General features: G+C 42.4%; 67 protein-coding genes and 1 riboswitch (2 of these 68 running past the window's edge). Of the genes, 16 read left to right on the top strand and 51 right to left on the bottom strand.

Annotation, left to right across the window (positions count from 1 at the left end):
• From rapA to mpl, 6 genes are all read right to left on the bottom strand, one after another.
• Window positions 1-2,650, bottom strand: partial view of an RNA polymerase-associated protein RapA gene (rapA, locus tag IUZ65_RS01685; protein WP_195706563.1) — the 5' portion only. It extends 254 nt beyond the left edge of the window; 2,650 of the gene's 2,904 nt are visible here — the first part of the coding sequence; it begins with the start codon at window positions 2,648-2,650; its stop codon lies beyond the left edge, outside the window.
• Between the two features lie 244 nt (window positions 2,651-2,894).
• Window positions 2,895-3,602, bottom strand: coding sequence for a thiamine ABC transporter ATP-binding protein (gene thiQ / locus IUZ65_RS01680; RefSeq protein WP_195706562.1), 708 nt, complete (start codon window positions 3,600-3,602; stop codon window positions 2,895-2,897).
• A complete protein-coding gene (thiP, locus tag IUZ65_RS01675; protein WP_195706613.1) occupies window positions 3,586-5,181 on the bottom strand; it encodes a thiamine/thiamine pyrophosphate ABC transporter permease ThiP in 1,596 nt (531 codons plus the stop codon). Before thiP ends, thiQ begins: the two co-directional genes overlap by 17 nt.
• 85 nt (window positions 5,182-5,266) lie before the next feature.
• Entirely contained in the window at window positions 5,267-6,262 is a 996-nt protein-coding gene (gene thiB, locus IUZ65_RS01670) for a thiamine ABC transporter substrate binding subunit (protein WP_195706561.1), read from the bottom strand.
• A gap of 47 nt (window positions 6,263-6,309) precedes the next feature.
• Window positions 6,310-6,437, bottom strand: a riboswitch (TPP riboswitch).
• 75 nt (window positions 6,438-6,512) lie between these two features.
• Window positions 6,513-7,130 (bottom strand): flavin prenyltransferase UbiX, encoded by a 618-nt coding sequence (locus tag IUZ65_RS01665; protein WP_195706560.1) that lies wholly within the window; start codon window positions 7,128-7,130, stop codon window positions 6,513-6,515.
• 49 nt (window positions 7,131-7,179) lie between these two features.
• Window positions 7,180-8,547, bottom strand: a complete 1,368-nt coding sequence (gene mpl, locus IUZ65_RS01660; RefSeq protein WP_195706559.1) for a UDP-N-acetylmuramate:L-alanyl-gamma-D-glutamyl-meso-diaminopimelate ligase — start codon at window positions 8,545-8,547, stop codon at window positions 7,180-7,182.
• Between the two features lie 261 nt (window positions 8,548-8,808).
• On the opposite strand from mpl, the gene fbp reads away from it, so the two are divergent.
• Window positions 8,809-9,822 carry a class 1 fructose-bisphosphatase gene (gene fbp, locus IUZ65_RS01655; protein WP_195706558.1) on the top strand — a complete coding sequence of 338 codons (1,014 nt, stop codon included), beginning with the start codon at window positions 8,809-8,811 and terminating at the stop codon, window positions 9,820-9,822.
• 112 nt (window positions 9,823-9,934) lie between these two features.
• Here the strand turns inward: fbp and IUZ65_RS01650 are convergent, their stop codons facing one another.
• From IUZ65_RS01650 to tamA, 4 genes are all read right to left on the bottom strand, one after another.
• Window positions 9,935-10,186, bottom strand: coding sequence for a GlsB/YeaQ/YmgE family stress response membrane protein (locus IUZ65_RS01650; protein WP_195706557.1), 252 nt, complete (start codon window positions 10,184-10,186; stop codon window positions 9,935-9,937).
• A 131-nt stretch (window positions 10,187-10,317) separates the two neighbouring features.
• Window positions 10,318-10,668: a gamma-glutamylcyclotransferase family protein gene (locus IUZ65_RS01645; protein WP_195706556.1), complete on the bottom strand. Its 351-nt coding sequence runs from the start codon at window positions 10,666-10,668 to the stop codon at window positions 10,318-10,320.
• A gap of 10 nt (window positions 10,669-10,678) precedes the next feature.
• The gene (gene tamB / locus IUZ65_RS01640) at window positions 10,679-14,443 is read right to left on the bottom strand and encodes an autotransporter assembly complex protein TamB (protein ID WP_195706555.1); all 3,765 of its coding nucleotides are present in this window, start codon (window positions 14,441-14,443) and stop codon (window positions 10,679-10,681) included.
• On the bottom strand, window positions 14,440-16,152 hold the full coding sequence (gene tamA, locus IUZ65_RS01635) for an autotransporter assembly complex protein TamA (RefSeq protein WP_195706612.1): 1,713 nt from the start codon (window positions 16,150-16,152) through the stop codon (window positions 14,440-14,442). The genes tamB and tamA overlap by 4 nt, the downstream gene beginning before the upstream one ends.
• 253 nt (window positions 16,153-16,405) lie before the next feature.
• Here tamA and msrA point away from each other — a divergent pair, with 253 nt between their 5' ends.
• Window positions 16,406-17,038: a peptide-methionine (S)-S-oxide reductase MsrA gene (gene msrA, locus IUZ65_RS01630; RefSeq protein ID WP_195706554.1), complete on the top strand. Its 633-nt coding sequence runs from the start codon at window positions 16,406-16,408 to the stop codon at window positions 17,036-17,038.
• Window positions 17,039-17,081: 43 nt separating this feature from the next.
• Here msrA and IUZ65_RS01625 read toward each other — a convergent pair whose 3' ends face one another.
• A complete protein-coding gene (locus tag IUZ65_RS01625; protein ID WP_195706553.1) occupies window positions 17,082-17,291 on the bottom strand; it encodes a DUF1107 family protein in 210 nt (69 codons plus the stop codon).
• Between the two features lie 263 nt (window positions 17,292-17,554).
• Between IUZ65_RS01625 and IUZ65_RS01620 the strand changes: the two genes are divergently transcribed.
• The 7 genes from IUZ65_RS01620 (at window position 17,555) to IUZ65_RS01590 (ending at window position 23,229) form a co-directional block, all read left to right on the top strand.
• Window positions 17,555-18,106, top strand: coding sequence for a YtfJ family protein (locus tag IUZ65_RS01620; protein WP_195706552.1), 552 nt, complete (start codon window positions 17,555-17,557; stop codon window positions 18,104-18,106).
• A 156-nt stretch (window positions 18,107-18,262) separates the two neighbouring features.
• Window positions 18,263-18,574, top strand: coding sequence for a DUF2607 family protein (locus IUZ65_RS01615; protein ID WP_195706551.1), 312 nt, complete (start codon window positions 18,263-18,265; stop codon window positions 18,572-18,574).
• Between the two features lie 61 nt (window positions 18,575-18,635).
• A complete protein-coding gene (zrgA, locus tag IUZ65_RS01610; RefSeq protein WP_195706550.1) occupies window positions 18,636-19,274 on the top strand; it encodes a zinc uptake protein ZrgA in 639 nt (212 codons plus the stop codon).
• Window positions 19,275-19,337: 63 nt separating this feature from the next.
• On the top strand, window positions 19,338-20,054 hold the full coding sequence (locus IUZ65_RS01605) for an ABC transporter ATP-binding protein (protein ID WP_195706549.1): 717 nt from the start codon (window positions 19,338-19,340) through the stop codon (window positions 20,052-20,054).
• Complete coding sequence (locus tag IUZ65_RS01600) at window positions 20,051-21,310, top strand: ABC transporter permease (protein WP_195706548.1); 1,260 nt, start codon at window positions 20,051-20,053, stop codon at window positions 21,308-21,310. Before IUZ65_RS01605 ends, IUZ65_RS01600 begins: the two co-directional genes overlap by 4 nt.
• Before the next feature lie 16 nt (window positions 21,311-21,326).
• The gene (locus IUZ65_RS01595) at window positions 21,327-21,851 is read left to right on the top strand and encodes a DUF3299 domain-containing protein (protein WP_195706547.1); all 525 of its coding nucleotides are present in this window, start codon (window positions 21,327-21,329) and stop codon (window positions 21,849-21,851) included.
• A gap of 475 nt (window positions 21,852-22,326) precedes the next feature.
• Complete coding sequence (locus tag IUZ65_RS01590; RefSeq protein WP_195706546.1) at window positions 22,327-23,229, top strand: TIGR03899 family protein; 903 nt, start codon at window positions 22,327-22,329, stop codon at window positions 23,227-23,229.
• A 16-nt stretch (window positions 23,230-23,245) separates the two neighbouring features.
• Here the strand turns inward: IUZ65_RS01590 and cysC are convergent, their stop codons facing one another.
• The 5 genes from cysC to cobA form a co-directional block, all read right to left on the bottom strand.
• Window positions 23,246-23,869, bottom strand: a complete 624-nt coding sequence (gene cysC / locus IUZ65_RS01585; RefSeq protein ID WP_195706545.1) for an adenylyl-sulfate kinase — start codon at window positions 23,867-23,869, stop codon at window positions 23,246-23,248.
• A gap of 19 nt (window positions 23,870-23,888) precedes the next feature.
• Window positions 23,889-25,613, bottom strand: a complete 1,725-nt coding sequence (locus IUZ65_RS01580; protein WP_195706544.1) for an SLC13 family permease — start codon at window positions 25,611-25,613, stop codon at window positions 23,889-23,891.
• Between the two features lie 313 nt (window positions 25,614-25,926).
• The gene (gene cysN, locus IUZ65_RS01575) at window positions 25,927-27,342 is read right to left on the bottom strand and encodes a sulfate adenylyltransferase subunit CysN (protein WP_195706543.1); all 1,416 of its coding nucleotides are present in this window, start codon (window positions 27,340-27,342) and stop codon (window positions 25,927-25,929) included.
• Window positions 27,343-27,352: 10 nt separating this feature from the next.
• Window positions 27,353-28,261, bottom strand: coding sequence for a sulfate adenylyltransferase subunit CysD (gene cysD, locus IUZ65_RS01570; RefSeq protein ID WP_195706542.1), 909 nt, complete (start codon window positions 28,259-28,261; stop codon window positions 27,353-27,355).
• Window positions 28,262-28,348: 87 nt separating this feature from the next.
• Window positions 28,349-29,212 carry a uroporphyrinogen-III C-methyltransferase gene (gene cobA / locus IUZ65_RS01565; RefSeq protein ID WP_195706541.1) on the bottom strand — a complete coding sequence of 288 codons (864 nt, stop codon included), beginning with the start codon at window positions 29,210-29,212 and terminating at the stop codon, window positions 28,349-28,351.
• 314 nt (window positions 29,213-29,526) lie between these two features.
• Between cobA and IUZ65_RS01560 the strand changes: the two genes are divergently transcribed.
• From IUZ65_RS01560 to IUZ65_RS01545, 4 genes are all read left to right on the top strand, one after another.
• A complete protein-coding gene (locus IUZ65_RS01560) occupies window positions 29,527-31,488 on the top strand; it encodes a bifunctional 2',3'-cyclic-nucleotide 2'-phosphodiesterase/3'-nucleotidase (protein WP_195706540.1) in 1,962 nt (653 codons plus the stop codon).
• A 70-nt stretch (window positions 31,489-31,558) separates the two neighbouring features.
• The gene (locus IUZ65_RS01555) at window positions 31,559-32,128 is read left to right on the top strand and encodes a Crp/Fnr family transcriptional regulator (RefSeq protein ID WP_195706611.1); all 570 of its coding nucleotides are present in this window, start codon (window positions 31,559-31,561) and stop codon (window positions 32,126-32,128) included.
• 70 nt (window positions 32,129-32,198) lie between these two features.
• On the top strand, window positions 32,199-32,651 hold the full coding sequence (locus IUZ65_RS01550) for a GNAT family N-acetyltransferase (protein ID WP_195706539.1): 453 nt from the start codon (window positions 32,199-32,201) through the stop codon (window positions 32,649-32,651).
• 11 nt (window positions 32,652-32,662) lie between these two features.
• Window positions 32,663-33,523, top strand: coding sequence for a DMT family transporter (locus IUZ65_RS01545; protein WP_195706610.1), 861 nt, complete (start codon window positions 32,663-32,665; stop codon window positions 33,521-33,523).
• A gap of 31 nt (window positions 33,524-33,554) precedes the next feature.
• Here IUZ65_RS01545 and IUZ65_RS01540 read toward each other — a convergent pair whose 3' ends face one another.
• Complete coding sequence (locus tag IUZ65_RS01540) at window positions 33,555-34,124, bottom strand: LysM-like peptidoglycan-binding domain-containing protein (protein ID WP_195706538.1); 570 nt, start codon at window positions 34,122-34,124, stop codon at window positions 33,555-33,557.
• Window positions 34,125-34,318: 194 nt separating this feature from the next.
• Between IUZ65_RS01540 and IUZ65_RS01535 the strand changes: the two genes are divergently transcribed.
• The 3 genes from IUZ65_RS01535 to IUZ65_RS01525 all read left to right on the top strand — a co-directional run bounded on the left by IUZ65_RS01535 (window position 34,319) and on the right by IUZ65_RS01525 (window position 37,087).
• Complete coding sequence (locus IUZ65_RS01535; protein ID WP_195706537.1) at window positions 34,319-34,939, top strand: FKBP-type peptidyl-prolyl cis-trans isomerase; 621 nt, start codon at window positions 34,319-34,321, stop codon at window positions 34,937-34,939.
• 200 nt (window positions 34,940-35,139) lie between these two features.
• Window positions 35,140-35,637, top strand: coding sequence for a DUF2780 domain-containing protein (locus IUZ65_RS01530; RefSeq protein ID WP_231363598.1), 498 nt, complete (start codon window positions 35,140-35,142; stop codon window positions 35,635-35,637).
• A 181-nt stretch (window positions 35,638-35,818) separates the two neighbouring features.
• The gene (locus tag IUZ65_RS01525; RefSeq protein WP_195706536.1) at window positions 35,819-37,087 is read left to right on the top strand and encodes an O-acetylhomoserine aminocarboxypropyltransferase/cysteine synthase family protein; all 1,269 of its coding nucleotides are present in this window, start codon (window positions 35,819-35,821) and stop codon (window positions 37,085-37,087) included.
• 156 nt (window positions 37,088-37,243) lie between these two features.
• Here IUZ65_RS01525 and rplQ read toward each other — a convergent pair whose 3' ends face one another.
• The 34 genes from rplQ to miaA form a co-directional block, all read right to left on the bottom strand.
• Window positions 37,244-37,630, bottom strand: coding sequence for a 50S ribosomal protein L17 (rplQ, locus tag IUZ65_RS01520; RefSeq protein ID WP_195706535.1), 387 nt, complete (start codon window positions 37,628-37,630; stop codon window positions 37,244-37,246).
• A 26-nt stretch (window positions 37,631-37,656) separates the two neighbouring features.
• On the bottom strand, window positions 37,657-38,649 hold the full coding sequence (locus IUZ65_RS01515) for a DNA-directed RNA polymerase subunit alpha (RefSeq protein ID WP_195706534.1): 993 nt from the start codon (window positions 38,647-38,649) through the stop codon (window positions 37,657-37,659).
• A 23-nt stretch (window positions 38,650-38,672) separates the two neighbouring features.
• A complete protein-coding gene (rpsD, locus tag IUZ65_RS01510; protein WP_195706533.1) occupies window positions 38,673-39,293 on the bottom strand; it encodes a 30S ribosomal protein S4 in 621 nt (206 codons plus the stop codon).
• A 33-nt stretch (window positions 39,294-39,326) separates the two neighbouring features.
• Entirely contained in the window at window positions 39,327-39,716 is a 390-nt protein-coding gene (gene rpsK / locus IUZ65_RS01505) for a 30S ribosomal protein S11 (protein ID WP_171754181.1), read from the bottom strand.
• 21 nt (window positions 39,717-39,737) lie between these two features.
• A complete protein-coding gene (gene rpsM / locus IUZ65_RS01500; protein ID WP_195706532.1) occupies window positions 39,738-40,094 on the bottom strand; it encodes a 30S ribosomal protein S13 in 357 nt (118 codons plus the stop codon).
• A gap of 148 nt (window positions 40,095-40,242) precedes the next feature.
• Window positions 40,243-40,356 carry a 50S ribosomal protein L36 gene (gene rpmJ, locus IUZ65_RS01495; RefSeq protein ID WP_000868186.1) on the bottom strand — a complete coding sequence of 38 codons (114 nt, stop codon included), beginning with the start codon at window positions 40,354-40,356 and terminating at the stop codon, window positions 40,243-40,245.
• 41 nt (window positions 40,357-40,397) lie between these two features.
• Window positions 40,398-41,732, bottom strand: coding sequence for a preprotein translocase subunit SecY (secY, locus tag IUZ65_RS01490; protein WP_195706531.1), 1,335 nt, complete (start codon window positions 41,730-41,732; stop codon window positions 40,398-40,400).
• A gap of 20 nt (window positions 41,733-41,752) precedes the next feature.
• Window positions 41,753-42,187, bottom strand: coding sequence for a 50S ribosomal protein L15 (rplO, locus tag IUZ65_RS01485; RefSeq protein ID WP_195706530.1), 435 nt, complete (start codon window positions 42,185-42,187; stop codon window positions 41,753-41,755).
• A 5-nt stretch (window positions 42,188-42,192) separates the two neighbouring features.
• Window positions 42,193-42,369, bottom strand: a complete 177-nt coding sequence (gene rpmD / locus IUZ65_RS01480; protein WP_195706529.1) for a 50S ribosomal protein L30 — start codon at window positions 42,367-42,369, stop codon at window positions 42,193-42,195.
• Window positions 42,370-42,376: 7 nt separating this feature from the next.
• A complete protein-coding gene (gene rpsE, locus IUZ65_RS01475) occupies window positions 42,377-42,883 on the bottom strand; it encodes a 30S ribosomal protein S5 (RefSeq protein WP_195706528.1) in 507 nt (168 codons plus the stop codon).
• A 15-nt stretch (window positions 42,884-42,898) separates the two neighbouring features.
• Complete coding sequence (gene rplR / locus IUZ65_RS01470) at window positions 42,899-43,252, bottom strand: 50S ribosomal protein L18 (protein ID WP_195706527.1); 354 nt, start codon at window positions 43,250-43,252, stop codon at window positions 42,899-42,901.
• Between the two features lie 9 nt (window positions 43,253-43,261).
• A complete protein-coding gene (gene rplF / locus IUZ65_RS01465; RefSeq protein WP_195706526.1) occupies window positions 43,262-43,795 on the bottom strand; it encodes a 50S ribosomal protein L6 in 534 nt (177 codons plus the stop codon).
• Between the two features lie 12 nt (window positions 43,796-43,807).
• Complete coding sequence (gene rpsH, locus IUZ65_RS01460) at window positions 43,808-44,200, bottom strand: 30S ribosomal protein S8 (protein WP_195706525.1); 393 nt, start codon at window positions 44,198-44,200, stop codon at window positions 43,808-43,810.
• 29 nt (window positions 44,201-44,229) lie between these two features.
• Complete coding sequence (rpsN, locus tag IUZ65_RS01455) at window positions 44,230-44,535, bottom strand: 30S ribosomal protein S14 (protein WP_195706524.1); 306 nt, start codon at window positions 44,533-44,535, stop codon at window positions 44,230-44,232.
• Between the two features lie 17 nt (window positions 44,536-44,552).
• On the bottom strand, window positions 44,553-45,092 hold the full coding sequence (gene rplE / locus IUZ65_RS01450) for a 50S ribosomal protein L5 (RefSeq protein ID WP_195706523.1): 540 nt from the start codon (window positions 45,090-45,092) through the stop codon (window positions 44,553-44,555).
• A gap of 23 nt (window positions 45,093-45,115) precedes the next feature.
• Entirely contained in the window at window positions 45,116-45,433 is a 318-nt protein-coding gene (gene rplX / locus IUZ65_RS01445) for a 50S ribosomal protein L24 (RefSeq protein ID WP_195706522.1), read from the bottom strand.
• Window positions 45,434-45,447: 14 nt separating this feature from the next.
• Window positions 45,448-45,819 (bottom strand): 50S ribosomal protein L14, encoded by a 372-nt coding sequence (gene rplN / locus IUZ65_RS01440; protein ID WP_017036074.1) that lies wholly within the window; start codon window positions 45,817-45,819, stop codon window positions 45,448-45,450.
• 163 nt (window positions 45,820-45,982) lie between these two features.
• Window positions 45,983-46,240: a 30S ribosomal protein S17 gene (gene rpsQ, locus IUZ65_RS01435; protein ID WP_195706521.1), complete on the bottom strand. Its 258-nt coding sequence runs from the start codon at window positions 46,238-46,240 to the stop codon at window positions 45,983-45,985.
• Window positions 46,240-46,431 carry a 50S ribosomal protein L29 gene (gene rpmC, locus IUZ65_RS01430; RefSeq protein WP_195706520.1) on the bottom strand — a complete coding sequence of 64 codons (192 nt, stop codon included), beginning with the start codon at window positions 46,429-46,431 and terminating at the stop codon, window positions 46,240-46,242. The genes rpsQ and rpmC overlap by 1 nt, the downstream gene beginning before the upstream one ends.
• Window positions 46,431-46,841, bottom strand: coding sequence for a 50S ribosomal protein L16 (rplP, locus tag IUZ65_RS01425; RefSeq protein ID WP_195706519.1), 411 nt, complete (start codon window positions 46,839-46,841; stop codon window positions 46,431-46,433). Before rplP ends, rpmC begins: the two co-directional genes overlap by 1 nt.
• Before the next feature lie 11 nt (window positions 46,842-46,852).
• A complete protein-coding gene (gene rpsC / locus IUZ65_RS01420) occupies window positions 46,853-47,551 on the bottom strand; it encodes a 30S ribosomal protein S3 (protein WP_195706518.1) in 699 nt (232 codons plus the stop codon).
• A gap of 18 nt (window positions 47,552-47,569) precedes the next feature.
• Window positions 47,570-47,902 (bottom strand): 50S ribosomal protein L22, encoded by a 333-nt coding sequence (gene rplV / locus IUZ65_RS01415; RefSeq protein WP_195706517.1) that lies wholly within the window; start codon window positions 47,900-47,902, stop codon window positions 47,570-47,572.
• Between the two features lie 10 nt (window positions 47,903-47,912).
• A complete protein-coding gene (gene rpsS, locus IUZ65_RS01410) occupies window positions 47,913-48,191 on the bottom strand; it encodes a 30S ribosomal protein S19 (protein WP_001138114.1) in 279 nt (92 codons plus the stop codon).
• Window positions 48,192-48,210: 19 nt separating this feature from the next.
• A complete protein-coding gene (gene rplB / locus IUZ65_RS01405; RefSeq protein ID WP_195706516.1) occupies window positions 48,211-49,035 on the bottom strand; it encodes a 50S ribosomal protein L2 in 825 nt (274 codons plus the stop codon).
• 15 nt (window positions 49,036-49,050) lie between these two features.
• Window positions 49,051-49,353 (bottom strand): 50S ribosomal protein L23, encoded by a 303-nt coding sequence (rplW, locus tag IUZ65_RS01400; protein WP_195706515.1) that lies wholly within the window; start codon window positions 49,351-49,353, stop codon window positions 49,051-49,053.
• On the bottom strand, window positions 49,350-49,952 hold the full coding sequence (rplD, locus tag IUZ65_RS01395) for a 50S ribosomal protein L4 (RefSeq protein WP_195706514.1): 603 nt from the start codon (window positions 49,950-49,952) through the stop codon (window positions 49,350-49,352). Before rplD ends, rplW begins: the two co-directional genes overlap by 4 nt.
• A gap of 16 nt (window positions 49,953-49,968) precedes the next feature.
• Window positions 49,969-50,598: a 50S ribosomal protein L3 gene (gene rplC, locus IUZ65_RS01390; RefSeq protein ID WP_195706513.1), complete on the bottom strand. Its 630-nt coding sequence runs from the start codon at window positions 50,596-50,598 to the stop codon at window positions 49,969-49,971.
• Between the two features lie 14 nt (window positions 50,599-50,612).
• The gene (rpsJ, locus tag IUZ65_RS01385) at window positions 50,613-50,924 is read right to left on the bottom strand and encodes a 30S ribosomal protein S10 (protein WP_017053625.1); all 312 of its coding nucleotides are present in this window, start codon (window positions 50,922-50,924) and stop codon (window positions 50,613-50,615) included.
• Between the two features lie 436 nt (window positions 50,925-51,360).
• A complete protein-coding gene (locus IUZ65_RS01380; protein ID WP_195706512.1) occupies window positions 51,361-51,546 on the bottom strand; it encodes a DUF2065 domain-containing protein in 186 nt (61 codons plus the stop codon).
• Window positions 51,547-51,716: 170 nt separating this feature from the next.
• The gene (gene hflC / locus IUZ65_RS01375; protein ID WP_195706511.1) at window positions 51,717-52,697 is read right to left on the bottom strand and encodes a protease modulator HflC; all 981 of its coding nucleotides are present in this window, start codon (window positions 52,695-52,697) and stop codon (window positions 51,717-51,719) included.
• A 2-nt stretch (window positions 52,698-52,699) separates the two neighbouring features.
• Window positions 52,700-53,902 carry an FtsH protease activity modulator HflK gene (hflK, locus tag IUZ65_RS01370; RefSeq protein ID WP_195706510.1) on the bottom strand — a complete coding sequence of 401 codons (1,203 nt, stop codon included), beginning with the start codon at window positions 53,900-53,902 and terminating at the stop codon, window positions 52,700-52,702.
• A 25-nt stretch (window positions 53,903-53,927) separates the two neighbouring features.
• Entirely contained in the window at window positions 53,928-55,235 is a 1,308-nt protein-coding gene (gene hflX / locus IUZ65_RS01365) for a ribosome rescue GTPase HflX (RefSeq protein WP_195706509.1), read from the bottom strand.
• Window positions 55,236-55,270: 35 nt separating this feature from the next.
• Window positions 55,271-55,537, bottom strand: coding sequence for an RNA chaperone Hfq (hfq, locus tag IUZ65_RS01360; RefSeq protein ID WP_195706508.1), 267 nt, complete (start codon window positions 55,535-55,537; stop codon window positions 55,271-55,273).
• 168 nt (window positions 55,538-55,705) lie between these two features.
• A protein-coding gene (miaA, locus tag IUZ65_RS01355; RefSeq protein ID WP_195706608.1) for a tRNA (adenosine(37)-N6)-dimethylallyltransferase MiaA crosses the window boundary here: on the bottom strand, window positions 55,706-56,100 show its 3' portion. 538 nt of this gene lie beyond the right edge of the window; 395 of the gene's 933 nt are visible here — the last part of the coding sequence; the start codon falls outside the window, past its right edge — the gene reads right to left on this strand; it ends in the stop codon at window positions 55,706-55,708.

Genomic DNA, 56,100 nt, shown 5'->3' with positions numbered 1-56,100 from the left:
GAATATCGCTCTGCACACTCGATACAAGCTTACTCGCTAAGTGGCGATTGACCGGACTCAATTGGCGGTTAAAGCTTTCAAACTCTACTTGCTCTGAAAGGTCATTCCCTTTGCCATCCATCATCAAACGAATAGGTGTCTGTGGTAAATATCCACTGATCCCGCTTCGTTTTGGCGCTTGAGCATCAACCAAATAGACAAGTTCTAATAGCATAGTGCCAACGGGTAAGGCTTTGTTTTTAAGCAGAGAAACCGCCGTAGTTCCAACTCCTTCACTCAATAAAAGGTCTATACCACCTTGAATCATCGGATGTTCCCAACTAATGAAGTTCATATCCTCACGAGATAGTGCCGTCTCACGATCAAAGGTGATGGTTGCACCTTCATATGGAAGACCGGGATAACTTGGTACCATCATATGTTCAGAAGGAGTAACAACGAGTGCTTTCTCGCCTTTATCATCTTGATTCAGACCAATGGTATCGAACAGGCTAAGCGCAAATGTGATCAGGTTTGTATCGCCATCGGTACTGGCAATCTTTTCTACTATTTTCAGAGCTTGTTCGCCACCATTAGAGTGCATCTCTAACAATCTATCTCGGCCATTTTCTAGTTGAGCTTTGAGCTCTTGATTGAGTTTATTGGATGCACTTATCAACTGCTCAAGGTCGCTACCTTTACCACCCGCAAGAAGATCCACCAGCTCGTCGGAATATTTGTCATAAACCGCGCGCCCTGTAGGACAAGTTTCGGAAAAAGCTTGTAGCCCTTCCTCAAACCAACGAGCGAGAATACCCTGAGAAGAACCATCAAGATAAGGCACAAAAATATCGATATCTCGTTGCTGACCTATACGGTCTAAGCGACCGATACGCTGCTCCAATAAATCAGGATTAAATGGCAGGTCGAACATGACTAGTTGATTAGCAAACTGAAAGTTTCGCCCCTCAGATCCAATTTCAGAGCAAATAAGAACTTGAGCGCCACCTTCTTCTTGTGCGAAATAAGCAGCCGCTTTGTCTCGCTCTATAATTGACATGCCTTCGTGGAAAACGGTGGCACGGATACCTTCTCGTTCTCTCAATGCTTGTTCTAATTGAAGTGCAGTAGTCGACCTAGAAGCAATCACTAAAACTTTCTCTGAGCGCTTCTCTTTTACCTTCTCAATCAACCAATCAACTCGGGAATCGAACTGCCACCACGAACCACCCTCTAGCTCTTGAAAGATCTCTTCTGGATAGAGCTTTCGTATTGCCTTTGCTTCTGAAGGTAGATCTTTATCGAGCATGTTCGACACTCGCATTGCTCGTGCATACTGTTCAGGCATGACCATTGGCAACAAATGAACCTTACGCTTTGGGAAACCCTTAATTGCCGATCGTGTATTTCTAAACAACACACGTCCAGTACCATGGCGGTCCATAAGATTATCGATCAACTCATGGCGGGCTTTATCTTTCTCTTCATCAGGAAGTTCTGCTTCAATAATTCGAAATAGTGGCTCAACATCTTGTTCAGAAAGCAGTTCCGTTATCTGATTTTTGACTTTATTTTCAAGCCTATTTCCAGAAAACAGGTTACTTACCGCGTCAGCAACCGGTTCATATTGCTTTTCTTCTTCAACAAAAGCTTGATAATCATAGAAACGGTCGGGATCAAGAAGACGCAAACGGGCAAAATGACTCTCATGACCCAACTGCTCTGGCGTTGCCGTTAATAGCAAAACAGAAGCCGTATTATTCGCTAACCCTTCTACAACTTGATACTGACGGCTAGGTGCATCCACGCTCCACTCTAAGTGATGTGCTTCATCGACAACCAGCAAGTCCCAATTACCATCCACAATTTGTTCAAAGCGCTTTTGATTCTTGGTCAGAAAATCCAAAGAACAGAGCACATACTGCGCAGTATCAAATGGATTTTCCGCATCAACATCAACTTCGACACAGCGTTCTTCATCAAAAATAGAGAAATGCAGATTAAAACGACGCATCATTTCAACGAGCCATTGATGCTGTAGTGTTTCCGGCACAACAATAAGAACACGTTCTGCACTACCTGATAACACTTGTTGATGGATAATCATTCCGGCTTCAATGGTTTTACCTAACCCCACTTCATCAGCAAGCAGAACTCGAGGTGCGTGTCTGCGCCCTACTTCATGAGCGATAAATAATTGATGGGGGATAAGGCCTGCACGCATTCCGCATAAACCACGCATAGGGCTCTTATGCTGTTGGTATTGATTCTTCAACGCGCTATAACGCAATACAAAGTTGTCCATTCGATCTATCTGACCTGCAAACAGTTTGTCTTGCGGTTTATTAAATCGAATTTGATTACTAAGGAATATCTCTCTTAGCATAATGCCACTTTCTTGCGTATCTTCTCTTGTACCTACATAGGTTAGAAGACCATTATCTACTAAAACTTCTTCTACCTTTAGAGACCAACCTTCTTGGCTCTCTGTTGAATCTCCAACATGGAATATAACGCGGGTAATTGGGGCTTCTTTTTGGGCATAAACTCTATTTTCTTCAGACGCAGCGAACATTAACGTCACGGTTCTTGCGTCCAACTCTACGATAGTACCTAAACCCAAATCGCTTTCTGTATCACTTATCCAGCGCTGACCCAAAGCAAATGCCATATGATTGATTACCTCTATGTTGGAGTAGACTCGCGTCTATTATTCTATTCTGTGATGCCTATTGATACACATATTATAGGCAGATAAGAGCGACTATTCTCCTATTTATAGAGAAAGAAAAGCCGAGCTTTTTAAGGTCGCCAATATTACTTCAAGCCGCTATATAGATCACGACTAAAAGAGAATAAAGTGATAATTGTCGAAACGGAGTTTATCTAGAACCAGAAACTTTCAACCGATTAGGTCAACTTGTGCCCGCTTTCACAAACGCACGTAATTTTTCGTTGCTGTGTTGAGCACTTAATTGAATGATGGGCTCATGGATGAGCGCTTTATACTCATCGACAAAGATGAAATCCGTCGCTATCGCTTTTGCATCACTAATATGATGCGTCACCATCACTACGGTAATCTGTCTATCGTCCGCAAGGCGTTTAACGAGCATCAACATTTCATCTCTTAAAATAGGGTCAAGAGCCGAAAAAGGTTCATCTAACAACCAAATACGATGTGGTTGAACAAAACAACGTGCTAATGCAACACGCTGCTTCTGACCACCGGAGAGCTTCTCTGGTGTTCGATCTAATAGCTCATCAATGCCGACCTGTTTAGCCGCATCAATTACCTGACCTTTTTGTGTCACCGTTAGCTTTAAACCGGGATGTAACCCTAAACCTATATTTTCTCTAACCGTTAGATGGCTGAACAAATTATGTTCTTGGAATAGCATGGCGAAAGGCCTTAAATGAGGCTCTTGGTTTAGCAAAGAGACGTCATTAACCGCTATGTTCCCACTTTCTGGATGGATAAACCCTGCAATAAGGGCCAGTAAAGTTGATTTCCCAGAGCCACTAGGCCCCATGAGCGCGACAATGCGGCCATCTTCAAGCATAAAATCAAATTTAAACACTTCTTTATGATAGCGATATTGAACATTAGCGACGTGGAGCATACGTTTTCCCAAATACCTTTTCGACTAAAGTGAAACTGCCTACGCTTAATAGCAATAACGTTAAGGATACCACCGCTGCTGCTTCCATTTGATAACTACCTAATAGTTGAAAAAGATACAAAGGCAAGGTTCTAAAATCTTGGCTGCCAAACAGAGCTATTGCGCTAAGATCGCCCATAGAGAGCATAAAACTTATCGCAAATGCTTGCGCTATCGGTTTTTGTAATCCTCTCCATTCTATCAATAAAAATCGACGCCAGCCTTTCATCCCCAAACTCATGGTGAGAAATTGATACTGTTGCAATATCTGAAAGAATGGTTGAGACAATGTCTTAATTACATATGGCAACGCCATCAAACTATTAACAGCAACCACAATAATAAACGCGAGGCTATACACATCGGTTATTTTTCTAAGCAATAAAAACAGCCCTGTACTAATCACCAAGCCGGGCGTAACGAGGATAATAGTGCCAATAAGTTCGATACCATTTGCATAGTTAGAACGGCCCTTACTTCTCCATATTCGACTTGTTTGAAGTATAGCGACACCAATAAACAGAGCGATGACACTCGCCGAACAAGCAATACTTAATGATGCCTTAACCGCTTGCCAAAACCGGTCATCTTGAAGCACTTGCCACAGCTTTGAATTCAATCCACTCAGTACCACCATCATCAGTGGTGGTAAGACGATAAATGACGCAAAGGCTATCCAACTGCAGTCCCATAATTTTGCGCGGTTATTGTCTTTGGTAAAAAAGATCGGGTGGCGATTGGATTGCATAGCTAAATTATTTGGCTTACTTATTTTTTGTATTGATAGCGATAACAGACCGCACAATAACATCTGCCATATTGCTAATAACGCACCAGCCTGCAAGTCAAAATCAAATTTGATGGCTTGGTATATCGCTAACTCTATTGTCGTTGATTTTGGCCCACCACCCAACGCCATAACGGTAGCAAAACTCGTAAAACAGAGCATGAACACTAAACCACAAACATGAGGTAACTGCTGTCGCAACCTTGGCCATTCTACCCACTTAAATTTGTACCAATGACTCATACCGAGGTAAGAACAGAGTTTATGTTGTTCTGGAGGAATACCTTCTAAAGAAAGAAGTAACAAACGGCTAGCATAAGGTAAATTAAAGAATACATGCGCGAGCAATATGCCATTCAGGCCATATATTGAGAAGGGCAATTCAACATTCCATTTATTGAGCCACGTCGCCAATAAACCGCTATTTCCATAAATGGCTAACAGACCGAAAACACCCACAAGAACAGGCAAAACAAGTGTGCTTGAAAATAACTTTAATAGAAACGATTTACCCATGAAGTCCCGTCTTGATAACGAGTGCGCTACGGGTATAGCTAAGCCAACACTGAGCAGCGTTGATAAGAAAGCTTGATAAAAACTAAATTTAGTGACATGTAGATAGTAAGGATCAGACACTATCTGAGTGAGGTCAAGATTGGGCGCGTATGAAATAAGCGCCCCAAACGCCGAGGTGACAAAAACCACGATAAACACTGCAATAACAATGCCTAACTTCGGCGTTTTATTCATAATTTAGGACACTCGACACTTCAACCTCTATTGAAAACTCAGCTTCTACCAATCGGGGAAATTAATTACAAACATGTCTGATTGAGTATTATTGGACTAAAGCTGATTGCCATTCTCTTATCCAGTTTTTGCGCATTTTCGACACTTCATCAGAAGAAAATGAAAGTGCTTTTTCCGGAATCGTCAGCGTCTCAAAACCTTCAGGCAGTGGAACATTCGTCACTGGGTACATCCAGTTACCTGTTGGCATTGCTGATTGGAACTCATTACTTAGAATAAAGCTCATAAACTCGTCAGCGAGCTTAGGATTTTTGGAACCTTTCACTTTTGCAGCTACTTCAGTTTGCATATAATGCCCCTCATTAAAAATAGCCGCGGCATATTTTGCATCATTTTCAGCAATCAAATGATAAGCAGGAGAAGTGGTGTAAGAAAGAACAAGGTCCGCTTCTCCCTTTAAAAACATCGAATACGATTCAGACCAGCCTTTGGTCACGGTCACGGTTTTTTTAGACAGCATTTCCCACGCTTTACTAACGTCGTCGCCATACACAGACTTCATCCAAAGTAATAGACCTTGTCCGGGTGTAGAAGTACGTGGGTCTTGGTATATCACTTTTAAATCATCACGCTCTTCAACAAGTTCTTTTAAGCTCTTAGGTGGGGTTTGTAGCTTATCTTTGTTATATACAAAAGCAAAATAGCCGTAATCAAAAGGAACAAATGTACTGTCTGACCAACCCTTAGGCAGTGTTGTAGTAGAGGTGTCTACGCTATGTTCTGTTAACAACCCTGTCTTTTTTGCTTCCGTCATTAAATTCGTATCTAACCCTAAAATGATGTCCGCTTTACTGTTGCTATCTTCTAGACGCAATCGATTGAGAATAGACACCCCATCATCTAATGCGACAAACTCTAAGTCACAACCGCATTGAGCTTCAAAGGCTTTTTCAATTTTTGGGCCTGGGCCCCAATCGGCGGCAAAAGAATCATAGGTATATACCGTCAGTTTATCGGCGGCAAAAGTAGAAAATGAAAGGGTTACAGCTAAGGTTGAAGCTAAAATTGAAATAGTGTATTTCACTGGACGCTCTCCATGTTTTGAGCGGCACAGGCTTGAGGGAGGATTTTTGATTTATCCCGCTCAATTCCTACGCCAGTATTATCTGGTTCAGGTGTACGGGTTCTAAGGAAAACTTAATCTCAGCCCAATAGTTGATTATTTAAAAAATAACTATTGAGCACCCCGATGAGTCGACAGTGATTGTATACGTAATGTTATGAAGATACTAGCCGCGAGAATAGATGCTTATCCGCTACGCTAACAAGCCAGTTTATCGGTTGTCATATCCCCAACGCGCAACGAGTTTTTGTTCTATATCGAGATGATCTAATATTCTTGCCACCATAAAATCGACCAAGTCATCGATAGTTTTAGGTTGATGATAAAACCCTGGAGCCGCGGGCATAATAGTCACACCCATCTGAGAAAGCTTATGCATATTCTCTAAATGCAATGTAGAAAAAGGGGTTTCTCTCACGACCAATAATAACTGACCGCGTTCTTTCATAACCACATCTGCCGCTCGTTCTATAAGGTTGTCCGACATGCCATGGGCAATGGCCGCCACACTACCTGCAGAACAGGGACAAACCACCATTTTTTTAGGTGCCGCACTGCCTGAGGCAACGGGAGAAAACCAATCTTCTTTACCACACACTTCTAGTCGTTCAGGTTTGCAGTTCAGTTGTTTAATCAGCACCGCTTTGGCCGCATCGGGACCACTAGGTAACTTTAAATTGTGTTCGGTTGCCATCACAACACGAGCCGCTGAAGAAATTAGCAGGTAAACTTTATAATCTGCCGCTAGCAGGCATTCTAGCAACCGTAAACCATAAGGTGCACCAGAGGCGCCAGTAAATGCCAAGGTAATTGTTTTGTCTTTAATCATCTACATTCTCTGCATTGTTAAAATATCTACTATTTCGGTTGGATAACATCTATTTACTCTTAGCCAATGCCAATCCACCTAACAACTTATCGTGGATATCGTCAAAGCCACCATTACTCATCACGAGTATTTGATCACCCTCCGCTGCTTCTTGCAATATTTCAGCAACAAACACATCTATATTATCACTCACAAAAGTAGGTTGATCACAGTGTTTGGCAATGTCTTCTACTGACCATTTTAAATTATTTGGCTGATACAGGTATATAGAGTCAGCTTTAGACAACGACGTCGCGAGCGTTTCTTTATGAATACCCATCTTCATCGTTGCTGAGCGAGGTTCCAATACCGCGATTATCTTTTGCTTCCCCACCTTATTACGTAACCCATCTAGTGTAAGTTCTATCGCGGTAGGGTGGTGAGCAAAATCGTCATAAACCGTGATACCTGCGACCTCACCTTTTAGTTCAAGGCGTCTTTTGGTATTGATGAACGACGCTAAGGATTCACAAGCCAGATCAGCAGTAACGCCGACATGTCTTGCTGCTGCCACCGCCATCAATGCATTGCTAACATTATGATCACCCACCAAATTCCACCTGACCGTACCAACTAATTCGCTACGAAAAAAAACATCAAATTTGCTGCCGTCTTTTTCGATTTTTTCTGTTTTCCAGTCACAAGATTCATCTCCGATCAGCTCTTGTTCACTCCAGCAACCCCTTTCCAATACATCTTGAAGCGCCAATTCGGATTTAGGGGAGAATATTCGACCATTGCTCGGGATTGTTCGTACTAAGTGATGAAATTGTTTCTTAATTGCCTCTAGATCATCAAAAATATCAGCATGATCGAACTCGAGATTATTCATTACTAAGGTGCGAGGGTGATAGTGAATGAACTTTGACCGTTTATCGAAAAATGCACTGTCATATTCATCAGCCTCAACCACAAAGAACATGCTACTTCCTAGACGCGCAGATACCCCAAAATTCCCTAAAACGCCACCCACAAGAAAACCAGGCTCGTAACCACAATCTTCAAGTATCCATGACAACATGCTTGCTGTTGTTGTTTTTCCGTGGGTGCCAGCGACGGCTAATACCCATCTATCATGGAGGAGGAACTCTTTTAACCACTGTGGACCAGACGTATATTTTAGATTGTGATCAAGGACATACTCTACACACGGGTTACCTCGACTCATGGCGTTACCAATAACCACAAGATCAGGATTGGATTTTAGTTGTGTGGGGTCAAAACCCTCAATAATTTCTATACCTTGAGATTCCAGTAACGTACTCATGGGAGGATACACATTTGCGTCGCTCCCTGTTACTTTATGCCCCAATTGACGAGCTAACACCGCTGCGCCCCCCATAAAGGTTCCACAAATCCCCAAAATATGAATGTGCATTTTATTTTTCCTAAGCTTGCCTGTTTGACTGCACTAATGTGATCGATCTATCAGAGAAAAGCAATCATTCGACTCAGTTGCAGATAATATGTGATACGTAGTTGAAACAATTTGTATATCAAGTAGTTACTTCATTACCAATAAAAAGTTTAATGCCATACAATTGAGCTTGTTGCAACGAACATATAATAATGAATTAGCGCTATAAGTCATTGTAACTAAAAAGCCCTCTAAATCATCAGAAAACGTTAAGGATATAACATGTCTGAATTTCGCACACTTGGCGAATTTATAGTAGAGAAACAAAGTGACTTCCCCCACGCTAGTGGAGAACTATCTTCATTATTGGCCTCAATTAGACTTGCAGCAAAAATCGTAAACCGTGAAATCAATAAAGCAGGACTTGTTGATATAACTGGCTCGGTTGGTGCTGAGAATATACAGGGTGAAGAACAACAAAAGCTGGATTTATACGCAAATGACAAATTCAAAGCTGCACTAGAAGCTCGTGATCAAGTGTGCGGAGTGGCAAGCGAAGAAGAAGATGAAACCGTTGCATTTAATAAAGAGCTAAATAAAAACGCAAAATATGTGCTCTTAATGGACCCGTTAGATGGATCATCTAATATCGATGTCAATGTTTCCGTCGGTACGATTTTCTCAATTTACCGCCGCGTTTCACCCGTTGGCACGCCACCAACTCAAGAGGACTTTTTACAACCGGGTGACAAACAAGTTGCCGCGGGTTATGTCATATATGGTTCATCTACCATGTTGGTGTACACAACGGGTAATGGTGTGCATGGTTTTACCTATGACCCTTCCATCGGTTCTTTCTGCTTATCTCACGAAAGTTTAATCACCCCTGAAACTGGCTCTATTTATTCAATCAACGAAGGCAACTATATTCGTTTCCCGCAAGGGGTTAAAAAGTATATAAAATATTGTCAAGAGAGTGTGCCTGAAGAGAATCGACCTTATACTTCGCGCTATATTGGCTCGTTGGTTGCTGATTTCCATAGAAACTTACTAAAAGGTGGAATCTACTTATATCCGAGCACAGAAAGTCATCCTAATGGTAAGCTTCGCCTTCTTTATGAATGTAATCCTATGGCATTCATCATTGAACAAGCCGGTGGCATAGCGTCTGACGGTAAAAATCGCATCATGGAGCTGAAACCAACCGAGTTACACCAGCGTGTGCCTTTCTTTGTTGGGTCTAAAGCGATGGTCAATAAAGTGGAACAGTTTATTGCAGAAAATCCAAACGAATAACAATTACAAATCTGCGAATTAAATCTACGTAAATTAAAACCGCCTATTTTCAAGAATAGGCGGTTTTAATTTATTTGTTATCCGTTTTTAAATATTGAGAGGTGACCGAATACTAAGCTCTAATAAGTCGAAGCAGAGAAATGAGTATCACAGCACCTAATGTAGCAACGACTATGGTTCCAATAAATCCACCAATGAGAGAAATACCCAAGGCAGACAAGAGGAATTTACCCAAAACAGCACCTAATACTCCAACGATGACATTTATAAGCACACCACGACCTGACCCCTTCATAATAATGCTCGCTAACCATCCTGCAATACCACCAATGACTAATGTCATAAGTAAACCCTGAACGTCCATATTATCTCCCACTTAATTGTCATTTAGAAAATGAGAGGAATATAGCTAGATATATCGGCTTAGGTAATATCATTGCGCTTTTAGAAGCTGATTAAGATGCTATTTTTTATCACTAACAAGGAAACTGACAATCATTTATTCCGATATAACCAATTACCCGATGTGATGGCTTCGTCAAGTTTACTTCCTCCTTGATAAAGGTATATCCATGCAATTCCATAAGGTGTCTCTATTGGATCACGCACGTAATCAATGGGAACATTCTCTAAAATATCCAAGCGTTGTAGAACATCATCATCAACACTATACACTTCACCTAACACCTTGCAATTGCCCTGCGTAACGCCTGGATAGGAGCCATAATTGAACAATTGATAGTTCGGTTCGGTTTCAAAAAAACCAAGGTACTCACTCTCACTGAGTACGTGATGATTAGATTCACCTTTACGCAACGTTCCGTAAACAAAAACCAGATGTCGCATGTATTACTCCCTAATCAAATTCAAATTGATATAACAGATCAACTGCACTATCCATTCCTGACACCGCTTCTAAATATAAATCGGTGACTAATTTATACCTAACCGTGAATTCTCCAAATGAATCAAATATACCAACCCCATATTTCACTTGTAATTCTGGAGTCAGATAACCACTGACCGTTACCTGAGATTCTTCTCCAGATCCAGCGGTGTCCAACTGCAGATCAGACACACCAAAGGTTTCACCGATTTGTCCTACTAGCTGCCCACTCTTAGCCAAGCTTAAGCCAATTAAGGCTGTTGTCATGCTACTTCCACCAGCAGCGCCATCAAGATCTTGTCCTCTCAATAGGTAGGACAAAGCATTCTGTTGCGGCATAGATGGTTTAGAGTAGACCTCGATTGCTGGTTCGTTTGCCGGGCCCGTTACTCGAATACCTGCTACAACATCATCTTGCGTGTTGTCTGGGTTTCGTACCGCATCAATAGCAAGATAAGGTTGATCTGGCGGGCCATTCATCAACACTTTCCCTTCAACAATGATTAAGTCTTGTCCAAAAGATCGATAAGCGCCATTCACCACCTCAACCTCTCCAACAATAAATGGCCCTTTGTCTTTTTGGGTGACATTCAGTTTGCCGACGAGTTCGCCCTTTAAACCAAAAGCCGCCAGTTTAAAGTCGTCACCAATATGGATATTTACGTTTGTTTCCACTTCGATAGGAAGTGCTGTACTTCCTTCTTCAGGCTGAAGGTCTTTATTCAAAATCACTTCATCGGAAGAGACGCCTATAGCACTAGGCGGCAGTTCTTCAACCGTAATATTTCCCCAGGGTAGATAGATATCGCCTTCAATAATCGCTCGTTTAGGGGTAATAGCGATCTGCATATCTGGCTTTATTTTTACTTGAACGATCGGAGGAAGAGTGACATTCAGTTCTTCGGCAAACACTTTCACATTGGTTGACCAAGCGGATAAATCTTCCCAATTTGCGTCTCCATCAAGTTGTAACACACCGTCAGGTGTTTCGATATCCGCATTTAGTCGCGCATCATAACCAGAGAAATCGATGGCAATGGTTCCATTATTAACTTCAACAGGCGCAATATCACCCTGTGCAATAATGTCACCGATGATAAATTTACCATTAACTTTTGGATGCTTAACTGGGCCTGAAATTCTTATATCAGAATTTATATCCGCATTAACCTTACTGTACTCTCCCACTAAAGGCTGAATCATGTCTAAATTGATGTTATCTAAAATTATCTGAGCATCCAGCCCTTGATGTGTGGCTTGAACATCTGGTACTTTCAGGTTTCCTTTGATATCCCCATTATCTGCAAGATCAAAAAGCCAATCGACCGCAAGACTATCTTTATGTAACTGAGCACTAAGTACAATAGATTCCCAAGCTAAGACTATGGGTTGTTCTATCTGTTGTGTTAGCTTTCCTTTAGGTAATGAGATCTTAAATTCAGCATCTGGCTTTTTATTTGGCCCCCAACTTGCCAATGCTTCAGCATTGAATTCTCCCTCGATATTGGTCCCTTTAGGGATAAACATATCAAGCTGACTAAACCCAAAATTTTGAACGTCGAGATGCACTTCACCAGATTGCCCTGCAACGAGATCTTTGCTTAAACAAACCTCCGAGTTAGCTTGTGTCCAGCAATGGGCTTGGACATTCGCAACTTGACTATCGACAAGAAAACTAACCGCAACAGGGTGGTCTAAACCCCACGGACCTTGTACCGTAGATAGTTCCGCTTTATCTAGTGTCCCCTTCCAAACTAATTCAGGCTTTTCATGCAAACCACCAGCAATATGCAAATTCGCTTTTAGTAAATCAGACAGCACATCAAGGCTAAGTTGGTGTTTTTTTTGCGAACCAGAAAACGAAAGATCAATCGAATCTATGATTTTATTTTCATATACAACATTACTTACCTTAAGGTCAAGTTCACCAGCAGGTGCTGGTAATGGCGCTAAATCACTGGACAGAGTAATATTAGAAATAGTCGCAATATCTAGATACGCGATTTTTTCTGCCGAAAGGTCGGTGCGAATTTCAGGTGTCTTAAGCTCACCACGTAATGCAATTTGACCATTAACACTGCCCTTAAAATCAGGAAGGGATTTTTCAATATCAGGAAAATTAATACTTGTATCCATCGCCCACTTTTTATCTAATTGTCCTGAAATATTTAGTCCATTAGGTCCATGCTTGACAACAAGTCCACTTGTCATCACTTTTAGATCACCGGTTCCCTTTTTATCGCTCGCGAGTAATTCACCTTCAATATTAAGAGGGTACTCTCTAATTACCCCTTCGATATCCAAAAGAGGTAATTCAACCTGCCACCCCCCTGAATCAAATAACTCGCCAGTGGTCGTTAACGATCCGTTAACGACACCTTCTGCTTGTTCCCACTCCAATCCAGGTTGAATATTTGACAGGCCCAATTTGGCTTGCCAATTAACCGGGGATTGCCAATTTGCCATTACTTGACCAGAAACCTCCCCGCCGAGTGTTTTAAGTAGAATAGATTCTAGTTCCACGTGTTCTAAATCGCCTTCGCCTTTTACTGTAAGGTCGAGAGGTGGGATACCTTTTCCGTCGGCAATGGTCGCGATATCTAGTTGATAGCCCTTTAATGAACCGTTGGATTTTATATGGTCTACATCCACGGTGTAATCAGCAACCCCAGTCAATGGCCATTGCGCGTGACCGGCAGTCAATTCGATATCAAACGGTAATTCAGGGTCAAGCGGTTCAATTCGCCCATTTAAGCGCGCTTCAATTACGCCCGTAAGCTGCGCATCTAACTGTAGATCTGCTACGCTCCCTTCTGCTCTTATTACGAGATTTTGCCCTTTTAGCTCCGTCTGCTTGACCAATGCCGACACGTCTAAAACCAACGGATAGCCGTCTCTCAGTTCAATTTCTGACTTCAATTCGATATCAGCTTGTGGCGTATCTAACGTCAGCTGTTTTACATTAACCGCGTAGCCTTGTACGTGCGTGGATAAGCCAAGATGATTTACTATAACGGGCGTTTCACCTTTTACGTTAAAACGATATAAGTCAAACTTCTCCAGATCAACCTCTAAAGGAATCAACACATCGGGTAATGTAATTGACGGCTTGGTTTGATCAGTGTTGGCAACGCCTTTTGATTCAGACGCTTTATCAGCAACCTCTGCCAATTCAACGTTAACGTCCTCAAAAATGGTGGGATGGATGGTTAATTTGCTACCACTCATCTCTATTTGACTGGTAAAGGTCTGCCAGCCAATTTTATTTCCCAAAATATCTAGGTCAATATCAGACAGCGATAGGCTGCGAACATAAATGGGGACTGGTAGTCGGATTTCAGTTAAAGGCTCTGATGATTCAGAAGAGCGTTCTTCACTCACGGGTGGCAATCCAGTTAAAGCAAAGTCTAGACCATCAATTTTCAGCTGTTCAACGCAAACCGACGGGATAAGAAAACAACTAGGCGTGATAGCTAAAGTAATCTCTTTACTTTTTGCTTCAATATTAAGTTCTTCCGACTTATAGGAGATATCAAACAGAGAGAACTCTGGTAACAGCGCCCCTTCACTCTCCTTAATCTCCAATTGAGGCAAGGCTTTCTGAACCCCCCAAATAACAGCATTAAGACCACTATTGGTAAACAGAAGTCCCAATAAGAGCAACAAGATAAGTAAAATCAGCCCTATAACACCAAATAAAGATCTCTTTATCCATTTAACCGCTACCTTCGTCATAACTCTGGTCCCAACGCAAAATGAACGCGGAACTGATCACCACTCTCCTCAGCCAATCCCCAGGCTAAATCAAGTCGAATCGGCCCGACAGGAGATGCCCATCGAACACCAAAACCAGTTCCAATTTTGGCTTCTGGTGTCGCAGACCAAGCATCACCAGCATCGACGAACGCCGCTAACCACCAATCTCCTTTAATTCGATATTGATATTCCAGTGAACTCGTCGCCATGTATTTAGCCCCAATAAGCGCGCCAGTATCATCTGTAGGAGAAATAGATTCATAATCGTAACCACGCAGATTATTATCGCCACCAGCAAAAAAACGAATTGAAGGAGGAAGATCAAGAATATTATCGACAAAGTTTGCCGCTAAATCGACACGAGCGATGCCCCGATGATTGCTTCCCAAGCTATTAATCCAAGTTGAACGGGTCTGAATGCGCAGCATTCGTGCTCTTGATATCACGCTGTCATCAGACAATTCAAAACTCACCGAATACTTATTACCAAACTTAGGCATTGAGCCACCAGAGCTTTTCGTCTTAGAAAAGGAAACGCCTGGAATCGCCATTTTTATATCATCATTTTGAGAGCCTTGAGTAAAGTCCTCATGTAGATACCTTAAAAAGAGGTTTCTATGCCAACCATTGTCCAACTGCCAATGCCGTTCAACAACCGTGTTCACTTCTAAGCTATCTGTATCAAGTTTATCTTCATACTTCATACCGTATTGAACTCGATAGTATTCGTTAAGCACGTCTTCTAAAGGGATCTTATAACCTAATACAATGGTTTGCTCTGGAGAAGAGAGCGATAAGCTTGAATCAAAACTGTGTCCGTACGTATTAACCCATGGTTTGTTCCACTTTAATGTCCCTCTAACGCCAACATCCGTAGAATAACCTATACCCGTTTCTATCTTATTCTTCGATTGCGGAGCAAGAGATACCTCCATTGGTAGCAATTGATTCTTTTCCACATTTTTCAAATCTGGTTTGACAAAAACGGAAGAGAACCACTCTGTATTTGATAGACGTTGATTAAGCAAACCAACGTCGGAAGCTAAGTATGGTTTGCCCTCTTCATAAGGTATCAGAGAGCGCACTTTATCTTCTTCGATTTGGCTACCCACAATAATGGTTTTTCCAAAGTTATACCGAACGCCACTATCATAATGTAATCGTATAAAGGCTTGATTAAGCTCAGGTGCAACCTCTAGTGCCGTCTTTGTGAAATCTCCATCAAAATACCCTTTCGACAAGGCCAAATTTCGAATACTCTTTTTTAGTGCGTCATATTTACTATGATCTAATATCGATTGTTCTACCAAGCCAGACTTCGCAATCAATGATAGAAAATCTGGATCTTGTTTCGCTCCACCTTCTAATTCAATGTCGACAACTTCAATCAATACAGGCTCACCTTTTTCAACTTTAGCCGTCAAGGTCTCCTCGTTTTCAGAGATAATAAAGGCAATTTCAGGTTGATAATAACCAAGTGCTTTAAGTGCGGTGATAATAGTATCTCGAAGACGAGACTGAAAGCGAAGCGATGTAGAGTAATCCTCTTCGGAAATTGCAGCGACATATACATTCGTATTCTCTTCAAGATCCCCTTCTAACCCTTCAATATTTAAAGCAATACTTGCCCATGCCCCCTTGCTTAATAGCAACAACATAAACAAAACAGCGGTCAATTTTTTTATTATTTTAATATATTGAAACACAGACTGAGACGAACCTTATCGCGACGACATATCCTTATGAACAAAGCTTAACTCATAATGAATCAACCTTATACACATGTGTTATCAAGATGTCATATTATGTGTATTATTAGCGAAATATCACATAAGCCTTTTGTTATATAAGCATTTGTTTCTGATTAGTTGATATCGATATAAGCAGAAGAAGACAATCCCTTATACTCAATCCATGAAGACAGGAAAAGGAGCAAGTATCATGTTCAACAAACAGAGCGTAGTGACAAGTGAAACTGCAATAAAAGGTCGTTCGACACCGATATCCGTCACCGAAAAACACGTTGTAAACGATACCGACATTACCGCTCCAGTGCCTAAATGTCATGAAGAAATAGTGCTAGGACTTGGATGTTTTTGGGGAGCAGAACGTTTATTCTGGCCACTTGAAGGGGTTCACTCGACTTCTGTAGGATACAGTGGCGGCCACACTGAGAACCCAACCTATGAAGAAGTATGCACTGGCAAAACAGGTCATACTGAGGCCGTACGAATCATATTCAATCCTAGCATCATCAAACTATCACAACTTCTCAATTATTTTTGGGAGAAACACGACCCGACTCAAGGCATGCGTCAAGGGAATGATCTCGGCAGCCAGTACCGTTCTGCCATTTACACGTTTAGTGACGAGCAATTTAAGATAGCCAAAGAGAGCGAAGCACAATATCAATCCGCATTAGATGAACAACGAAAAGGGCAGATCACAACGGAAATAACAGCGGCCAACCTATACTATTTTGCAGAAACCTATCATCAACAGTATTTAGCAAGAAATCCAAACGGGTATTGTGGATTAGGTGGAACGGGTGTCTGTTTTCCACCAAGCGTGTAGCTTATTTTTTTATACGTTGAACTGATGCTCAAGAAACCAACGTTTAGACCATAGCAATAGTTAGGATATCGATAGTAAAGTTCACCTCTTTCATTATCGATAGTTTTTTCTTATCCGTTAAATCAGGAAGCAAAACTCTTCCGCTATCGAAATAAAATACACCAACACCTTCAATTGAAAACTCCCCCTTAAAAAGGTTTTTTACAAAACGGGCCACTTGAAGTGGGCGATAGGTGGAAAAAACTCGAGTCATAATAAGTAACATTCCCTTCATCAATACCAAACCCGTCGCGGCAAATCTTTACAACTTACTCTGACAGCTAAACACAATGAATAATTTACTCAGAATAAATGCAACTTTAGAGCCAAGTTCAAAAAAATCGTCACCTTTTTTTACTTTTTCAACTACGCTATGTATACCTAGTTAAACGCCATCCTTAAGAAGGCTCAGTTTATTTCTAGGAAGATAAACCCCATACTTAATAAGGGGTTAAGATAAAATAAAAGGAATATAAAATGAAAGTAAAGTCTCTCACTGCATTGATACTGTGCGCCTCACCAATATTGGGCTTCACGCACACTATTACCTTAGAGCAAACCGTACCTAATGTTGCCATTGCGAAACACGGCGAACTTTTTGTTGAAAATAAAGGTATCGCTTATAAAGAGTGGAACAGCTCACATCTCCCCAACAAAGTTAGAGTTATTCAAGCTATAGCGGGAAGAAAAAGCGCAAAAAAAATGAACGCTGATTTGATGGCGGCAATAACCGCATCAAAATTTCCAGCAGATCGCTATCAAACAACCACCATTATCAACCAAGATGATGCGATGTGGGGTACCGGTTCATTTGTAAAATCATCCGCTGAAGACAGTAAGATTGAGTTCCCATGGTCTTCTATTATTCTGGACAAAAATGGGACGGTCGCAAAATCTTGGCAACTACAAGAAGAGAGTTCAGCCATTATTGTGCTAGATAAAGAAGGCAAAGTTCTCTTTGTAAAGGAAGGTACATTGGTAAAAGACGAGATAACTCAAGTGCTTAATTTTATTTCTTCTAACTTGTAATCTTTTGTTCATCTTTTTCTGAAAAAATGACGCTATTGCGTCATTTTTATCATGACCGATAAATTTCAATCATTGATGACAATTATTCACATTTGTCTTGCAGTGTAATTGTTATATTATTACATTTAGAGTCTTAGCACCCATTTTGCATCAATTATGAACGCACAGTTTGTTGGTTATACTCGCCTTACCGTAAAAAGGTTAACCTCATTTGTCTTAGTACTTGTACTATGGACAGGCTTTGCATTCATTGAACATCAGCTAGATATTGATAAAGCACATCACGAACATCATCATTGTCAGCTTTTTTCTCACGCAATTCATGGTGTGTCATCTGCATTACCTGTTTTACCCGTTATCATTCAAAAACACTTTCAAACAGATATTGATTCTATCGCGGCGGCTTTTCGAACTCTACCGATAGAAAAAGCACGAGCACCGCCGAAATCCTCAATTCACTCATCATAAATAAATAACCTGAACTCGGGCTAACTATATATAATTATTTTCAAATTGAGGTTTTTCAACCATGAAACACATATTCAAATTATCACTATTATCGACACTCGTATTAGCAGCATCAGCACATGCCGAAGAAGGTTTTCGCCAACATGAGGCTCACATACATGGCCACGTTGAGTTTAATATGGCTCAGGAAGGCAACGAGTTATTAGTAGAAATTACAGCTCCGGGTTCTGATATTGTCGGCTTTGAACATGCGCCAGCAGACGAACAACAACATCAACTGATTGAACAAGCAGAGCAAACCCTAAAACAAGCAGAAAGTATTTTGCTTATCTCTCAAGATGCCAACTGCCGTGTAGAACATATTAACGTGACCAACACATTGGAAAGTGAGGAACAACATGGCGAACACGAGCATGATGAGCATGAAAATGATGAACATGACCATGACGACTCTCATGAGCATGATGAGCACATGCACACCGATGATGGGCATGAGGGAAGCGAACATGAAGAAAGTGGGCATGGCCAATTCACCGTAGAATATCATTTTGAATGCAGTGATATAACTAAGCTACATCAGGTGAAAACGACGTGGTTTGAGCACTTTCCTAAGACGGATAAAATTAGCGTCAATTTGTTAACGGATACTAGCCAAAAAGCGCTAGAACTTAACAGTAATCACACTCTTATTCAGTTTTAGCTTATAGGTGGCTACGTCACTCTTTCAGATGTGGTCACCTACATCATGGCAATGGAACAAATAATGAACAAACCAACCAAAGTTGTCTCGCTCTCACAGATTAGTTACCGTTGGGCGAACGATATATCACCAACGCTAAAGTTTGATCAATTAGATATTAATCGAAGTGAACATCTGTTTATTAAAGGACCAAGTGGAAGTGGGAAGTCGACACTACTTGGCTTGCTAACCGGGATAATTTCCCCTCAAAATGGCAAAGTACAGATTTTAGATACCGACATTTCTACGCTGAAGCAGAACCAAAGAGATAAATTTAGAGCCGATCATATCGGCTACATTTTTCAACAATTTAATCTACTGCCTTATCTATCAATGATTGACAATGTAATTCTACCTTGTCATTTTTCAAGCATTCGAAAGAAAAACGTCGGTGGTGAGCTAAGAAAAACCGCGGCCCAGCTGCTAAAACGTTTACACCTAGATGAAAAGCTACTCAATAAACCCATTGTTGAATTAAGTATCGGGCAACAACAGCGCGTAGCCGCTGCTCGAGCGCTCATTGGACGTCCCGAACTGCTTATCGCGGATGAACCCACTTCTTCACTAGACTTTGATAACCGAACCGCCTTTATTGAACTGCTTATGGAAGAGGCTGAATTCGCCAAGTCTACACTGATATTTGTCAGCCACGACCCAACGCTTGAATCGATGTTCGATCGAAGCATTCAACTCAATGACCTTAATGAACAAGCGTTAACACTCGCTAAGGGGACGAAATGAAAACCATCGCTCACTTAGCTTGGAAAAGCCTGACCAACAGAAAAGCGACAGCAATACTCACTATATTAACCGTTGCCATTTCTGTCATTTTGTTGATGGGGGTTGAACGCATACGAACCCAAGCAAAAAGCAGTTTTGCAAATACTATCTCAAGCACAGATCTTATTGTCGGTGCTCGTTCTGGTTCTGTAAATCTTCTTCTCTATTCTGTCTTTAGAATAGGCAATGCAACCGCTAATATAGATTGGAAAAGCTTTGAAGAAATCCGCCAACAGCGCTCTGTAAAATGGGCTATTCCTATCTCTCTCGGCGATTCGCACAAGGGTTTTCGAGTCATGGGGACGAATCAAGACTACTTCAAATATTTCAGGTACGGAAAAAAACAGCCACTTGAACTTAAAAAAGGAAGACCATTTAACTCGTTGTTTGAAACCGTTCTAGGTGCCGATGTAGCAAAAGAACTCGGTTACAGCATTGGTAGTGACATCATTATTGCTCACGGTATAAGTGATGTTGCTTTTAGTCGACATGACAACATCCCATTTAAGGTTGTCGGCATATTTGAACCGACAGGTACACCTGTAGATAAAACCGTACACGTTTCATTAGAAGCGATAGAAGCCATTCATGTTGGGTGGGAATCAGGCGCAAATTTAGGTAATACACCTAATGTTGATACATTAGTTCAACGAAAATTCCAGCCTGAACAAATAACTGCGTTCATGCTTGGATTGAAATCTAAAATTCACACATTTGCCTTACAACGGAAAATAAACACGTATAGAAAGGAACCCCTAAGCGCTATTTTGCCGGGTATCGCTTTACATGAATTGTGGGGCATGATGTCAGTGGCAGAAACAGCATTAATGGCGGTATCCGGATTTGTCGTTGTAGCAGGCTTACTAGGGATGCTAAGCAGCCTACTCACTAGCCTACAAGAACGACGCAGAGAAATGGCCATTTTAAGAGCGATGGGAGCACGACCCAAGCACATATTTATATTGCTGATAAGTGAAGCGAGCGCATTAACCTTCGTAGGTATCGTGGCTGGCCTCATTGGTCTTTACTCTCTGCTCGCAATTGCTCAACCGATTATCCAGCAGCTCTATGGCGTCAACGTCGAGCTATCCATGATCACTGGTCACGAATGGATGCTTTTAGGACTTGTTCAACTTGCCGGTGTCATTATCGGTTTTATTCCAGCATTTAGTGCTTACCGTCAATCATTGGCGGATGGCATGACAATTCGAATATAAACATCATAGGTAGAATATGAAAAATGTAGCATTAATTGTCAGTTTATTAAGCGTCTTTCTTATACCCATTCAAGCTGTTGCTTCAGGTGAAAGTTCCTCACTAGAGCAATCCGATATATTGCAATTGGAGTGGATAGATTTAATTCCAGAAAATGAAAGAAACCTTGTAGATAGTGTTGGCATGCCTTTGCAACTCAGTCATGAAGAAGATTCACCTGAACAGTCCAAATTGGGTGGGGTTAGACAGGAATTGAACGGAAGTATTGTTAAGATCCCTGGCTTTGTTATTCCGCTAGAGGGTGATGAAAATATGGTTACTGAATTTATGCTTGTTCCCTTTTTAGGGGCTTGCATTCACGTTCCACCACCGCCACCAAACCAATTAATCTATGTACGCTTTAAAGGCGGAGCTCCCGTGCAGGAATTATGGGATGTCGTATATATCGTAGGAAGACTAAAGACAGAAACGGTCAGTCACGAACTAGCGGAAGTGGGATATGTTATCGAAGGGATGGCGGTGGAAGTTTATGATGACCAGTAATCAAAAAATAATCTAACTTACTTATTGGTTTATTTGTTTTCATTGATTGATTATTACATCAAAAAATTAGACAGATAAGCCAATACTGCTACATATATAACGAAAAGCAATGTAGCAGATAGCTGCTTTTTAAACTTATTGTCGTTTGACTGTGCCATCTTGAATCTCACAATAGTTAACAACTTTAACATTTAATTATCATATCAGATAAAATTTGAAACACGAGCTAAAGGCAAACATTTATCGAGATAACTACTGTCCTCCTGATCCACAACAATTTTATATATAATGAATGGCGATATCACAGGTTTTTTTATTGCTAATTGTAATAGTCACAACACCATTCACTATCGCTTTAGATCTTATAATCTTCAAAATTCAGCATTAGTTACTCAAGCATTGCGCCAAATCAGTGGCATATAACGCGATAACACGTTACATTTTTACTGACTAAAACGGAATAGGATAGTGGGGCATGGCAGAAAAAAGAGCACCCGTTACTATAGATAACAGTGAAACGAATCAGAATAGTGACCACTCAAAAAAGAAATCTAGCTACATCAAAGATAGTGCTAGCCGTGTGGCTAGCATAGCCGAAACCTATGGACTGGAGGCGTTATTACAGTCGAGTCCCACGCAGAAATCCATTTTAGAAAGAGCACTAAATAGAGACAAGCAACGCAGAGAACAAAGGCAAAAAAATTTAGAAACAATCATCAAGTTCTCACATTCATTCTGCAATGACGAAACCGCTGGCGACCCAGACCAAGATTGGCTCAATCGATTTTTCGATCTAGCTCAGGATATTCACAATAGCTCCATGCAAAGGCTTTGGGCTCAAATCCTAAAGCTTGAAGTGACAAACCCTGGTTCTACATCAGTAAAAGCTCTGCAGGTGCTAAAAGACATGACACCAAAAGAGGCGCAATATTTACAAAAAGCAGCCGCATTATCATGCAGTTTTGGTGGGGATAACTCAAAAAAACTGCTTATTGGATTTCGAACCCAAAGCGGTCTGTTTAGTTTTACCAAAAGAGACGTAGAAGAAACCATTAACTTAGGTAGCTATCAACTCCCCTATTCAAGTATCTTACTTCTGATTGAGTTGGGTTTAGTTATTGGCACCGAATTAGAGTCAGGCGAGATTGAATTTGACCCGGCGCTATTGCTCGACTACCAAGGGAAAATCGTCTCACTCCAGCCCATGGGGAAAGGTAGTCGATTACTCTATTATCGCTTAAGCCCCGTTGGAAATGAGTTATGTAAACTTCTAGGCAATAAACCAAACATGAAATATTTTGACCAACTTGTTGGTTTACTGAGTCAGAAGTTTACCGTTCAAACTGAAACCAAAGGAACGATTGACCAATTGGTTTGATAATAAGATCAAGGCATCAAGAAGTTATGATGCCTTTTTGCTGCAATACGGCTAAACATATTTCAACCAAATCATTAACCTCTTTATCTCCTGCTGGTAAGTTAATTTCTGGTTGTAACGGCGATTCGTAATTCGAATCTATCCCCGTAAAATTCTTAATCTCTCCTGCTCTGGCTTTTTTATACAAACCCTTTGGATCTCTTTGCTCACACACTTCCATCGATGCATTGACAAATACCTCTAAAAATTCGCCTTCTGGGAGCAGTTCTCTTACCATTTGACGCTCTTCTCTATAGGGAGAAATAAAAGCGGAAAGAACGATTAGACCAGCATCCGCCATTAACTTACACAGCTCACCAACTCGGCGTATATTCTCTTTTCTATCTTGCTCGGAGAAACCTAAATCTTTACATAACCCATGGCGTACATTGTCGCCATCCAGTAAATAGGTATGAAACCCCATATCTGCCAACACATTCTCTAGTGCACCTGCTACGGTAGACTTACCCGCACCGGATAACCCCGTAAACCAGAGTACAACTGGCTTTTGTTGCTTAATCCTCGCTCTGGTCTCTTTATTCACAGTATGTTGGTGCCACACAATATTACTATCTTGGGTAGACGTATTTCTTTCTGCCATGAGAAAGCAACTCCTTACATTAAAATGGGAAAAAATAGGGGATCAACGTTAAAACTAAAATGGAGTAAACGATTGAGATGGGAATACCAACTCGTATGTAATCACTAATGCGGTAATTTCCTACGCTATATACCAGTAGATTGGTTTGGTAACCGTAAGGAGAGACAAAACTTGCGCTCGCTCCAAATAATACGGCCATAATGAAAGGCATAGGATCCACACCATAAGCGACAGCCATGCTGTACCCTATCGGAAACGACAATGCGGCCGCGGCATTATTGGTGACAAGCTCTGTAAGCACGAGAGTCAAAAAATAGGTTGCCACTAACGCACCAAAAACACCCCATCCATTGAGGGCTTCAATAAAAAATGCCCCCATTTGTGTCGATAGCCCAGACGAAAGCATCAACTGAGCAATACTCAAGGCGGACCCTACGATGACAACAATATCTATCGGAAAACGACGGCGTAATTCAGTAAAACTGATGATACCGAGCGCTAACAGCCCAAAAAGATAAACGGCTAGCCCTTTGATTATTGGTACAATATCAAGCAAAGCGAAACCAATAACAAAAGCAAAACCAACTAAAACTATATTTGACTTACTCAAATCAAGTTTGGCGCTTGAGTCGAGATCATTCACCAATAAAAATTCTCGATTATGACGACTAACTTCATACTCAAATCGTTTACCAGGTACAATGATAAGTGTATCCCCGGCCGCTAACTTTATCTTCCCTAAACCACCCTCTAATCTCTCATGACCTCTTCGAATTGCAACCACTACTGCATCAAAACGATCTCTAAACTCGCTTGAAATAAGCGTTTTATTGCATATCGAGGCAGAAGAGCTGACGACGACCTCAAGCAAATTCTGTCCATTGAGATGGTGCTGTCCAAACAGTGTGATGCCTTTAATTTCTTGCAATGTCGCAACACTTTCTATATCACCGCAAAACATCAATCTATCTCGAGCTAGCAATACAAAGTCAGGCGTCACCGAAGTGATGACCTCGCCATCTCGAATAACCTCCGCCAAAAAAAGTTTACGCAACGCCCTTAGTCCATTTTCAGTAATTGTTTTCCCTACCAATGGAGAGCCTGCTTCAACTCTAGCCTCAAGAAAATAAGGTAGATCGTCTTGATTCTGGTCCTCATTATCTGGAAGCAAATAACTGAGGGGGATAAGAATGAGCAACCCACCCGAGAGTACGGCCAAACCAATCATCGTTGGTGCAAAAAAACCAAGACTTGGTAAGCCCACATTTTCGACAAAGCTGTTGATGATTAAATTGGTAGAGGTACCAATCAACGTCAACGTTCCCCCTAAAATGGCAGAATAGGAAAGAGGAATGAGCAATCTAGATGGTGGATGTTGTTGATTACGTTTTATTGCCCCTATTAAGGAAACAACAACCGCCGTGTTATTGGTAAAAGATGAAAGTATTGCCGTAGACAACCCCAGTTTCGCCACAACCGTTCCCAGTTTCCCTTCAGAAATATGATAACTAACCCAACTAATTAGTCGCGTTTTCTCAAGTGCACAGGAAGCAAGGACAAGCAAAATAAGGGTAAGTAACGACGAATTAGTAAAGTTATTCGCGATACTTTCTAGTTCTATCTGACCAGTAATAAAGGCGATAAATGCAGCACCTGCAAAGATAAAACTGGGTTTAAGTTTAGTCCAGAGCAAGCATGCGACAACACCGACTAATAACGTCAATATAAAGCTTTGTTCCCACATAACTTGCCCTCAAAATAGCGGAATTAATCTTATGAACCAACGTTAAATTACCGCTAATACCCAATGTCGCCATTCCCGTTTGCACGGAATGCAGTTCGGTCAAGGTTATTTAAACCGGTCATCCTGACGAAAACAGACCTGTTTTCACAAAAATCGACGTCATCCCCATGAAAATGGGGATCTAATATCACCATGATTCCCGTTTTCACGGGATTTACGAAGTATTTAGCACTAACCGAACAGCGTTCCACTTTCGTGGAGATGACGCCATTTTCTGTGAGAAAGACAATATTTAAAGAGCCTTCATTACATCTCAAATTTTCGCATCCCAAGATGGGAAATATTTGAGAATCAACGCTTTAAGTTCATGTTCAAAGGCATTGATATCCCCCACATTCGACGACTCATCTTTTTGGTCTAAACGCTCTCGCACAAGGCCAGCGCCAACCGTCACATTGGTCAGTCTATCAATAATGATAAAACCACCCGTATCCGGGCTATCTACGTACTTATCGATCGGAATTGTTTCTGTAAGTGACCACTCACACTGCGCTATACCATTAAGAGGAATAGCGTTGGTATCAAAACGAGACAGGTTATTCACATCATACTGATGACGAATAACATCAACTTGTCCTAACGTTTTTTTACCCGCTATCTTAATATCGTATTGACGGCCTATATTGAGAGGCTCTTCTGTCATCCAAACTATATCGGCTAGTACATGATTAGATGATTCAATAGCCGCACCATCGGATACTAATAAATCTCCACGGCTAACATCTATCTCGTCTTCTAATGTCAGCGTAACCGCTTGACCTGCGTACGCCGTATCTAAGTCACCATCAAACGTTACGATCCGAGCAACTTTAGAAACCTTACCCGAAGGTAGTGCCTTTATTTCATCTCCAACGGAAACGGCCCCTGAAGACAATGAGCCAGCAAAACCTCTAAAATCAAGATTTGGTCGATTCACATACTGAACTGGGAAACGAAACTCTGCGCTGCTAGCTTGTACGGAAAGATCCACATTTTCCAAAAGAGTAAGTAATGGTTCCCCCTGATACCAAGCCATCTCATCACTTCTGTCAACGACGTTGTCGCCTTCTAATGCCGATAGAGGTAACAATTGAATATTAACGTCGCTTTTTAGTTTTTCAGAAAAATCTAAATACTCAGCCTTTATCTCTTCAAATCGTTGCTCTGAATACTCTACCAAATCCATTTTATTTATCGCTACGATGAAATGCTTGATTCCAAGTAAGCTGGCAATAAATGAATGGCGACGTGTTTGATCAAGTACGCCTTTTCGTGCATCCACTAATATAACGGCAACATCACACGTTGATGCACCAGTGGCCATATTTCGAGTATATTGCTCGTGGCCAGGGGTATCAGCAATAATAAATTTACGTTTCTGAGTAGAAAAATAACGGTAAGCGACATCAATGGTAATACCTTGCTCACGCTCCGCTTGAAGCCCATCAACAAGAAGGGCTAAGTCAGGTCTCTCACCTGTCGTACCAACACGTTGGCTATCCGAATGAACGGCGGCAAGTTGATCTTCATATATTTGTTTTGAATCATGAAGCAAACGTCCAATCAAAGTACTTTTACCGTCATCTACAGAACCACAGGTTAAGAAACGAAGTAAGGACTTGTGTTGATGTTGATTTAAATATTCTTCAATACCCAGCTCGGATAGTTGAGCTTCTACTGCGCTGTTCATATATCTTTCCTTAGAAATAACCTTGACGTTTCTTAAGTTCCATAGAGCCAGATTGGTCACGATCTATCGCTCTACCTTGTCTTTCGCTCGACGTTGCAACAAGCATTTCTTCAATAATCTCAGGTAGTGTTGTCGCCTCCGACTCAATCGCTCCAGTCAATGGGTAACAACCTAATGTTCTGAAACGCACATTCTTTTGTTCCACTTTCTCTGTCTCTTCGATAGGCATTCTTTCATCATCAACCATGATCAACATGCCATCACGTTCAACAACAGGCCGTTTTTCCGCCAAATAAAGTGGAACAATTTCAATGTTTTCTAAATAAATGTATTGCCAAATATCCAACTCAGTCCAATTGGAGAGAGGGAAGACTCGGATACTTTCGCCCTTATTAACCTGTCCGTTATAGGTATGCCAGAGCTCAGGACGCTGATTTTTCGGGTCCCACGTATGATTTTTGTCACGGAACGAATAAACGCGCTCTTTCGCACGCGATTTCTCTTCATCACGACGGGCACCACCAAAAGCGGCATCAAAACCATATTTGTTTAGAGCTTGTTTGAGCCCTTGTGTTTTCATGATATCGGTATGCTTTGAAGAACCGTGCACAAATGGACTAATGCCCATTTCAATACCGTCTTGGTTCTTATGCACTAAAAGCTCAAAACCATATTTCTTAGCGGTCTTGTCTCGAAACTCGATCATCTCCTTGAATTTCCAATCCGTATCTACATGGAGTAGTGGGAAGGGAATCTTTCCTGGATAAAACGCTTTGCGAGCGAGATGAAGCATGACAGAGGAATCTTTACCGATGGAATACATCATTACCGGATTTTGAAACTCTGCCGCAACTTCACGAATAATATGGATGCTCTCAGCTTCGAGCTGCTTTAAGTGAGTAAATCTTTGTTGATCCATGTTGACTCTTCCTTTGGCTCTTTGCTGAGCGTGGCTAATATTGTTATCTGTCTCTGATTCATTTTTAGTTAATGTTATAAACACTAACTAAGCATATTGTTCGATAGGTTGACGTTGAGGTTGCACATTAGAAAACCAATCCAGTTTTTCTGACAAACGAACCACTTCACCTATCACAATTAATGAAGGCGATTCGGCTTGTACCGCTAACTCTGCCAGTTGATTTAACGAACCTTTCAACACTCGCTGAGAGGCCTGCGTACCTCGCTCAATAATCGCAATTGGGGTATCACTTGCTCTGCCGTGAACAATCAATTGGTTTTGAATATGTTTTGATTTCATCAAGCCCATATAAATGACTAACGTCTGCTTGCCTCTTGCGACCGTCGACCAGTCGAGTTGGTCACTATCCTCTTTCAAGTGTCCGGTAATAAAGAGCGCAGACTGTGCATAATCTCTATGAGTGAGAGGGATACCTGCGTAAGCCGTTGCACCAGCCGCAGCTGTAATCCCTGGTATAACTTGGAATGGGATATTTGCATCAAAAAGCACTTCTAACTCTTCGCCACCTCGGCCAAACATAAACGGGTCACCACCTTTAATTCTGGCAACGCGATAACCTTGCTGAGCAAAATCAACGAGCAACTTGTTCGTTTTCTCCTGAGGAACGCTATGATGTCCCGCTTTTTTACCAACACACACAAGAATGGTTTCGTCAGGTATGAGCGCTATAATTTCATCAGAGACAAGGTAGTCATAAAGCACGACATCAGCTTGCTGTAAAAAACTCAGCGCTTTTATCGTTAATAACTCAGCGTCACCCGGCCCTGCACCAATAAGTGCAACTTCTCCCCGACTTAAACGGCTTTTACCGAAAACAGGCGTTATACTATTACTCACCAGTTTAGGTTTATCGCTAGGGGATATTTTGTGTATGTCCGAGCTCTTCATGCCGCCATCTCATTTGCAGTTGATGATTGTATTATGAACAGACTTATATATTACTTGAAATTCTAAAAGTTTATTTTTTATTCTAAAAAGTGATAAGGGATTAATTCGAGGTTGCGTGAAAGGAGATAAAGTAGACAAATCAGAGATATTTAACATATGAATGTCACATTTCGTGAAGGAGATATAACATTTCTTGCATAGAAATCTGATACCTTCACCACTTAAATATCAAACGATATGGTATGTCCCCCGAACATATTGCACTGTAGGGTCTCATTCGACCCACGTTAATTAACAAGGATTGGAGCAAATTAATGACCATTAAGCCACTATCTCTTGCTGTACTAACCAGCATGCTAGCAATGTCAGGCTCTGCAAATGCAGAAACAGTTAACCTACGTATTATAGAAACGACAGATATCCACGGTAACGCCTACTCATTCGATTACTACAAAGGTAAAGAGTCTAAAAAAATTGGCCTATCTCGCGCAGCGACATTGGTTAAAAAAGCTCGTAATGAAGTAACTAACAGCGTTCTTGTCGACAATGGCGACTTAATTCAAGGTAGTCCAATGGCTGACTACATGGCGTCTAAAGGCATAGTATCTGGCGAAGTTCATCCCGTTTATAAAGCAATGAATCAACTTGGTTATCAAGTCGGTAACTTAGGTAATCATGAATTCAACTACGGTTTAGATTTCCTTAAAGAATCCGTAAATGATGCCAACTTCCCTTACGTCAACGCGAATATTTATGACAAGGCAACAGGTGAAAACTACTTTACGCCTTATATTATTAAACAATATTCGTTTAAAGATTCTGACGGTTTTCCTCGTTCAATTCGTATCGGTTATATCGGTTTTGCTCCACCTCAAATTCTGACTTGGGATAAAAAGAATTTAGAAGGTAAAGTTATCGCGAAAGACATCAAAGAAACGGCAGAAAAATTCGTTCCTATGATGAAAGCTGAGGGTGCTGACGTTATCGTTGCAATCCCTCACTCAGGCATTTCAAAAGACCCATATAAAAAAGGCGCTGAAAACTCTGTCATCTACCTAAGTGAAGTAGCGGGTATTGATGCCATTGCATTTGGTCACTCTCACTCTGTCTTCCCTGGTAAAGGGTATGATGGTATTCAAGGTGTTGACAACGAAAATGGTATAATCAATGGCGTAGCTGCTGTTATGCCCGGCCGTTGGGGTAGCCACGTTGGTGTGATGGACCTAGAGCTAGACTTCGATAAGAAGAAAGGTGTGTGGGAGGTTACCAGCAGCAAATCAGAAGCGCGCGCTATTTATGATCGTAAAGCAAAAGCATCTTTGGCGGAAAACGATGAAGGTATTGTAAAAGCACTTGCTGCTGATCACGCCGCTACGTTAGAGTTTGTCAACCAACCGATTGGTAAAGCAAACGATGTAATGTATAGCTACCTAGCACTTGTTCAAGATGACCCGACTGTCCAAATTGTGAACGCTGCACAAAAATCGTATGTGGAAAAGTTCATCCAAGGCGACCCAAATCTAGACGGTATCCCGGTCCTTTCTGCCGCTGCACCATTTAAAGCTGGTGGCCGTAAAAATGACCCATCAGGCTACACAGAAGTAGAGTCAGGCCAGCTCACTTTCCGTAATGCTGCGGACCTTTACCTATATCCAAACACATTAGTTGCTCTAAAAGTTACAGGTAAAGAAGTAAAAGAATGGCTAGAGTGTTCATCAGGTCAATTCAACCAAATTGATATCAATAATGCTGGACCGCAGTCACTGGTAAACTGGGATGATTTCCGTACCTATAACTTTGATGTTATTGATGGAGTAAACTATCAAATCGACCTTACGCAACCAGCTAAATACGATGGCAGCTGTAAAGTTGTCAACCCCGATTCACAACGTATTGTCAATCTAACGTATCAGGGAGAGCCTGTTGATATGTCGCAAGATTTCATCATTGCGACGAACAACTACCGCGCCTACGGTGCTAAGTTTGCTGGAACAGGTTCAGATTTCATCGCATTTGATGCACCAGATGAAAACCGAAGCATCCTAGCCGCTTACATCAGTGAAGTAAGTAAAGAAAAAGGGGAAGTGACACCAAGTGCTGATAATAACTGGTCATTTGCTCCTATCATGGGTGCCCAGAATTTAGACATTCGCTTTGAAACTTCTCCTAGTGAAAAAGCGGCTAAATTTGTAGAAGAAAAAGGTCAATACCCAATGACAAAAGTGGGTATGGATGAAGTAGGCTTTGCTGTCTATAAAATAGATCTACAAAAGTAATCGATAAATCGTCTATGATAAAAGCCGTGCTCTTTAGAGTACGGCTTTTTTTATGTGGGAGATAAATGAGATGAATCCGGATTTGCTATACCAATTACAAGAGCATGGTTTTACACATGAAGAAATTGCAGAAGTCAGTGAACTCGTTTCTCCATTAGAGCTTCCAACCCGTCATATTTTGATCAATCAAGGAGACATGCCCAGTCATATTTATTTTTTATTAGATGGACTCTGCCACTCTTGTTACTTAACGGAAGATGGTAAAAGCTTCAGCAAAGAATTCTACTGGGAACAAGACTGGATCATCGGATTTGAAAGCTTAATTAGCGACCGCCCTTCGCCATTTCTTTTAGAGTCTCTCACCGCTGTCAGCCTTCTTTGTATTCCTATTGATGCATTACGAATATGGCGAGAAGAAGCAAACCCTTTATACATAAAACTACTGGAAACTCAGCTAATATACAAAGAATCAAAAGAACGATTTATGTTGCTATACTCTCCTGAAGAACGCTATGAGATTTTTTGCAACCACTACCCTGATCTAGAATCGAGACTAACGGATTATCAGATAGCCGCTTATCTTGGAATTACCCATATCAGCTTAAGTAGAATAAAGTCACGTCTAAAAGCGAAAGATTAATTAACAAAAGTTAATGATTGTTAATCACTTAGTTGCTATTTTCGTAAAAAATAAACCAGAAAGGCAATTTATGATTAACTGGCAACGCCTAAGTTTTGAAGAACTCACCACAATACAGCTGTATGAACTGCTTAAGTTACGCGTTGATGTCTTTGTAGTAGAGCAAAACTGCCCCTACCCTGAACTAGATGAAAAAGATTTATCTAATGGGGTTTATCAACTTATTGGCTATCAGGATGGAATAATTGTTGCGTGTGCTCGATTGCTGGAACCCGGCATAAGTTTCGATAAGGTCTCAATAGGTCGAATTGCAATCAAACAATCAGCGAGAGGCAACGGACTTGGGCACCAATTATTTCGCAAGGCATTGATCGAATGCCAAGAGTTATGGCCCAATCAAACCATCGATATTCAAGCCCAGGAATACCTGAAAGATTTCTATCAGGGGTATGACTTCAAAGGCTATACCGATTCTTATCTTGAAGACGGCATTCCCCATATAGATATGAGACTAGAGAAATAAATTTGCCCGCAATGAATACGATGCGACTCGCGTTATTAGCATTAATATTTGGTAACCTGCTCGCCTCCTTATCTGACGTAGCCGTTAAGCTTTTAGATAATGAATCTTCAGTTTACCAGTATGTATTCCTACGCCAACTTATTGCAACACTCGTTGCTGCACCGTTTTACTTTAGAGGTAAAAAACAGAATGACCCCGCGGTTAATTGGAAAATAACAGCCATTAGATCACATCTAATCATAATTGGGGCGGGATGTATGGTGGTAGCTATTACTCACTTACCTCTCGCAACGGCGAATGCTGTTTTTTATGCGGGGCCGCTGTTAATGTTGCCTTTATCAATTTGGTTATTAAAAGAAACACTACAAATAGAAAAAGTCATCGCCTCGATAATTGGCTTCACGGGTGTGTTAATTGTGCTACGACCCTCTCAGTTTCACTGGGCTGCAATTTTCGCGTTAGGCACCGCGATGTCACTTGCTCTATTCCACGTTTTAGTCCGTAAACTACCATCTGAGCACTCGGTTATTCATACCCTTTTTTGGACAAGTGTTATTTCTCTACCCATTTCTGGCTTGTTAGCTCTGTTCGACTGGCAACCGTTAGGACTTACTCAATATTTTTGGATTTTGGCGAGTTCACTCTGTGTTTTGGCCTACAATGCACTTGCGGTTTTTGCTTATAAAAAAGCACAAGCCGATGAGATAGCCCTCGCCGAATACTCTGGACTCATTTTTGTCACTCTATTCGGTGTTTGGTGGTTTAACGAGATACCTGATCTACTTACTTTGGTAGGTATTATTCTGATCGTAATGCCATTGATTCCTTACCGCACTCTTAACAGAGCATACAGAAAAAAACGACCTCGATAACATGCCAGATAAGTAACATCTGGAGGTCAGTTTACTTACTTCTTCCATATCCGCCGTCTGACAAACGGAAAAACATAACAGATGTTCCCGATTTTTCGAGCTGTAGAATATCTAGATGCCCTTCCGTCGCGAGTTTAAATCGAACAAGTTGGCCTTCTCTGATCTTACTTAAAGGTTTATCTAATCCTTCTATCGCAATCAAAGCATTCAGATCTGCCATTGATAAGCTATTCGCACGAAACACTTTCGCTAATGTATCACCAGATTGAACCGTATACTCCTTCCACTCATCAGTTGTTGTCAAAGCATGCTTAGTGCCGCCTTCTTCGCTTAATGACGTTGTATTGACCGTCACCTCTTTTCGAACAGGCTCCACATTCGTCTTCTTAATTATCTCCGTGCTTATTTCCGATTCTACCGGAGGTACTGGTATGAAAAGCAATACGATGACAAACGGAACAAGAATCATCAATGCCCATTGGTGCAGCTTGGGTAAGCTGAACCAAAATTCTTTTATAGAACTTACATCTACTTTAGTGACTCTATCTTTGAAACCATCAAGAAGGCCCATTTCTTGTTTCTTCCTATTTCGACGATTCATAGAGATCACTCCTTTTATTTACAGCACGTTATATAGCTAACAAAAAAATCAAAAAACCAAAAACTGTTAACCAATTATAGTTTTTAAAGAGAATACAGGATAGCGATTAATTGAAAACAGTTACACAGTTTATTCAAGCGACTAATACTGGTATCCTGTGCGCTTTATTTACTCAAGAACAATAGAGAGACAACATGTCTGACATCAAACTGGATACAGTAGAACAAAAAGCAAGCTACGGTATTGGTCTACAAATGGGCCAACAACTTGCAGGTAGTGGCCTTGAAGGTCTTAATGTTGACGCTATCGCTAAAGGTATCGCAACATCGCTAACTGGAGATATGCCTGAAATTGAAATTGACGAAATCAACGCAGCACTTCAAGAGATTCACACTCGCGCAGAATCTGCTCGTGCTGAAGTATCTAAAGCAGCAGCGGCTGATGGCGAAGCCTTTCTAGCGGACAATGCTCTACGTCCTGAAGTAACAGTACTAGAATCTGGCCTGCAATATGAAGTGATCACTGAAGGTACTGGTGAAGTACCAACTTCAGATAAGCAAGTTCGTGTTCACTATCACGGTGAGTTAACTGACGGTACTGTTTTCGATAGCTCTGTTTCACGTGGCGAACCAGCTGAGTTTCCAGTAACTGGCGTAATTAAAGGCTGGGTTGAAGCACTTCAACTTATGCCTGTAGGGTCTAAGTGGAAACTATGTATCCCACAAGACCTAGCTTATGGCGAACGTGGCGCAGGCGCTGCCATTCCTCCTTATGCTGCACTTGTATTCGAAGTTGAGTTACTAGACATCCTTTAATCGTCTATACCTTGATTGAATAAGCGGTGATCTTCACCGCTTTTTTTATGCCCACTTTTGCCACTCACCTTCAATTTTTAAAACACGAACGAATTCTTATATATAAAACAAAGTGCTAACAATTTTTCACGAAACTCAGGTTATACTTTTCGTTATGTCATTGGTCTATACAATAGACCTTCTTAAAACGGAGATTTAACGTGAAAAAAATCACGCTATTAGCAGCACTTACCACTTTAATAGTTTCAATGCCGAGCCACGCTTTATTTGGTTTAGGTTCAGACTCAGATACAAAATTAGATACAGACGCAATCAAATCGATGGCAGGTTCGCTTTCCACCGAGGCGTCGAAACAAGAAAGCTCTCCCCTACTAGATGCGCTTACTAGTCAACTTAATGTATCACCAGAGCAAGCATCAGGAGGCGCAGGTGCACTTCTAGCCCTAGCATCAAGTTCTCTATCAGGTAGCGAATCAAGTGAATTAAGTAACCTTATTCCAGGCATGAGCAGCTTGTCCAGCGCGGCTCCGGGTTTACTTAACATGGCCGGTGATATGGGTGCGGTAACAGACATTTTTACCAAGCTGGGCTTAGACCCATCAATGGTCAGTCAATTTGCCCCTGTCATTTTAGAATATTTAACCGGACAAGGTGCCTCTAGCGGATTGCTAAGCTCCCTTGGTTCTCTTTGGAAATAGACCGTTTCCTATAGAAACAAATAATGCCCTGTACAATTAAAACATCAAACTAAACTCACCACTCTGGTGAGTTTAGTTTGTTTACAATCCTTCAACATAAAATTAACCACTTGTTTAGTGGCTTAGGTTTATGCGATTCTGTATCTCTTATTTCAAGGACGTAGATAAAGAGAGAGAAAAAATGAGAGACGAAACCCTATCCATACATTTCGGTTACGAGACGGACCCAACAACCAAATCAGTCGCAACCCCCATCTATCAAACCGTAGCGTACGAGTTTGACAATGCTCAGCATGGCGCCGACCTATTTAATTTGGCCGTTCCAGGTAACATCTACACACGCATTATGAACCCAACCAATGATGTCCTCGAAAAACGAGTGTCCGCTTTAGAAGGCGGTATCGCTGGTCTCGCCGTAAGTTCTGGTAGCTCAGCTATTCATTATGCGATCTTAACCTTAGCCCAGTTAGGCGATAACATCGTTTCAACGCCACAATTGTATGGTGGTACCTATACTCTTTTCGCACATATGCTGCCGAATTTGGGAATAGAGGTTCGTTTTGCCAAAGATGATAAACCTGAAAGCCTAGCCGAACTCATTGACGATAAAACCAAGGCAGTTTATTGCGAGTCTATCGGAAATCCCGCAGGTAATATCATTGATCTCAAGACGCTCTCTGACCTTGCACACGCACAGGGAGTCCCTGTCATCGTCGACAATACGGTTGCGACACCTGCAATCTGTAAACCTATCGAGTTTGGCGCTGATATCGTTGTCCATTCCTTAACCAAATACATAGGTGGGCATGGAACGACTTTAGGCGGAATGATTGTTGATTCAGGCAAATTCCCTTGGGCCGAGCATAAAGACCGCTTTCCTGTATTTAACCTTCCAGAACCCTCCTACCATGGCGTCGTTTACGCAGAAGCGTTCGGTCCTGCGGCATTCATCGGTCGTGCTCGCACCGTCCCTCTCCGCAATACGGGTTCCGCACTTTCCCCTATGAATGCATTCATGCTACTTCAAGGTTTAGAAACACTGTCATTACGTATGGAACGTCATTGCGAAAATACCCTCAAGGTAGCCGAGTATTTACAAAACCACGAGAAAGTCAGTTGGGTAAGTTATGCAGGACTACCCGACTCTAAATACTATTCTCTTGCCGAAAAATACATGAAGGGCAAACCTTCGGGGATTCTATCCTTTGGCCTAAAAGATGGCTATGAAGCCGGTGTACGCTTCTATGACGCACTCCAGATTTTCAAGCGCCTAGTAAATATCGGTGACGCCAAATCTCTAGCATGCCATCCTGCCTCTACGACACATAGACAGTTAGATGACGCTGAGCAAAAGCAAGCTGGTGTGAGTCCTGAAATGATTCGTTTATCGGTAGGTATTGAACATATAGATGACATTATTGAAGATTTAGAGCAAGCACTGAAGGCCTGATTTCTTAGAGAGTGAGTTCTGAGTGGTAATAAGCTCGCCTCTTAGGCGGGCTTTTTCTTCTCGAAACCGGGTCGCGTACCCATTCGAATTTCAAGATTCAAAATTTAGAAAGCAAAAAGCCGAGCATTACGCTCGGCTTTTTAGTTCTATCAGAACTTACTCAGCAGATGCTTCTTCAGAAGCTTCTGGGCGATCTACAAGCTCAATGTATGCCATTGGAGCTTTATCACCGGTACGGAAACCACATTTTAAAATGCGAGTATATCCGCCCTGACGACTCGCGAAACGCGGGCCTAGTTCATTAAATAGTTTTGCCACAACTTCGTTATCACGAGTGCGAGCAAATGCCAGACGACGGTTAGCAACACTGTCGGTCTTGGCTAGTGTAATCAAAGGCTCAATTACGCGGCGTAGTTCTTTTGCTTTAGGCACGGTAGTTTTAATAACTTCGTGACTAACAAGAGAACAAGCCATATTGCTGAACATCGCTTTACGATGACTGCTGTTGCGGTTGAGTTGACGACCACTCTTACGATGGCGCATGACCTAATCCTTCTAACTAGTATCGATTAATCTTCAGCGATTGACGCAGGCGGCCAGTTCTCTAGGCGCATGCCAAGAGAAAGACCACGTGAAGCCAGTACGTCTTTAATCTCTGTAAGAGATTTTTTACCAAGGTTTGGCGTTTTAAGTAGCTCAACCTCAGTGCGCTGTACAAGATCACCGATGTAGTGAATCGCTTCTGCTTTCAAACAGTTAGCAGAGCGAACTGTTAGTTCAAGATCGTCTACAGGACGCAGTAGGATCGGATCGAATTCTGGCTTCTCTTCCTTCTCCTCAGGAACACGTACATCACGAAGATCTACGAATGCATCCAATTGTTCAGCTAGGATTGTAGCTGCACGACGGATAGCTTCCTCAGGTTCCAGAGTACCATTCGTTTCCATATCGATGACAAGCTTGTCTAAATCAGTACGTTGTTCTACACGTGCCGCTTCTACAGCATAGGCGATTTTATCGACTGGGCTGTAAGTAGCGTCAACAAGTAGACGACCGATTGGACGCTCATCTTCTTCAGTATGGATACGAGCAGAAGACGGAACATAACCACGACCACGTTCTACTTTAATACGCATAGCGATTTCAGCTTTGTCATCCGTTAGGTGACAAATAACGTGCTCAGGGTTAGCGATCTCTACATCACCATCGTGGGTGATGTCACCTGCAACAACAGGGCCTGAGCCTGACTTATTCAGTGTTATAAACACTTCATCTTTGCCTTCGGCAACGCGCACAGCCAAACCTTTAAGGTTTAAAAGAATTTCAAGAACATCTTCTTGAACGCCTTCTTTAGTGCTGTATTCGTGCAAAACGCCTTCAATCTCTACTTCTGTTACGGCACAACCCGGCATAGAAGATAGTAAAATACGGCGAAGCGCATTACCTAGAGTATGACCAAAGCCACGCTCTAATGGCTCAAGAGTTACTTTCGCATGTGTCGAGTTGATCTGTTCGATGTCAACAAGACGTGGCTTAAGAAATTCTGTTACAGAACCCTGCATTGTGTCCTCTCTTTAGTTTAACCTTACTTAGAGTAAAGTTCGACGATCAAGTGTTCGTTGATGTCAGCTGATAGATCTGAACGCTCAGGCATACGCTTGAATGTTCCTTCCATTTTGCTGCCATCTACTTCAATCCAAGTTGGTTTTTCGCGTTGTTCAGCAACTTCAATAGCCGCTTTAATGCGAGATTGCAATTTAGCTTTCTCACGAATTGAAACAACATCGTTAACCGCAACTTTGAAAGAAGGAACGTTTACAACTTTACCGTTAACTAGAATAGCTTTATGGCTAACTAATTGACGTGCTTCTGCGCGAGTTGCGCCAAAGCCCATGCGGTAAACTACGTTATCAAGACGACCTTCAAGAAGCTGAAGCAGGGTTTCACCTGTATTGCCTTTAAGGCGTGCAGCATCTTTGTAGTAGTTACGGAATTGCTTTTCTAGAACGCCATACATACGACGAACTTTTTGCTTCTCACGAAGCTGAACGCCATATTCAGATAGACGGCCTTTACGAGCGCCATGCACACCTGGTGCGTTATCAATTTTACACTTGGTATCTATCGCACGGACACCAGACTTAAGGAATAAGTCTGTACCTTCGCGACGGCTAAGCTTTAGCTTAGGACCCAAATATCTTGCCATGATTCTTCTCCAATATTCCTAGAAACGAAAACGTTATACGCGACGTTTCTTAGGTGGACGACAACCGTTATGAGGGATCGGAGTTGCATCTACAATATTAGTGATGCGGTATCCAGCTGCGTTTAGCGCACGGATAGTTGACTCACGACCAGGACCTGGGCCCTTAACCATAACTTCCAAGTTCTTTAGACCATATTCTTTGGCCGCTTCGCCTGCACGTTCAGCTGCAACCTGTGCTGCGAACGGAGTAGACTTACGAGAACCACGGAAACCTGAACCGCCAGCAGTAGCCCAAGCTAGTGCGTTACCTTGACGGTCTGTTATCGTAACGATTGTGTTATTGAAAGAAGCATGAATATGCGCTACGCCATCAGCTACTTGCTTGCGTACGCGCTTACGAGCGCGTGTTGGTTGTTTTGCCATTGTACTCTCTACCTTATCCGATTAACGTTTGATCGGCTTGCGCGGACCCTTACGGGTACGTGCGTTGGTTTTAGTACGCTGTCCACGTAGTGGTAGACTGCGACGATGACGAAGACCGCGATAACAGCCAAGGTCCATAAGACGCTTGATGTTCATCGAGACTTCACGACGTAGATCACCTTCTACAGTGTACTTGGCGACACCATCACGCAGTTGATCAATCTGCTCTTCAGTTAGTTCACTGATCTTAACATTTTCAGCAATACCCACTTCAGCTAGAATAGCCTGAGCGCGAGTTTTACCAACACCGTAGATCGCAGTAAGCGCGATTACAGTATGCTTTTGATCAGGAATGTTAATGCCTGCTATACGGGCCACTATTCACTCCTAGTACTTAAATAAGAAATTATCCGCAGCAAAGCCCGTAGAGGATACGCTGCGGTTTACTACTTCTTTTGCACGCAAAAGGTAGGCCGAGCAATATACTCGACCAACCTTTACATTTCAAGTAAAAATTTCTGTTTGATTAACCTTGGCGTTGTTTATGCTTTGGTTCACTGCAAATCACACGCACAACACCGTTGCGCTTGATAACTTTACAGTTACGACAGATTTTTTTAACGGAAGCACGAACTTTCATTGCTAAACTCCGTAAATGGGAATCTAAAGCTTTTTCCGCTATTAGCGGTTGTAGCCTTTTAGATTCGCTTTTTTCAACACAGAATCATACTGTTGTGACATCAGATGAGTCTGTACCTGTGCCATGAAATCCATGATTACAACCACTACGATAAGTAGTGAGGTGCCGCCAAAATAGAAACGTACGTTCCACATGACCATCATGAATTCAGGAATCAGACAAATAAAGGTAATGTATAGAGCACCCGCTAGGGTTAGTCTAGTCATCACTTTATCAATATATTTCGCTGTCTGCTCACCTGGGCGGATGCCTGGTACGAAAGCGCCAGACTTCTTCAAGTTATCTGCTGTTTCTCGTGGGTTAAATACTAACGCCGTATAAAAGAAACAGAAGAAAATAATCGCTGATGCATAAAGCATTACATATAACGGTTGACCAGGGCTTAGCGCTAGTGACACATCGGTTAACCAACCGAATGTAGCACTCTCACCGTTCTGACCAAGCCATTGAGCTAATGTTCCTGGGAACAAAATAATGCTCGATGCAAATATTGCAGGAATAACACCAGCCATGTTTATCTTAAGTGGCAAGTGTGTACTTTGCGCTGCGAAAACTTTACGACCTTGTTGACGTTTTGCATAGTTAACGACGATACGACGTTGACCACGCTCCATGAAAACAACGAAATAAATCACAGCGAAAGATAGTACTGCAATAAACAACAGAAGAAGTACGTGCAATTCACCTTGACGCGCTTGCTCGATTGTTTGTCCAATTGCCGAAGGCAATCCAGCGACGATACCCGAGAATATAATTAACGAGATACCGTTGCCAATTCCGCGCTCTGTAATTTGTTCACCTAACCACATCAAAAACATGGTACCAGTTACTAAACTTACGGTTGCAATCAGGGTAAACATGGTTTGGTCTATAACAACCAGATTGTCGACCATGTTTGGTAGGCCTGTTGCGATACCTAGAGCTTGGAATGTAGCTAACACAAGCGTTCCGTAGCGTGTATATTGGCTAATCTTACGACGCCCTGCTTCACCCTCTTTCTTGAGTTCAGCTAACGCTGGGTGTACTACAGTTAGCAACTGGATAACAATCGACGCCGAAATATACGGCATGATACCCAGTGCTAATATAGATGCACGCTCTAAAGCACCACCAGAGAACATGTTAAACATTTCTACAATGGTGCCTTTTTGCTGTTCGAACAAATCGGCAAGTACAGTTGCGTCAATACCAGGTAGCGGTACAAAAGAACCGGCTCTGAATACTAATAACGCTATTACTACGAATAGTAAGCGCGACTTCAGTTCAGCCAAGCCGCTCTGAGTACTACGAAAATCTTGTCCTGGTTTCTTAGCCATCTGTACCTCAACCTTCGAGATTATTCCTCGATTTTACCGCCGGCAGCTTCAATTGCAGCTTTAGCGCCTTTAGACACGCGTATACCTTTAACAGTTACCGCTTTGCTTAGGTCACCAGAAAGAACAACTTTAACAAACTCGATGTTCTTAGTGATAACGTTAGCCGCTTTTAGACTGTTAAGATCTACAACGTCTCCCGTTACTTTCGCTAGTTCACCTAGACGAACTTCAGCAGTCACTAAACTCTTACGAGAAGTGAAACCGAATTTAGGTAGACGCTGTTTCAAAGGCATTTGACCGCCTTCAAAACCTGGACGGGTTTGACCGCCAGAACGTGACTTTTGACCTTTGTGACCACGGCCACCTGTTTTACCAGTGCCTGAACCGATACCACGACCTACGCGCTTCTTAGAAGGCTTAGAACCCGCAGCCGGTTGTAGAGTATTCAAACGCATTCTGATTACTCCTCAACTTTAACCATATAGCGAACTTTATTGACCATACCACGAATACATGGTGTGTCTTCAAGTTCAACCGTATGGTTGATGCGACGAAGGCCTAAACCTTTCAAGCACAACTTGTGCTTAGGTAAACGACCAATTGAGCTTTTAGTTTGAGTTACTTTAATAGTTGCCATCGTGTTCTTACTCCGAAATAGATTCAACAGTGAGACCACGTTTGGCAGCAACCATTTCTGGTGACTTCATGCCGCTCAAACCATCAATAGTCGCGCGTACAACGTTAATCGGGTTCGTAGAACCGTATGCTTTCGCAAGAACGTTGTGAACGCCAACAACTTCGAGTACAGCACGCATTGCGCCACCGGCGATAATACCTGTACCTTCTGCTGCTGGCTGCATGTAAACCTTAGAGCCAGTATGACGACCTTTCACCGCGTGGTGTAATGTGCCGTCGTTTAGCGTAATCGTAACCATGTTACGACGCGCTTTTTCCATTGCTTTCTGAATCGCAGCCGGTACTTCACGAGCTTTGCCGTAACCGAAACCAACGCGACCATTACCGTCACCAACTACTGTCAGTGCAGTAAAGCTAAAGATTCGTCCGCCTTTAACCGTTTTTGAAACACGGTTAACAGCGATTAACTTTTCGTTAAAATCTGTAGCTTGAGCTTGTTGTTGTTCTTTAGCCATCTTCCAAACCCTACCTTAGAATTTAAGACCAGCTTCGCGAGCAGAATCTGCTAGCGCCGCTACTCTGCCGTGGTATTGGAAACCAGAACGATCGAATGCAACACCAGAGATGCCTTTTTCGATAGCGCGCTCGGCAATAGCTTTACCTACTGCTTTAGCTGCGTCAACGTTACCAGTATTCTTAACTTGCTCACGGATCGCCTTTTCTACAGTAGAAGCTGAAGCGATAACCTCAGAGCCATTCGCGGCAATTACCTGTGCATACACATGACGTGGAGTACGGTGTACAACTAAGCGAGTTACGCGAAGTTCTGCAATCTTACGACGTGCACGTGTAGCACGACGGATGCGAGATGCTTTCTTATCCATAGTGTTACCTTACTTCTTCTTAGCTTCTTTAGTACGCACATGTTCATCTGCGTAACGAACACCTTTACCTTTATAAGGCTCAGGTTCACGGTAAGAACGAATGTCAGCCGCAACTTGACCAACAAGTTGTTTATCACAACCGGTCAGTATAATTTCAGTTTGGCTAGGGCACTCAGCCTTAATACCTTCTGGTAGAGCATGCTCTACAGGGTGTGAGAAGCCAAGAGTTAGGTTTACGTTGTTGCCTTTAACAGCAGCACGGTAACCTACACCTTTAAGAACTAGCTTCTTAGTAAAGCCTTCAGTAACACCAACAACCATGTTATTAACTAGTGCACGAGCAGTACCTGCTTGAGCATTCGCTTTAAACACACCTTCAACTGGGTTGAAAGTTAAGTTGTTTTCTTCCTGTGCGACTACTACTGCGCTATTAATAACGCGAGATAGTTCACCCTTTGCACTTTTTACAGTGACTTCTTGGCCGTTCAATTTCACCTCTACGCCTGCTGGAATAGAGACTGGTGCTTTTGCGACACGAGACATAATCTACTCCTATTAAGCTACGTAGCAGAGAATTTCACCACCAAGACCTGCCTTGCGGGCAGCGCGGTCGGTCATAAGACCCTTGGAAGTGGACACTACAGCAATACCCAAACCGCCCATCACGGATGGAAGCGAGTCTTTATTCTTATAGACGCGCAGACCAGGACGTGAAACACGTTGGATTTGCTCAATTACAGGATTAGCTTGGAAGTACTTAAGCGTAACTTCTAGCTCTGGTTTTGCTTCGCCTTCGACAGCGAAGTCAACGATATAACCTTCAGCTTTTAGCAAAGTAGCAATTGCAACTTTAAGCTTTGAAGAAGGCATTTTCACAGCAACTTTAGTTGCTGATTGACCGTTACGAATGCGGGTCAGCATATCCGAAATCGGATCTTGCATGCTCATAATATATACTCCAAATGATTAAGCGGCAATTACCAGCTAGCCTTACGAAGTCCAGGAATCTCGCCTTTCATACAAGATTCACGAACCTTGATGCGGCTAAGACCGAACTTACGTAGGAAACCGTGTGGGCGACCAGTTTGGTTGCAACGGTTGCGCTGACGAGATGCACTTGAATCACGTGGTAGAGATTGCAATTTAAGAACTGCATTCCAACGATCTTCTTCAGATGCGTTTTTATCGCTGATGATAACTTTTAGTTCAGAACGCTTTTCAGCAAACTTAGCTACAAGCTTTGCACGTTTAACTTCACGTGCTTTCATTGATTGTTTAGCCATAACAGTAACCCTTCACCTTACTTGCGGAATGGGAAGTTAAAGGCAGCCAGCAGAGCACGGCCTTCCTCGTCGTTTGCAGCAGTTGTCGTGATAGTAATATCAAGACCGCGCACACGATCGACTTTATCGTAGTCGATTTCCGGAAAGATGATTTGCTCGCGAACGCCCATGCTGTAGTTACCGCGTCCGTCAAAAGACTTAGCGCTAACACCACGGAAATCACGTACACGGGGAAGAGCGATAGAAATCAAACGCTCGAAAAAATCCCACATACGCTCGCCACGCAAGGTTACTTTACAACCAATCGGATAGCCTTCACGAATTTTAAAACCTGCAACAGATTTACGCGCTTTAGTGATAAGTGGCTTTTGACCAGAAATGATCGCCATATCAGAAGCTGCGTTTTCCAGCAGTTTTTTATCGTTAATTGCTTCACCAACGCCCATATTTAGGGTGATTTTATCAATCCTAGGGACTTGCATGACGCTTGAGTAGCTGAATTCTTTGGTCAATTCAGCGACTACAGACGACTTGTAGTAATCATGCAGTTTCGCCATAGTAGAACTCCAAATTACTTCTATTAGTTAGAAACGACTTCGTTGTTAGATTTAAAGAAACGAACTTTCTTACCATCTTCCAAACGGAAACCGATACGGTCTGCTTTACCAGTTGTTACATTAAAGACTGCAAGGTTGGAAGCATCAATAGCTGCTTCTTGTTCAACGATGCCACCTTGTTGACCTAGAGCCGGAACCGGCTTTTGGTGTTTCTTAACAAGGTTGATTCCTTCAACTATAACTTTACCAGTAGTTAGAACCTTAGTTACTTTACCTTTCTTGCCTTTATCTTTCCCAGCAAGAACGATTACTTCGTCATTACGACGGATTTTAGCTGCCATTTTGTTGCCGCTCCTTACAGAACTTCTGGTGCCAGAGAGACTATTTTCATAAATTTCGCATTGCGAAGTTCACGAGTCACTGGACCAAAGATACGTGTACCGACTGGTTGCTCAGTAGTGTCATTTAACAATACACAAGCATTACGGTCGAAGCGAATGACAGAACCGTCAGGGCGACGTACGCCTTTACGGGTGCGAACTACCACCGCCTTCAGAACATCACCTTTTTTTACTTTACCGCGAGGAATTGCTTCCTTTACAGTAACTTTGATGACGTCTCCGATGTGTGCATAACGGCGGTGAGAGCCACCCAGAACCTTAATACACATTACTCTGCGAGCGCCGGAGTTGTCCGCAGCGTCGAGCGTACTTTGCATTTGGATCATGTTAGTGCTCCGCTAAAAATTAATACTAGACCCTCTCGGGTCGGGCTGCCCCTTTTATAAGGGCTGCGAATTGTACCACCCTTTTTTAAAATTGGGTAGACAAAAAACTAACGGCTCCAAAAATAAATTGGAGCCGTTATTTTCGTTATAGAAATCGCAAAAATTAAATCGTTTTCGCTTTTTCTAAAACGCTTACCAAAGTCCAAGATTTAGTCTTAGACAATGGACGACACTCAGAAATTTCAACTGTATCGCCTAGGCCACACTCGTTGTTTTCATCATGTGCATGCAGTTTGGTCGTGCGCTTTACGAACTTGCCGTAAATTGGGTGTTTAACCATACGCTCGATAGCTACAGTGATAGACTTGTCCATCTTGTTGCTAACTACACGGCCTTGCATAGTACGGATATTGTCGCTCATTATGCGCCTGCCTTCTCAGTCAAAACAGTTTTCACACGTGCGATATCACGACGTACAGCTCGTAGAGTATGAGTTTGCTGCAATTGACCAGTCGCTGCTTGCATACGCAAGTTAAACTGTTCGCGAAGCAATCCCAATAACTCTGAATTAAGCTCTTCAGCGTTTTTTTCGCGTAGATCTTGTGCTTTCATCACATCACCTGCTTAGTTACAAATGTTGTTTTGATTGGCAGTTTACGAGCCGCTAGGCGGAACGCTTCACGTGCCAACTCTTCAGGTACACCGTCCATTTCGTACATAACTTTACCAGGTTGGATTTGGGCGACCCAGTATTCTACGTTACCCTTACCTTTACCTTGACGAACTTCAAGTGGTTTTTCAGTGATAGGTTTGTCTGGAAAAATACGAATCCAGATTTGACCTTGACGCTTAACGTGACGCGTCATCGCACGACGTGCTGCTTCAATCTGACGTGCAGTTAGACGGCCGCGGCCGACTGCTTTCAGACCGAAGGTTCCGAAGCTTACATCAGTACCTTTAGCTAGACCACGGTTGCGACCAGTCTGAACCTTACGGAATTTAGTACGTTTAGGTTGTAACATCAGTCGTCTCCTTATTTACGGCCTTTACGCTGCTTCTTAGGCTTGTCAGCCTTTGGCTCTACTGCGTTAGCAGCCGGCATACCATCTAGAATTTCACCTTTGAAAATCCAAACTTTAACGCCGATCACACCATATTGGGTGTGAGCCGAAGAAGTTGCGTAATCGATATCAGCACGTAGAGTGTGTAGAGGAACACGGCCTTCACGGTACCATTCAGTACGCGCGATTTCAGCGCCGCCTAAACGACCGCTTACTTCAACCTTGATACCCTTCGCACCCAAGCGCATTGCGTTTTGTACTGCGCGCTTCATAGCGCGACGGAACATGACACGACGCTCTAACTGAGACGCTATGCTATCAGCCACTAATTGGCCATCTAGCTCTGGTTTGCGTACTTCTGCAATATTAATTTGCGCCGGTACACCTGCAATTTTAGCTACAGCTGTGCGTAGCTTCTCTACGTCTTCACCTTTTTTACCGATAACAACGCCTGGACGAGCGGTGTGAATAGTCACACGGATGCTCTTAGCAGGACGTTCGATAACGATACGTGACAAAGATGCTTTTTGTAGTTCCTTAGTTAGGAACTGACGTACCTTGAAGTCGCCGTCTAGGTTGTCAGCGAAATCTTTGGTATTAGCAAACCATGTAGCATTCCAAGGCTTGACGATGCCAAGACGAATACCATTTGGATGTACTTTCTGACCCATTGCTTACTCTCCTAGTCTCTAGCGTTCTGCTACAACAATACTGATGTGGCTTGAACGCTTCAAGATACGATCGGCACGGCCTTTAGCACGAGGCATAATACGCTTCATGATAGGACCTTCATCTACGAAGATTTTTGCGACATTAAGATCGTCAATGTCCGCACCTTCGTTGTGTTCCGCATTTGCGATTGCTGACTCTAGAACTTTCTTAATAAGAACAGCAGCTTTTTTGTTGCTGAACGTTAGAATTTCTAGAGCTTGGTCAACAGTTTTACCGCGAATTTGGTCTGCAACTAAACGAGCCTTTTGAGGCGAAATACGGGCAAAGTTATGTTTAGCGATAGCTTCCATTATCTAATCCCTATTTCTTTTTCGCTTTCTTATCTGCAGCATGGCCGCGATAAGTACGAGTAGGTGCAAATTCACCCAGTTTGTGACCGATCATTTCATCAGTTACAAATACTGGTACGTGCTGACGACCATTATGGACAGCGATGGTCAAACCGATCATAGTTGGTATGATCATTGAGCGACGGGACCAAGTCTTAATAGGCTTTTTGTCTCCGCTTTCCACCGCTTTCTCTACCTTCTTCAGCAAGTGTAGGTCAATAAAAGGACCTTTCTTGAGAGAACGTGGCATGGCGATTCCTCTTTATAGATTATTTATTACGACGACGTACAATGTACTTGTCGGTGCGCTTGTTCTTACGTGTCTTAAAGCCTTTAGTAGGCATACCCCAAGGTGAAACAGGGTGACGGCCACCAGAAGTACGGCCTTCACCACCACCATGTGGGTGATCGACTGGGTTCATTACCACACCGCGAACGGTTGGACGAACACCACGCCAGCGATTTGCGCCAGCTTTACCTAGTTCACGTAGCATATGCTCAGAGTTACCAACTTCACCGACCGTAGCACGGCCTTCAGAAAGAACTTTGCGCATTTCACCTGAACGTAGGCGTAGAGTTACATATGCACCGTCGCGAGCGACGATTTGTGCGTATGCACCTGCAGAACGAGCAATTTGTGCACCCTTACCTGGTTTCAATTCAACACAGTGAACTGTAGAACCTACTGGGATGTTGCGCATCGGCAGAGTGTTACCTGCTTTGATAGGCGCATCAACACCAGATTGTAATTGGTCACCCGCTTGGATGCCTTTTGGTGCAATGATGTAGCGACGCTCGCCGTCTGCGTACAGAACTAGAGCAATGTTTGCGCTACGGTTTGGATCGTATTCGATACGCTCAACTTTCGCTGGGATACCGTCTTTAGTACGCTTAAAGTCAATTAAACGATAATGGTGTTTATGACCACCACCGATGTGACGTACTGTAATACGACCGTTGTTGTTACGACCACCATTTTTAGAGTTTTTCTCTAAAAGTGGAGCGTATGGCTTACCCTTGTGAAGGTCAGCGTTAACAACTTTAACTAAGTGACGACGACCAGGGGAAGTCGGCTTACATTTAACAATAGCCATTCTAAACTACTCCTGTTATTCCGCACCGCCAACGAAGTCAAGATCCTGTCCTTCTTTCAAAGTAACGTAGGCTTTTTTCACGTCTGAACGACGGCCTTCACGTTGACCTTGACGCTTGGTCTTACCCTTAAGAATAAGAGTATTTACAGTCTTAACTTCAACTTCAAATAGCTTTTCTACTGCTGCTTTGATTTCTCTTTTAGTTGCATCTTTTGCTACTTTGAAAACGATAGTATTCGCTTTCTCTGCAGCCATAGTTGCTTTCTCAGAGATATGTGGAGCACGTAGAACTTTTAGTAGACGCTCTTCAGTCATCATGCCAGCATCTCCTCAACTTGCTTAACTGCTTCAGCAGTTATAAGAACCTTGTCAAATGCTATAAGACTTACTGGATCAATCGCAGTTACGTCACGAGCATCAACTTTATAAAGGTTACGAGCAGCTAAGAATAGATTTTCATCTACTTCGCCAGTTACGATTAGAACATCATTAAGCTCAAGTTCTTTAAGCTTAGCTACTAGCTCTTTAGTTTTTGGTGCTTCTACTGAGAAGTTATCAACAACGATTAAACGCTCTTGACGAACAAGCTCAGAAAGAATGCTTTTCATAGCTCCGCGGTACATTTTTTTGTTAACTTTTTGGCTGTGATCCTGTGGTTTCGCAGCAAAAGTAACACCACCTGTACGCCAGATTGGGCTACGAATTGTACCAGCACGTGCACGGCCAGTACCTTTTTGACGCCAAGGCTTAGCTCCGCCGCCAGATACTTCAGAACGAGTTTTTTGAGCACGAGTACCTTGACGAGCACCTGCTGCAAACGCAACAACTACTTGATGTACAAGAGCTTCGTTAAACTCACGTCCGAAGGTAGTTTCGGAAACAGTTAGTGCATCAGCACCTTTAACTATCAATTCCATTACTTACTCCTAGACGTTATGCTTTAACAGCTGGTTTTACGATCACGTTGCCGCCGATTGAGCCTGGTACTGCACCTTTAATAAGAAGCAGATTGCGCTCAGCGTCAACACGTACGATCTCAAGGTTTTGAGTAGTAACACGCTCAGCTCCCATGTGACCCGCCATTTTTTTGCCTTTAAACACACGACCTGGAGTTTGACATTGGCCAATTGAACCCGGTGCGCGGTGAGACAAAGAGTTACCGTGAGTCATATCTTGAGTACTGAAGTTCCAACGCTTAATTACGCCTTGGAAGCCCTTACCTTTAGATGTACCAGTAACGTCTACTTTTTTAATTTCATTGAATAGTTCTACATTTAGCTCAGCGCCAACTTCAAACTCTTCTCCGTTTTCTAAACGGAATTCCCAAAGACCGCGACCAGCTTCAACACCTGCTTTCGCAAAGTGACCAGCTTCTGGTTTAGTTACACGGTTAGCTTTCTTAGTACCAGCAGTAATTTGGATAGCTGCATAGCCGTCGTTATCAAGTGTTTTAACTTGAGATACACGGTTAGCTTCTACTTCAACAACTGTAACTGGGATAGAAACGCCTTCTTCGGTAAATACGCGGGTCATACCCACTTTACGTCCGACTAGACCAATCATTCTACTAATCTCCCTTAACCTAAGCTGATTTGAACATCAACACCAGCGGCAAGATCCAAACGCATTAGAGCGTCTACAGTCTTGTCAGTTGGTTCAACGATGTCGATCAGACGCTTGTGGGTACGAATTTCGTACTGGTCACGCGCATCTTTGTTAACGTGTGGAGAGACTAGAATAGTGAAACGTTCTTTACGTGTAGGTAGTGGAATAGGACCACGAACCTGCGCGCCGGTACGTTTTGCTGTTTCTACGATTTCCGCTGTTGACTGATCAATTAATTTATAATCAAAAGCTTTAAGGCGGATACGAATACGTTGGTTCTGCATGAGACAGAGCTCCAATAATAAATAAATTACACAAACAATATCGCCACTCAAACCTATATAAACAGGTGAATGCCGATTGATTCATGTGAAACCGTGGCTTCCAAAATTAGGAAACGTTGTCAGCTAAATTTGAACTAGCTCTTACGTCTAGTATTTTATTAACTGCGAACATAAGCTGAGTATACGTTACTAGGTAGTTTCTAATAAAAGAAAACCCTACTCCTCAGTGCTCATTGGTTCACAACTGACTTAAGCCAGTGCGGCGTATTATACAGATCACAAAAGGGGATGCAAGGGGCTGATGGTTATTTGGTCGAAATATCTTGAATTTCAAGTTTTAGGTCTTGCCAAGGTGACGTATTGACAACGAGTGTTAACAAACACTCTTTAGATTCAAGAAACGACGAGCCTATTGCATACGTCAAACCGTGTACATTTAGGAAACCATGAACGCAATGACGGCCCCTGCAACCACCAGACAACCACCGATTCTGCGTAGTTGGTTGTCTGATTGTTCGCTAAGTTGCGCGACCATTGACCGCCAACCTTGGGGGGCAAGAAGTGGCCCTATTCCCTCCACAACTAGGACTAGTCCTAGTGCAACCCATATCGAATTACTCATTCACTTCCCTTAATAAAAACAGCCTGCTAGCGACTGATCTTGAGTGTTATAGATTTACTATTCTCACGCACGTCAGCGTCTAAGAAAATGCTCTTATGAGTAAAAAAACAAAAGGCCCCCGAAGGAGCCTCTATTTTACCGCTGACTTAACGTCCTCAGTAGATAAGCAATTACTTATCTGCTCCGCCGCTCGAATCATTCATATACTTAAAGAAATCACTTTTTGGATCAAGAACGAGGATATCACTCTTGTCAGAAAACGATTTTTGATAAGCAGTTAATGAGCGCAAGAAACTATAGAACTCAGGGTCTTTACTATATGAACCTGAATATATAGAAGCCGCTTCAGCGTCTGCAGAACCTCGTGTTACTCGAGCTGTTTTGTCTGCTTCTGCAAGTACTGTTGCAACTTCAAGTTCCGCTTGAGCACGAATAATTTCAGCTTTTTCACGACCTTGAGAACGGTGTTTACGAGCAACAGACTCACGTTCAGCACGCATACGACGATAGATGGATTCACTGATTTCATCTGGAAGGTTTATTTTCTTCATTCTGAAATCAACAATGTAAACGCCTAAGTCCTTCATTGCACTTGGACGTGTATCGTTCAATACTTCCAACATTATTATGTCACGTTCACCATCCACTTCTAAAGCTTCAAGAGCAGACACAGGGATCGTCTCACCATCTTCACCAAGAACGGGGGCAATTAGCTCACTACGAGGACCAGATACAATCTGCTTAATTTCACGAGCACCAATTTCTGAACGAAGAATATCAGTAACTTTACGTTCAAGAAGCGCTTGAGCTGTTAGCTGATTACCACCACCAGTTGCTAGATAGTATTGACCGAAATCTTCGATTCGCCACTTAACATAGGTATCGATAATCACGTCTTTTTTCTCAGCCGTTACGAAACGGTCAGCCTGGCCATCCATCGTTAGGATTTTCGCATCAAGTTTTTTTACGTTGTCAAACAACGGCATTTTAAAATGCAAACCTGGTTCGTAAATCCTAGACATGTCGGTGTTATCTTTTAATATTCGACCAAATCGAATAACGATCCCACGTTCACCTTCAGGAATAACAAATAGTGACATTAGCATTAACGCTAGCGCAGCAAAAATTACAGGGATAGTTAATTTACGCATTCTTAGTATCTCCCTTGACGTGTGCTAGTTGAGCGATCAGGTGATGTGTCAACCGGAGCGGCGTCAGAACGTTGAGACTCTAACTGCAAATCATCATACGTTGATGTCGATGCCCTTTTTGATGTCGAACTACCTGAACTTTGTCCAAGTTTATCCATTGGTAGATAAAGTAAATTACCGCTAGATTCCGAATCAATCAGCACTTTAGATGTCGAACTATACACTTCTTCCATTGCATCTAAATACAAACGATCACGAGTAACATCTGGCGCTGTTTTATATTCAGGAAGTAACTTCTCGAACTGTGCAACCTGACCAAGAGCCTCGTTAACCGTACGTTCGGTGTAACCCTGAGCTTCTTTCTTCAAACGTTCTGCTCGACCCGTTGCTTTAGGAAGAATTTCGTTCTTGTAAGCTTCCGCTTCACGAATGAAACGCTCTTCATCTTCTCGAGCAGCGATGGCATCATCAAATGCATCTTTAACTTGCTCTGGAGGACGTGAAGATTGGAAGTTCACATCAACAATTATCAAACCCATATCGTAATTATCGATAATTCGATTTAGCGTTTCTTGCGTACTTTGACGAATCTGTTGACGGCCACTGGTCAAAATAGCGTCCATCAACGAGTCACCAATAACGGCGCGAAGTGCAGAATCTGTCGCTTGACGTAAACTGTCATCAGCACTGGTCACTCTAAATAAATATTTATATGGGTCAGAAACCCTATATTGAACACCCATTTCGACGGTTACAACGTTTTCATCTTTAGTCAGCATGGTACCTGATGCGCGCAGAGCTCTAATTGCTTGCACGTTTACAGGTGTCACTTCATCAACAAAACGAGCGCGCCAATTCAGACCAGGGTCTACGATATGATCATATTTACCTAAGCGTAATACCACTCCTTTCTCTGCTTCGCCTATAGTATAGAAGCCCGAGAATACCCAAATAGCGATAGCTACAACAGCGATGAGGCCGAAACCTATTGCGCCGCCGCCGCCACCACCAATTGAAGGTATGCCACCTTTTTTACCAAACTTTCCACTCAGCTTTTGACTCAGTTTATTAAATACTTCGTCTAAATCTGGTGGGCCTTGATCTCGGCCACCAGACTGCTTACCACGATCGTCTTTATTACCCCAAGGGTCATTATCGCGGCCATTATTGTTGCCATTGTTATTTCCAGGCTCATTCCACGCCATTAGAAAGCTCCATCATGATATGACGTTATACTGTAGCAGCCCTGTGGTAAACGATAAAGTCACCCAGCACTGCCCCTTCTCTTTTTTCAAGTCTAGACCAATCTACCTGTTGCATTCGGATATCGATCAATAAGTTACCATCTGTTTCATATTCTTCGCTCAGAATGCTCTTCATTGCAAAGAATGTACTACGAAGTCGGCCTTGGTGCTGCGGCGGAACTCGCAATCGATATTGAACCATTTGGCTTGCCAAGCGCTCTGTTAGCGCTTCAAATAAGAGATCGATTCCCTTACCTTCCATTGCTGAAACCCAAACCCTTTGAGGGATGCCCTCCTCATCTCGTTCTATACGGGGGTTCTGACCGTCAAGATTATCAATTTTATTCATGACAATTAGAGTTGGCACTTCATCAGCATCAATCTCTTCTAATACTACATCAACCGCGTGGATATTTTCACGAAATCGGTCATCACTAGCATCAACAACATGTAACAAAATGTCAGCTTCTTGCGTTTCTTGCAATGTTGCTTTAAAGGCCGCAACTAGATCATGGGGGAGATGTCGGATAAAACCAACCGTATCCGCTAAAATAGCTGGCCCAACATCCATTAAATCGATTTTACGAAGCGTTGGGTCTAAGGTAGCAAACAATTGATCTGCCGCGTAGACGCCCGCGTTAGTAATTCGATTAAATAATGTCGACTTTCCCGCATTGGTATAGCCTACAAGTGAGATTGTAGGTATTTCTGCTCGATTTCTTGCACGCCTACCTTGTTCACGTTGTTTAGAAACTTTTGCCAAGCGACGTAATATCGCTTTGATTCTGTCACGCAATAAACGCCGATCGGTTTCTAACTGTGTTTCTCCAGGGCCTCTTAAACCTATACCACCTTTTTGTCTCTCTAAGTGAGTCCACCCGCGGATAAGGCGAGTAGAAAGATGGCGAAGCTGTGCGAGCTCCACTTGCATTTTACCTTCATGAGTACGAGCTCGTTGGGCAAAAATATCGAGTATAAGACCAGTACGGTCTATTACTCGACATTGGCACAGAAGTTCAAGATTTCTTTCTTGGCCAGGAGAGAGAGCGTGATTAAAAATCACGATTTCGGCCCCAGTTAATTGGACTGCTTGCGCAATCTCTTCGGCTTTACCCTCACCAACATAGTATTTAGAGTGCGGAGCTTGTCTACTACCAGTAATAACTTGTAGCGTATTCACTCCTGCTGAAGAAGCGAGCAATTCACACTCGCTAAGATCTTCCCACTCACCTTCTTGCGTGAAGTTGATATGAACAAGGATAGCCTGTTCACCGGCTTCATAACGGTCAAACAAGCAATGAATCCCTTACTATTAAGTGTCTATAGTTATTAATCGTCTGATTTCTCTTCTGGACGGTCGCCTTGTGGACGATCTGTATTTGTATGATGAGTCACTGCGCGTGCTGGGACGACAGTAGAAATAGCATGCTTATAAACCATTTGATTTACAGTATTTTTCAAAAGAATCACAAATTGATCAAAAGACTCGATCTGACCTTGAAGTTTGATACCGTTCACTAAATAAATTGAAACAGGCACACGTTCGCGACGTAGCGCGTTTAAGAATGGGTCTTGTAAAGATTGCCCCTTAGCCATTTTTATTTTCCTTATTTGTTTGTTGTAATTATTTAGCTATTGGTGCTGTTTTTGCCTTTGAGCTAAATGAATCCAATAGGCCTTACCATCTTTTACTTATGCCCTTTAAGCTATAGCTCAATAAGATAAGACTTTCACGCAAAAACGATCACATTATACACAGCATTTTTAGTTTGAGGCTATTTCGTTAGAGATAATCTCAAATGCTTCATTTATGTTCTCGCTATCTAACCAAGTTAAATTATCCCAGCTGCGTAACCAGGTAATCTGCCGCTTGGCCAATTGACGAGTAGCACAGACTCCACGAAAAATCGCTTCCTCCAAGCTGCTATTCCCGTCTAAATAATCCCACATCTGTCGATAGCCAACGCATCTAATGGAAGGCAAATTGACATGAAGATCTTTTCGAGCATAGAGTGCTTTCATCTCTTCTTCAAACCCGGCTTCGATCATTTTTTCAAATCTAAGCTCAATACGACGATGTAGTTCCGTTCGTTCCTTAGGAGATATTGCAAACTGCTTAACATTATATGGGAGAGGCTCCCCTTTTATCTGCGTCAGTT

The sequence above is a fragment of the Vibrio sp. VB16 genome, from assembly GCF_015594925.2.
Taxonomy (GTDB): domain Bacteria; phylum Pseudomonadota; class Gammaproteobacteria; order Enterobacterales; family Vibrionaceae; genus Vibrio.
The sequence above is the reverse complement of the archived record's forward strand: the minus strand, read 5'-3'. Positions and strand labels throughout refer to the sequence as shown.

Excerpts from the sequence above, each read along its gene's own strand:
- thiQ (WP_195706562.1), bottom strand. The coding sequence starts at position 3,602 with ATGCTCCACGTCGCTAATGTTCAATATCGCTATCATAAAGAAGTGTTT.
- IUZ65_RS01665 (WP_195706560.1), bottom strand. The coding sequence starts at position 7,130 with ATGATTAAAGACAAAACAATTACCTTGGCATTTACTGGCGCCTCTGGT.
- mpl (WP_195706559.1), bottom strand. The coding sequence starts at position 8,547 with ATGCACATTCATATTTTGGGGATTTGTGGAACCTTTATGGGGGGCGCA.
- fbp (WP_195706558.1), top strand. The coding sequence starts at position 8,809 with ATGTCTGAATTTCGCACACTTGGCGAATTTATAGTAGAGAAACAAAGT.
- IUZ65_RS01650 (WP_195706557.1), bottom strand. The coding sequence starts at position 10,186 with ATGGACGTTCAGGGTTTACTTATGACATTAGTCATTGGTGGTATTGCA.
- IUZ65_RS01645 (WP_195706556.1), bottom strand. The coding sequence starts at position 10,668 with ATGCGACATCTGGTTTTTGTTTACGGAACGTTGCGTAAAGGTGAATCT.
- tamB (WP_195706555.1), bottom strand. The coding sequence starts at position 14,443 with ATGACGAAGGTAGCGGTTAAATGGATAAAGAGATCTTTATTTGGTGTT.
- msrA (WP_195706554.1), top strand. The coding sequence starts at position 16,406 with ATGTTCAACAAACAGAGCGTAGTGACAAGTGAAACTGCAATAAAAGGT.
- IUZ65_RS01625 (WP_195706553.1), bottom strand. The coding sequence starts at position 17,291 with ATGACTCGAGTTTTTTCCACCTATCGCCCACTTCAAGTGGCCCGTTTT.
- IUZ65_RS01620 (WP_195706552.1), top strand. The coding sequence starts at position 17,555 with ATGAAAGTAAAGTCTCTCACTGCATTGATACTGTGCGCCTCACCAATA.
- IUZ65_RS01615 (WP_195706551.1), top strand. The coding sequence starts at position 18,263 with ATGAACGCACAGTTTGTTGGTTATACTCGCCTTACCGTAAAAAGGTTA.
- zrgA (WP_195706550.1), top strand. The coding sequence starts at position 18,636 with ATGAAACACATATTCAAATTATCACTATTATCGACACTCGTATTAGCA.
- IUZ65_RS01605 (WP_195706549.1), top strand. The coding sequence starts at position 19,338 with ATGAACAAACCAACCAAAGTTGTCTCGCTCTCACAGATTAGTTACCGT.
- IUZ65_RS01600 (WP_195706548.1), top strand. The coding sequence starts at position 20,051 with ATGAAAACCATCGCTCACTTAGCTTGGAAAAGCCTGACCAACAGAAAA.
- IUZ65_RS01595 (WP_195706547.1), top strand. The coding sequence starts at position 21,327 with ATGAAAAATGTAGCATTAATTGTCAGTTTATTAAGCGTCTTTCTTATA.
- IUZ65_RS01590 (WP_195706546.1), top strand. The coding sequence starts at position 22,327 with ATGGCAGAAAAAAGAGCACCCGTTACTATAGATAACAGTGAAACGAAT.
- cysC (WP_195706545.1), bottom strand. The coding sequence starts at position 23,869 with ATGGCAGAAAGAAATACGTCTACCCAAGATAGTAATATTGTGTGGCAC.
- IUZ65_RS01580 (WP_195706544.1), bottom strand. The coding sequence starts at position 25,613 with ATGTGGGAACAAAGCTTTATATTGACGTTATTAGTCGGTGTTGTCGCA.
- cysN (WP_195706543.1), bottom strand. The coding sequence starts at position 27,342 with ATGAACAGCGCAGTAGAAGCTCAACTATCCGAGCTGGGTATTGAAGAA.
- cysD (WP_195706542.1), bottom strand. The coding sequence starts at position 28,261 with ATGGATCAACAAAGATTTACTCACTTAAAGCAGCTCGAAGCTGAGAGC.
- cobA (WP_195706541.1), bottom strand. The coding sequence starts at position 29,212 with ATGAAGAGCTCGGACATACACAAAATATCCCCTAGCGATAAACCTAAA.
- IUZ65_RS01560 (WP_195706540.1), top strand. The coding sequence starts at position 29,527 with ATGACCATTAAGCCACTATCTCTTGCTGTACTAACCAGCATGCTAGCA.
- IUZ65_RS01555 (WP_195706611.1), top strand. The coding sequence starts at position 31,559 with ATGAATCCGGATTTGCTATACCAATTACAAGAGCATGGTTTTACACAT.
- IUZ65_RS01550 (WP_195706539.1), top strand. The coding sequence starts at position 32,199 with ATGATTAACTGGCAACGCCTAAGTTTTGAAGAACTCACCACAATACAG.
- IUZ65_RS01545 (WP_195706610.1), top strand. The coding sequence starts at position 32,663 with ATGAATACGATGCGACTCGCGTTATTAGCATTAATATTTGGTAACCTG.
- IUZ65_RS01540 (WP_195706538.1), bottom strand. The coding sequence starts at position 34,124 with ATGAATCGTCGAAATAGGAAGAAACAAGAAATGGGCCTTCTTGATGGT.
- IUZ65_RS01535 (WP_195706537.1), top strand. The coding sequence starts at position 34,319 with ATGTCTGACATCAAACTGGATACAGTAGAACAAAAAGCAAGCTACGGT.
- IUZ65_RS01525 (WP_195706536.1), top strand. The coding sequence starts at position 35,819 with ATGAGAGACGAAACCCTATCCATACATTTCGGTTACGAGACGGACCCA.
- rplQ (WP_195706535.1), bottom strand. The coding sequence starts at position 37,630 with ATGCGCCATCGTAAGAGTGGTCGTCAACTCAACCGCAACAGCAGTCAT.
- IUZ65_RS01515 (WP_195706534.1), bottom strand. The coding sequence starts at position 38,649 with ATGCAGGGTTCTGTAACAGAATTTCTTAAGCCACGTCTTGTTGACATC.
- rpsD (WP_195706533.1), bottom strand. The coding sequence starts at position 39,293 with ATGGCAAGATATTTGGGTCCTAAGCTAAAGCTTAGCCGTCGCGAAGGT.
- rpsK (WP_171754181.1), bottom strand. The coding sequence starts at position 39,716 with ATGGCAAAACAACCAACACGCGCTCGTAAGCGCGTACGCAAGCAAGTA.
- rpmJ (WP_000868186.1), bottom strand. The coding sequence starts at position 40,356 with ATGAAAGTTCGTGCTTCCGTTAAAAAAATCTGTCGTAACTGTAAAGTT.
- secY (WP_195706531.1), bottom strand. The coding sequence starts at position 41,732 with ATGGCTAAGAAACCAGGACAAGATTTTCGTAGTACTCAGAGCGGCTTG.
- rplO (WP_195706530.1), bottom strand. The coding sequence starts at position 42,187 with ATGCGTTTGAATACTCTACAACCGGCTGCGGGTTCTAAGCCTTCTAAG.
- rpmD (WP_195706529.1), bottom strand. The coding sequence starts at position 42,369 with ATGGCAACTATTAAAGTAACTCAAACTAAAAGCTCAATTGGTCGTTTA.
- rpsE (WP_195706528.1), bottom strand. The coding sequence starts at position 42,883 with ATGGCTAAAGAACAACAACAAGCTCAAGCTACAGATTTTAACGAAAAG.
- rplR (WP_195706527.1), bottom strand. The coding sequence starts at position 43,252 with ATGGATAAGAAAGCATCTCGCATCCGTCGTGCTACACGTGCACGTCGT.
- rplF (WP_195706526.1), bottom strand. The coding sequence starts at position 43,795 with ATGTCTCGTGTCGCAAAAGCACCAGTCTCTATTCCAGCAGGCGTAGAG.
- rpsH (WP_195706525.1), bottom strand. The coding sequence starts at position 44,200 with ATGAGCATGCAAGATCCGATTTCGGATATGCTGACCCGCATTCGTAAC.
- rpsN (WP_195706524.1), bottom strand. The coding sequence starts at position 44,535 with ATGGCTAAACAATCAATGAAAGCACGTGAAGTTAAACGTGCAAAGCTT.
- rplE (WP_195706523.1), bottom strand. The coding sequence starts at position 45,092 with ATGGCGAAACTGCATGATTACTACAAGTCGTCTGTAGTCGCTGAATTG.
- rplX (WP_195706522.1), bottom strand. The coding sequence starts at position 45,433 with ATGGCAGCTAAAATCCGTCGTAATGACGAAGTAATCGTTCTTGCTGGG.
- rplN (WP_017036074.1), bottom strand. The coding sequence starts at position 45,819 with ATGATCCAAATGCAAAGTACGCTCGACGCTGCGGACAACTCCGGCGCT.
- rpsQ (WP_195706521.1), bottom strand. The coding sequence starts at position 46,240 with ATGAGCGACAATATCCGTACTATGCAAGGCCGTGTAGTTAGCAACAAG.
- rpmC (WP_195706520.1), bottom strand. The coding sequence starts at position 46,431 with ATGAAAGCACAAGATCTACGCGAAAAAAACGCTGAAGAGCTTAATTCA.
- rplP (WP_195706519.1), bottom strand. The coding sequence starts at position 46,841 with ATGTTACAACCTAAACGTACTAAATTCCGTAAGGTTCAGACTGGTCGC.
- rpsC (WP_195706518.1), bottom strand. The coding sequence starts at position 47,551 with ATGGGTCAGAAAGTACATCCAAATGGTATTCGTCTTGGCATCGTCAAG.
- rplV (WP_195706517.1), bottom strand. The coding sequence starts at position 47,902 with ATGGAAGCTATCGCTAAACATAACTTTGCCCGTATTTCGCCTCAAAAG.
- rpsS (WP_001138114.1), bottom strand. The coding sequence starts at position 48,191 with ATGCCACGTTCTCTCAAGAAAGGTCCTTTTATTGACCTACACTTGCTG.
- rplB (WP_195706516.1), bottom strand. The coding sequence starts at position 49,035 with ATGGCTATTGTTAAATGTAAGCCGACTTCCCCTGGTCGTCGTCACTTA.
- rplW (WP_195706515.1), bottom strand. The coding sequence starts at position 49,353 with ATGATGACTGAAGAGCGTCTACTAAAAGTTCTACGTGCTCCACATATC.
- rplD (WP_195706514.1), bottom strand. The coding sequence starts at position 49,952 with ATGGAATTGATAGTTAAAGGTGCTGATGCACTAACTGTTTCCGAAACT.
- rplC (WP_195706513.1), bottom strand. The coding sequence starts at position 50,598 with ATGATTGGTCTAGTCGGACGTAAAGTGGGTATGACCCGCGTATTTACC.
- rpsJ (WP_017053625.1), bottom strand. The coding sequence starts at position 50,924 with ATGCAGAACCAACGTATTCGTATCCGCCTTAAAGCTTTTGATTATAAA.
- IUZ65_RS01380 (WP_195706512.1), bottom strand. The coding sequence starts at position 51,546 with ATGAGTAATTCGATATGGGTTGCACTAGGACTAGTCCTAGTTGTGGAG.
- hflC (WP_195706511.1), bottom strand. The coding sequence starts at position 52,697 with ATGCGTAAATTAACTATCCCTGTAATTTTTGCTGCGCTAGCGTTAATG.
- hflK (WP_195706510.1), bottom strand. The coding sequence starts at position 53,902 with ATGGCGTGGAATGAGCCTGGAAATAACAATGGCAACAATAATGGCCGC.
- hfq (WP_195706508.1), bottom strand. The coding sequence starts at position 55,537 with ATGGCTAAGGGGCAATCTTTACAAGACCCATTCTTAAACGCGCTACGT.